The sequence below is a fragment of the Spirosoma koreense genome, assembly GCF_054777875.1.
This window is the reverse complement of record NZ_BAAHAC010000002.1, coordinates 403,179-460,849: the sequence shown is the minus strand read 5'-3', so window position 1 is coordinate 460,849 and position 57,671 is coordinate 403,179. Positions and strand designations below refer to the sequence as shown.

Below are 57,671 nucleotides of genomic sequence, written 5' to 3'. Positions count from 1 at the left end.
AGAGGGTCTGGATACTGATTACTTGGCTCAGTCCAGACGTAGTTGCGTTGGATGGCCGAAGCCGGTAATAGTACTTCGTGAAAGGAGCCGTTCTGGAATCGGTGAAGGTGGTCGTGTTAGGACCTACTCCGCCAATCGGTATAAAATTCTCACTGGGTGAAAGCGACCGTTCGATGAAATACCCCATTTCATTGGTGGCATTATCCCGCCAGGACAGTACGATATTACTATTATCCAGGGATGCAACCAGGTTAGTCGGAGCTGCTACGGGCGTCGGCGCACAGTCTAAGGTATAAGCCGTGTGCGTCTGACGCAGCGCCAGTCCCGCCTGCATTCGGTCGTATTGACCAGGGGTGAAATTATGTGTACAAGGGAAATAGTACGACATGATGTTGGACAGAGACGGCGAATAAGCCTCCCCGTTGGCGTCGCGGGCGGTGCTGCTGCTATCGTATTGAACGCACCCGTTTACGTAGACTAGTCTGGCTCCTGAGTTGTTGTATGGGTCGGCGGGCGTATCGCAGACATAGTCGCCATCGGTCGTGCAGTTTGCACCCGTGCCCCGGGTAACCAGTTCGGTCGTTGTGCCGGAATTGAGCGTACCGTTGCCCGATACTTCGCCAAATGTATGCACAAGATTGAAGTTATGACCTAACTCGTGGGGAATCAGCCGGTTTCCCATATCGTCCGGACTCCAGGTCTCGTTCAGGATAAAAGAGCGGGTCGAGGCCACGAAGTTGCCCGGATAGTAGGCGTAACCACCGGCGCCGGAAATGAACGAGTTGACGTAATACTGATTCAGGGCGTTGGATACATCATGCCCCCGGGTGACGGTTTCTTCGTCACTCATGTTGTCGTACTGTCCGTCGTTGTCTACGTAATCTGGGGATGTACCGCAAAAATAAAACTGAATACCGTATCCATTGAGCAGATAATAGCTGTTGGTAATAGCCATTACCTGATTCAGACTGGCCAGGTCCATGCCACCTGTGCCATTGCTCTTCCGTAGGATATGCGGGCGGATGGGTACGTACGTGATAGACGTAAATGCAGCTTTCGCTCGTTTTTGCTCATAAGCAACAGCCGCTTGCTGATTTATGGCCTGCCGCTCAGCTACTGTCAGATTAGGTGTACCGCAGAAAGCCGGACCCGCCTGTGTAGGATGTTGGGCGCGAAGTAGGGTAGGTAATAAACTTAAGAATATGGCCGCTAACCGTAAATAGTTTCCCATAGGAAGTAAAGATTATCATGCCAGATGGATAGAATATCATGTTAAACATAATACTATTTGAGTAATTTATAGGTTAAATATTTTTGATATGATCTATGAAATCATTAATGGTTTTCTTATGAGGTAATTTGTAAGATAAAATTTATGCGAAAAGAAGCAGCCTGGTCATCAGGCAGGCTAGATAACTCGTTTGGCTATCCGGCTTGCCTGATGACCAGGCTGCTTTGAGTGAATAAAGCCCTATTTCAGGGCATCGAATAAAATTTCGGCGGGGTGCAGGGCCTTACGTGAAGTACCATCTTTAATCTGATGGCGACAGGAAGTACCCGGTGCCGCGATAATAACGTCGTTGGGTTGCTGACGAACCGTTGGAAATAGAACCAGTTCGCCCACCTGCATCGATACGTCGTAATGTTCGGCTTCGTAACCGAATGAACCGGCCATACCGCAACAACCCGACGGAATCAACTGAACCGTATAATTTTGGGGCAACGATAGCGCTTTCTTTCCCGGAACCTGCGACGAGACAGCTTTTTGCTGACAATGGCTGTGCAGCTTCACGAGCCGGTTCTCGTTCGTAAACTGCTCCGGTCGGATGCGTCCTGCTTCAAGTTCCCGAGCGATAAATTCTTCGAAGGTCAACGTATGTTCGGCAATATGTCTGGCATCCGCTATCAGCGATTCATCGACCAGGTCGGGGTATTCGTCGCGGAAGGTGAGGATCGCCGACGGTTCCAGCCCGACCAGTGGAGTTTCGGCCGTTACCAGGTTCTTCAACTGTCGGACGTTGCGCTCAGCCAGGGTCTTAGCGTATTTCAACATGCCTTTCGACAGCGCTGCCCGACCGCTTTCGCCATGATCGGGTATGATCACTTCGTAGCCCAGCCGCTCGAACAATTGAATCGCTTTCTGTCCAACCTCTACGTCGTTGAAGTTGGTAAATTCGTCACAGAAAAGGTAAAGTCGCATAGGGCTTTGGCCCTGAGTGACCCGCTGCGCTCTGCCAGCTGCCCACCGCTTCAACGTCGTTTTTCCCATTGACGGCATGCTCCGGTCCGGATGAAAACCAACCATACGGTTCGCCAGACGCCGAAGAGAGGGCGTGCCCAGTACGCCATTCCAGGCCCAGGGCACCCACGAGGCCAGACCCGATAACCGGGCGAAATTGGCAACTAGCCGCGACCGGATCGGTACGCCGTTCGCATCGTAATAGTGCTGCAGGAACTCAGCTTTCAGCTTAGCCACGTCGACGTTGGAGGGGCACTCGCTCTTGCAGGCTTTACACGACAGGCACAGGTCGTAAACAGCTTTGATTTCCTCATGGTCGAAGCGGTTTTCTTTCGGTGAGCGGGTCAGCATTTCCCGCAGGATGTTTGCCCGGGCCCGTGTGGTATCTTTTTCGTTACGAGTAGCCATGTAGCTTGGGCACATGGTGCCGCCCGAAGCCTGGGTTTTACGGCAGTCGCCCGATCCGTTGCATTGTTCGGCATGTTGCAGAACGGTCTGGTCCTTGTACCGGAAATAAGTCTGAAAGCCTGGGGTTTGCTGACCGGCCTCATACCGCAGGAAGGTGTCCATCGGGGGCGTTTCGACGATCTTTCCGGGGTTAAAAACACCCTCTGGGTCCCAGGTATGTTTAATCTGCCGCATCAGCTCGTAATTGTGCGGACCCACCATCTGCGGAATAAATTCGCCCCGGAGCCGGCCGTCGCCGTGTTCGCCCGACAGCGAACCGTTGTATTTTTTCACCAGCGTAGCGATTTCTTCGGCAATCAGCCGGTACTGCCGGTGTCCTTCTTCGGTTTTCAGGTTAATAATGGGGCGCAGATGCAGCTCACCCGAACCCGCGTGGGCATAGTGAACCGAATGCATGTTGTGCTTAGTCAGAATTTCGTTGAAATCCCGGATATAATCGGGTAAATCGCTGACATCGACGGCTGTATCCTCAATCACGGCCACCGCTTTTTCGTCGCCGGGCAGGTTACCCAGCAAGCCCAGACCGGCCTTACGGAGCGTCCATATTTTTTTCGTATCGTCACCAAACAGTAGCGGGTAATGATAACCCAGATTGTGTGCCTGCATCTCGGCGATCATGGCAACCGAAAGTTGTTCTATTTCGGCACGCGTGTCGCGGGAGAGGTCGACGACCAGAATAATCGGGAAATGATCGGTCGGGGTTTTCTGAACAAAAAAGCTGTTCTTCCGCTGTTCCGGGTTGGTGTCGGCACGTTCGAGAATAATGTCGTCGATGAGTTCGACGGCATAGGGTTTGTACTTTAAGGCTACCAGTGTGGCCCGCAACGCTTCGTCGATCGAATGGCAATGAACGCAGACCAGCCCGCTTTCTTTCGGTGGCAGTGGCACCAGATTCAGTTTGATTTCGGTCAGAAAGCACAGCGTGCCTTCTGAGCCCGCAATGAATTTCGATAGATTGAACGGCTCCCCACCCGTGGTGAACGGCTCCATATCGAGCAGCGCATCCAGTGCATATCCGGTGTTTCGCCGTTCGATGGTTTTCTTGGGAAAATTACGTCGGATTTCGGCCTGGTTGTTCTGGTCGGCCAGGATCGCATTCGTTTTGAGTAGGATCTTGTCGGCCAGCGTAGCCGATCCGTTTTTTCGGCTGGCTTCGCTAACCGCTTTCGTGAAATCCCAGCCGCTCATCGAACTAAATTCGACCTCCGACCCGTCGGCCAGCAAGGCTTTTACGGCCAGTGTATGTTCGCGGGTAGCCCGGTATACAACCGAGTTGGAGCCGCAGGAATTATTGCCGACCATGCCCCCAATCATAGCCCGGTTGGCGGTAGAGGTTTCGGGCCCAAAATAAAGCCCGTAAGGTTTCAGGTACTGGTTGAGTTCGTCGCGAACAACCCCAGGTTGAACCCGTACCCAGCGTTCTTCAGGATTGATTTCCAGGATTTTAGTAAAATGCCGGGAAACGTCGACTACAATTCCACTTCCCACTACCTGACCCGCCAAGGAGGTCCCGGCTGTACGCGGAATCAGGGATGTCTTATTCTGTCTGGCAAAGGCAATCAGCGTTTTTAGATCGTCGATTGTTTCAGGAAACGCAACAGCCGTTGGGACTTCCCGGTAAGCCGATGCATCCGTTGCATACAGTGTCCGATAGACCGAGTCATAGAAAAGGTCACCAGCCAGCTGCGTAGCTAAATTTTGGAGCAATTCTGAGCGCATAGACACTAATATAAACCAAATTTCGGTCGTCAGCCATTAAAATCATCAGGCAAAAATAGGTGTTATTACCACATTTTTTCGAGAGAAATCAGGAATATATCCGAGTCCTTATGTTAGAAAAGTTAAAAAGCCTTATCGAATGTTTATAACGCAATTGCCTGATAGATAAGAGATAAGGAGACTACAGTAAAACTTTATCCTAAAATAATTCAAAATTATTGTATTTATTTAAGAAATTTTATGATACGATTTTGACTAGCATTGTTTCAATTTTAACCAGTGCTATTTGTATTTTGACGGTGGCATGATGTAATTTGCTACTAGGTTCGAGTTTACATGCTATTATTTCTCGCCTTTTTACTACAAAAGAGATACAAATACTGTTTTTTGTATCTTACTTACATAGGATTAAAAGACGATAAAACATAGTTTAATAAACATGAGTTTATAGGCTTTAACCCAAAATTACTAAATGTTTAATTTTTACTGTAAACCTATGATGGACAAATCCTACAAAATTAGTCGCTTTGGTGGCTGGGTAGGTCAGGTTGGGCATTTCCAACCCCAGGCATTTGGGCGAAAAGCTTTATTGGGCTTTTTCCCCCTGCTGGCAATGATGTTGCTGCTGAGTAATTCAGTGGCATGGGCGCAAGGGCGTACCGTAACAGGTAAAGTAAGCGACCAAACGGGGTTTGGCTTACCAGGTGTAAGCATTCAGCTGAAAGGAACAGCACGCGGTACTACTACCGACGCGGATGGGAAATATAGCCTGCCAGGCGTTCCGGATGGTGCTACATTGGTCTTGAGCTTTATTGGCTATGCCACCCAGGAAGTGGCCGTAGGCAACCGCTCGACCGTCGACGTGCAATTAGTTGACGATACCAAAGCCCTGCAGGAGGTCGTAGTAGTAGGGTATGGTACCCAACGTGTCAAGGACGCAACCGGAGCGGTATCGTCGCTGGGGCCGAAGGACTTTAACAAAGGGGTTATCTCTTCTCCCGAGCAAATGCTGCAAGGTCGTGTTGCCGGGGTTCAGATCACCCCCTCGAGTGGTGAACCGGGTGCTGGTATCAACGTGCAGATTCGGGGTACTTCATCGTTACGGGGTGGTAACAATCCGCTGTTCGTTATCGATGGTGTTCCGCTTGACGGGGGAAATACCAGTGATGCCGGTGGTGTCGATTTCGGTGGTGGTACCAGTTCGGCTCGTAACCCACTGTCCTTCCTCAACCCGGCCGATATCGAAAACATCTCTGTGCTAAAAGACGCTTCTGCGGCTGCTATTTATGGGTCTCGTGGTGCTAACGGAGTTGTATTGATAACAACCCGCAAAGGAAAGGCTGGTCAGCAAAGCCTGACTTTCTCGGCCTCGGGGAGCGTATCGACGGCTATGAAACGGTACGATCTGCTGAACGCAGCCGACTTTCTGAAGGGCGTAACCGCGGCTGGTGGGGATGCCTCCGTGGTAAACAAAGGGGCTACAACAGATTGGCAGGACCAGATTTTACGGACCGGGATTACCCAAACCTACAACTTAGGTTTCGGGGGCGGTAACGAAAATACGCGCTATTTTTTCTCGCTGGGCTACCAGGATCAGCAGGGGATTATAAAAAATTCAGGACAAAAACGGCTAACGGGCCGGATCAATGCCTCGCACGAGCTATTCAACGATAAGGTTGTCATCGATCTGAACGCTACGACATCGGGTGTAACAGATACGTATGTACTCAACAGCGATAACGCGGGTGCTCAGGGAAGTCTGATCGGTGCTGCACTTCAGGCTAACCCCACATATCCCGTTTATAACCCAGACGGAACGTTCTATCAGCCAGGTGGCGACTATCGTAACGTATCAGCTATTTTAGCTTATAACCAGGATGGCGGGCAAACCAACCGGACGTTGGCCAATGCGGGAATAACCTGGAAAATACTCGACGGATTGTCATTGAAAGCCAACTTTGGTATCGACAACTCAGGGTCGGTTCGCCGGACTGCTTTCGATTCCCGGTTGAATAACAGTGGCTTTACCTTCGCTCTTATTCCCAACCTGGTTACGCTAACCATCCCCAGAAGCAATGACACGGGTCTTGGTGGGGCCGCTTATATTCAGAATCGCTATCGCAACTCTCGCTTAGTAGAATACACGGCTAACTACAATAAGAAGGCTGGTATCGGGACTCTTGAAGCTTTATTGGGCTTCTCGTACCAGAACTTCGAAAATCAGGGTAATTTCCTGTTGGCCGGTAATTTCCCATTCGACGAAAGTCAGATCAGTTACATCGATGCCATTGGTTCGGCGAATGCCAACGGACGGACATCGTATGGAGCGGGATCAGACCACACTCGCAACGATCTGCAATCGTTCTTTGGCCGGGCTATCTACAACATCAATGAGAAATATATCTTCACTGGTACGTTGCGTGTCGATGGCTCATCACGGTTTGGGATAAATAACAAATACGGGTATTTTCCATCGGTGGCCGCTGCCTGGCGCTTGTCGGAAGAAGCCTTCATTCCTAAGAATGTGTTCGATGACCTGAAACTGCGTGTCAATTACGGGGTGACCGGTAATCAGGATTTTGCGGGTGGTGCTTCGAAAATTATTTTCACCGTAAACGCCGATGGATCAACGACACAGCAGAATAACCCCAATCCAAACCTGAAATGGGAGCAGAACACAACGGTTGGCGCTGGGGTCGATTTCAGCATTCTGAAAGGTCGGTTAGGGGGTTCGGTCGATTACTTCCATAAATCGTCGACCAATACCTTGTTTCAGGTATTCTACGCACAGCCTGCACCTGTACAATACAGATGGGTAAACTTACCAGGGGAGATCATCAACTCAGGGGTCGAGTTGTCGTTAAACTTCCAGGCTGTTCAGAAGAAGACATTTTCCTGGGAGGTACTGTATAACATGACATTCCTGAACAACACCGTAAAAAACCTCGGTACGACGGTTCCTACAGGTACGATTAACGGACAGGGTTTGTCAGGTGCTTATGCACAGGTTATAACGAGTGGGTATCCGATTTTCACCTTCTACATGCCGACTTTTACAGGCTATGATACAGAAGGCCTTGGCACCTACGCAAACGGCGGAGCGTCAGCATATCAGGGAAGCCCACTTCCTAAAATCCGGCTGGGGCTGACCAATAACTTTACATTTGGTAAATTCAATGCCAGTCTGTTCTTCAACGGCCAATTCGGAGGGTACATCTACAATAATACCGCCAATGCATTGTTCCTGAAAGCGCCGTTGAAAAGCGGTAAGAACGTAACCTACGATGCGCTGAATAGCCCGGAAAGTGGCCTGAACTCAGGTTCTGTTTCGACCCGTTTCCTGGAAAAAAGCGACTACATCCGGCTGACGAACGCGTCGATAGGGTATCGGTTCGATTTGCCACAAGGTGGATTTGCGAAGTCTCTGACGATTTCGGCCACGGGGCAGAACTTATTGCTCTTCACGGGCTATACGGGTCTCAATCCAGATGTGAACACGGTGAAGACGTACAACAATATTCCGTCGCTGGGTATTGACTATACGCCTTATCCAACCCCAAGAACAGTTACGCTGGGGTTAAATGTTGGCTTTTAAGCAACCAAAATAGGTTACGTTTCGTATATGTTTTAGTACTTTTTCAGTAGCTGAAATAATACGAAGGGTAAACAACAACCAATGGTTCACTTAATATTATACACAAAATGAATTTCTCGAAATACCAGATAATCGGTGTACTTGGCATAGCTACTATACTCGGTACAGTTGGTTGCTCTGATCTGGATGACACTGTCTACGGAAAAATATCGGCTACCAGTGCTTCGTCGACTGCTGTTCCGCTAGATCCAGTCAGTTCGTTGCAGGGCGCTTATCAGCAATTGAACACAATTGCCACGAACCAGGGAAACACCTACGCTATGGAAGAACACCCCTCAGATGAAATGATGGGACCAACGCGGGGTACGGACTGGGATGACTTCGGCCAGTGGCGGAAGCTTCACCAGCATACCTGGGACCCCACCCACCCACTGATCATCGGTACATGGAATGACCTGAACAGTGGTGTCTTCCGGGCAACCCAGACTATATCGATAGCTACGGCGACAACGCAACAGAAAGCGGAGGCTAGTTTTCTGCGGGCATTCTACATGTTTTACCTCGTAGATATGTTTGGGCAGGTTCCGTTTCGTCTGGTAACCGACGATGCTGAATCCAACCCTAGAGTGTTTAGCCGGAAAGAGGCATCGAACTACGTAATCAGCGATTTGCGTTACGCCTACGCTAATCTGGCAGCGGCTGCCCCCAGCGTCGCTACGAAAGAAGCAGCCGCTACCATGCTGGCAAAAATGTATCTGAACCGGGCTGTGTATAACCAGGACCCAGCAAGTCCTTCGGGACCGTTCACATTTGCCAAGGCAGATATGGATTCCAGCATTTACTTCAGCAATGCCGTAATCAACTCTGGGAAGTTTACCCTAACGGCTGCCGGGAAATACTTCGATAACTTCCACTGGGAAAATAAAACCCGCTCGAAGGAATTGATTTTTACGATCTCGAACTCAACGGCCAGTCAGCCAGGTAACGTACGGAACCGGTATTACATGACGCTGCACTACAACCAGTATGTAAATGCCTGGAATGGTTTTACGACGCTGGCTGATTTCTACAACAGCTTCGATGCCAAAGACGAACGACGGGGTGGCTCGGTTTCTGATTTGACCCCCGTAACGGGTCTGAATTCAGGTTTCCTTGTTGGTCAGCAGTACATCGTCAAATCGGGTGCAGCTACTCAGGTCCTGGACCGTAGTGGTAAACCTCTTCAATTTACGCCTGACGTAAACATCGCATATGCGCTGGAAAACAAAGGTATTCGGGTAATTAAATACCTGCCTCAGCCTGGTGCTGTGGATAACCCAGCCAATGACTACGTTTTTCTTCGTTATGCGGACGTTTTACTGATGAAAGCTGAAGCGATTCTTCGCGGAGGTACTGACCCAACGGGGCAGTCGGCTACGCAGATCGTAAATAACCTTCGCGCAACGCGGGGTGTGGCAGCTGCTACAGCCGTCGATTTGCCTACGTTGCTCGCTGAACGAGGACACGAATTATACTGGGAAGGTTGGCGCCGGAACGATCAGATCCGCTTCGGCACGTTCCTCGATCCGGTCGATCAGCGTCCAAACAAATCGCCTGCAACAGCCGTGTTGTTTCCCATTCCGCAGCAAGGGGTTGACAGTAACCCCAACCTAAAGCAGAATCCCGGGTACTAAGTTTGATTCACGGACAAAAAGTAAACAGCAGCCTGTGACAGGCTGCTGTTTACTTTTTATAGATGCGATTAAAGAACACTAATCTACGGTAAATCAGCACTCAGAGCAGGTTGTTATTCGTTACTATTATTAATGAAAACAGGGTTAATTCTACTGGGTCTACTGCTCCTGGCTTCCTGTACCAGTAACGATCCACTCTTTCAACGAACAGATTCAACAGATACCGGTGTTTCATTCATCAACCAGCTCACAGAAACCGAGCAGGAAAATGTACTGGCATTTGAGTACTTCTATAACGGTGCCGGTATTGCCGCTGGAGATTTGAATAACGATGGGCTTGTCGATTTATACTTTACGGGCAACCAGGCTAATAACAAGCTATTTCTCAATAAGGGTGAGTTTAAATTTGAGGACATAACGTCAGCGGCAGGTGTAGCCGGTCGAACAGGGGGCTGGAAGACAGGCGTTACATTGGCCGATGTCAATGCCGATGGCTGGCTCGATATTTACGTGTGCTACTCAGGCTTACGAACGGATTCGTTACGCAGGAATCAGTTATTTGTCAATAACCATAACCTGACCTTTACCGACCGGGCCGCCGAGTATGGGCTGGATGACAGCGGCTATTCGGTACAGGCCAACTTCTTCGATTATGATCGCGATGGTGATCTGGATTGCTTTCTGATCAACCACAACCTTAAAAACTACCAGCGTAAGGAAGCGGCTGTGATGCGCACCGAACGAGACTACAACGCCGGCGACAAACTGTTTCGGAACCAGGGGCCGGATAAACGATTTGTCGATGTCTCGGAACAGGCCGGTATCAAAAGTAATCCCCTGGGCTTTGGCTTAGGCGTTTCAGTATCGGATCTGAACGATGACGGCTACCCGGACGTGTATGTAACGAACGATTTCGTTGAAGATGATTACTGCTACATCAACCAGCGAGACGGTACATTTCGCGATGAGCTGCGGAGTCGGGTAGAGCATACGTCGTACTCGGCAATGGGTGCCGATGTGGCGGATCTGAACAATGATACCCGCCCCGATCTGATGACCCTCGACATGCTGCCGGAAAGCAATGCCCGTCAGAAATTATTGCCCTGGCCCGACAACTGGAACGTTTATCAGGCTCAGTTGAAGAATGGCTTTTGGCATCAGAATATGCGAAACATGCTGCAGATCCAGCAACCGAACGGGCAGTTTACCGAAATTAGCCAACTGGCAGGAGTGTCGGGAACCGACTGGAGTTGGGGCGTACTGCTGGCCGATTTCGACCTGGATGGCTACAAAGATATTTTCGTGAGTAACGGGATCGTGCGCGATTTTACGGATGCCGACTTTATCAAGTTCTCAGACAATGCTACCGGTCAGCCCGTACTCGACCAGATTCGGCAGATGCCTTCTACGCCGACCAGAAACTATATTTTTCGCAACAACCACGACCTAACCTTTACCAACGAACAAACTGCCTGGGGCTTCGACGAACCCGCTATCTCGAACGGCTGTGCGTATGCCGATCTGGACAACGACGGTGACTTAGACATCATCACCAACAATCTGAATGAGCCGGCCCGCCTTTACCGAAATACCATCCGCGAAACGGCTTCCGCCAAGTATATCACCGTTCGGTTAAAAGGCTCTGCGGCTAATCCATTTGGAATAGGTGCAAAAGTGACCGTAGAAGTAGACAGTCTAAAGCAGGTACAGGAGTATTTTCCGACGCGGGGTTTCGAATCGTGCAGTCACGGTGAGCTGTTATTTGGCGTCAGTACCGGTGCCAAATCCGCTCGTGTCCGCGTACGCTGGCCAGACGGAAAGACGCAGCAGTTGAATAACGTTCAATTAAATCAGCGCCTTTCGCTGGACTATAATCAGGCCCGAACCAGTATAGAGCCAAAATCCGAAGCCGCAGACCCCCTATTCTCCAGCGAAGCCCATGTGCTTGATTTTCGTCACCGGGTAGATTCGACCAATAATTTCGATGGGCAGATTTTGCTGCCGATGCAGTACTCCGCTACGGGGCCGCGTATGGCCGTTGGAGACGTAAATGGCGATAATCTGTCAGACCTGTTTATCGGGGGGAACGCGCTGCAGCCGGGTCGGCTATTCTGGCAAAATGCTGATAGTTCTTTCTCGGCCCAACTGCTCCCTGATCTACAAGGGCGAACGAATATGGATGCTACGCTGGCGGATTTCAACGGGGATAAGCGCCCCGACTTGTACGTGGTCAACGGAGGCTATAACGTCCGGCAGGCGGAAATGCGTCAGGATCAACTTTGGGTGAACAAAAACGGCGTTTTGACAGCGAGTCCCTTACCCAAGGAAACGGAAAATGGGAGCTGCGTCAAACCAATCGATATTGATCGGGATGGGGATATGGACCTTTTTATTGGGGGGGGCATCCGAACATTACGGTTTCCGGCGTCAGACGAAAGCTTCGTGCTTATCAACGACGGTAAGGCCACATTCACGAAACGGTCGCTGGGTAATTTAGGAATTGTGTCGGACGCTACCGTCTCGGATATTGACAAAGACGGCTGGCCAGATGTCGTGATTGTTGGTGAGTGGATGCCGGTTACGGTATTGCTGAATCAGCGAGGAAATCTGTCCGTTAACCACCTTGAAGCATATGAAAACCTGGCTGGCTGGTGGAATCGTATCGAAAAAGCGGATCTGGACGGCGATGGCGACGACGACTTGATCGTAGGGAACCTGGGGCTGAATACGCCAATCAGAGCCAGCGAGCAACTGCCCGCTACCCTGACGTATGACGATTTCGATCAGAATGGAACGCTCGATTTTTTTATGAGTTATAGCATTCAGGGCAAGGTATATCCGGCCTATTCGCGCGATGAGATTTGCGAGCAGCTCCCCTCTCTGCGCAAACGATTCACTACTTATAAAGCCTATGCTGATGCGCGTATTGAAAACTGTTTCGATGAGCAGCAACTGCGCCAGGCGAAAACCAAACGAATCAATGAGTTACGAACCCTGGTGCTGGAAAACAGGAATGGGGTTTTAGTGCCGCATGCGTTGCCGCTGGCTGCTCAATATGCCCCCGTCTTTGGTATTCTGGCGGATGATTTCGATCATAATGGAACAACGGATCTGCTGTTGATGGGAAATAATTCCCGGATGCGGCTCCGCATTGGCAAAGTGGATGCCAACCATGGCGTTTTGTTAAGCAATCAGAGAAATTGGCAATTCAGTGAAATGTCGTCGGCCAAAACGGGTTTATACGTACAGGGCGATGTTCGGGACGTGAAAAAAGTGAATAAGTACGTTGTGGTTGGTATCAACGGCCAAAACGTACTTACGTTTAAGCCCCGTACAGGAAAGAAGCAACAGCTTGAGAAACTTGGTCAGCCGCGATAAGGCCACAACATATAGCTTGATAAATAAGACATATAGAATGAATAGTAAACTGAGCCTGCTGGTCCTTAGCCTGTGGGGCCTGTGGTCGTGTGGGAGTGACCGCGGCAATAAAGAAACATTATTTGCGAATCTATCGGCGTCTGAAACAGGAGTCGATTTTGTAAACCGAAGTCTGGATCGAAAGGATTTCAATATTTTCAACTACCGTAATTTTTACAACGGTGGTGGCGTCGCAATTGGCGACGTGAATAACGACGGCCTGCCCGACCTGTTTCTGACATCTAACTTCGAAGCGAATAAACTGTACCTGAACAAGGGGGGAATGAAGTTTGAAGATGTAAGCCAGCCGACGGGGATTGTCGGGAAAAAATTCTGGTCGACGGGTGTAACGATGGCTGACGTCAATGGAGATGGTTTGCTGGACATTTACGTCTGTAACTCCGGTAGCCGCGATGCGCGGGGAAACCAGCTTTATATCAATCAGGGCCTAAAAAAGCGGGCGGGCGCGTCACCCGTACCCGTGTTTATCGATCAGGCAAAAGCGTATGGGCTAGACGACGGCGGCTTCTCGACTCATGCAGCCTTTTTTGATTTCGACCGCGATGGCGACCTGGATATGTATCTGCTCAACAACAGTTTTACGCCGATGGATCGTCTGGCTTACGCCAACGTCCGTCAGACGCGCGACAAACTGGGTGGCGACAAGTTGTTCCGGAATGAAGGTCCCGGAAAGAAATTTACGGATGTAAGCGCCGAAGCCGGCATTTATGGCAGCCTGATCGGCTTTGGCCTGGGCATTACCATCGGCGATGTCAACAACGACAACTGGCTCGATATTTACGTTTCAAATGACTTCTACGAGCGCGACTACCTGTACATCAATCAGAAGAATGGCACGTTTAAGGAAGATATTGAAAATCAGATGGGACACATCAGCCTGGCGTCTATGGGTGCCGATATCGCCGATGTCAACAACGATGGCAATCTGGATATTTTCGTGACCGATATGTTGCCGGATGATGACTATCGACTAAAAACCACGACTTCCTTTGAAAGCTACGAGCTGGGTCAGCTTAAGGAGTCGCGCGATTTTCATCACCAAGACTCCCGGAATATGCTTCATCTGAACAACGGGAACGGTACATTTTCGGAAATCGGGCGGATGGCCGGTACCAGCGCTACCGACTGGAGCTGGGGCGCCCTGATGTTCGACATGGATATGGACGGCAGGAAAGACATATTCGTGGCCAATGGAATTCTGAAAGACCTAACCGATCAGGATTATGTCGCTTTTCTGGCCGACAATCCGGATTTACAGTCCATGATCGAGGGCACCAAGAAGTTCGATTACAAAGAATACGTAAACAAGATGGGCACCAGTCCGCTGCCAAACTATGCGTTTCGGAACGTAAGCAACGGCATGCAATACGAAAACAAAGCGGTCGAGTGGGGGCTTGGAGAACCCAGTTACTCAAACGGCTCTGCGTACGGCGATCTCGATAATGATGGGGATCTGGACCTGGTTGTCAACAACAACAATTCCCCAGTTTCTATTTTCAAAAATTTGTCGGTCGAGAAAGATAAGAAAAACTTCCTGCGGGTACAGCTTCAGGGGTATGCGCACAACCCCAATGCGATTGGCGCGAAAGTCTACGTGCATCAGGGGAAAGAAACGCAATACCTACAACAGATGCCTAACCGTGGTTTTCAGTCGTCTGTAGATCTGACCCTGGTTTTTGGCCTGGGTGCCGATAGCGCGGGGAAAAAGCCTCCGGTCGATTCGATCAGGGTGATCTGGCCAGACGACAGGATGCAGGTAATTCGTCGACCAAAAATCAATACCACACTTCCGGTAGCCTATAAGAACGCGAATCAAACGGCAACGTTCCAGCCAAAAGCTACCGCCGGTGCACGCTTATTTACCGACGTTACGGCAACGGCCAGGCTGGATTACGTTCATCGGGAGAATGACTTTGTCGATTACAACCGGGATGGGCTGCTCAAAGAAATGCTATCCCGCGAGGGTCCCGCATTGGCCGTCGGTGATGTCAACGGCGATGGGTTAGAGGATGTCTTTCTGGGTGGAGCGGTCAACATGCCCCGATCACTCTATATCCAGCAATCGGGCGGTACGTTTACACTGAATAAGCAACCGTTTCTGGTCGACGCCATTTATACGGAAGATGTAGCGGCTACCTTTTTTGATGCCGATGGGGATAAGGATCTGGACCTGTACGTAGCTACCGGAAGCAATGAATTCGATGATCCGTCGTATCTGGCCGACCGGTTCTACCGCAACGACGGAAAAGGAAATTTTACCTGGGATAAAACCCTCCCCCGAACCCTGGAGAGCAACTCCTGCGTCAGGGCCGCGGATTTCGACCGCGATGGCGATCTGGATTTGTTTGTGGGCGGGCGTATGGTGCCGGGTCAGTACGGACAAAATCCCGATCAGTTACTCCTGGTCAACGATGGGAAGGGTAATTTCCGCAAAGCCACAAAGGACCTGATGCCGTTTTCAAAAGAAATCGGCATGGTGAAAGATGCCGTCTGGGCCGACGTCGATAACGATCATTATCCGGATCTGGTCCTTGTGGGCGACTGGATGCCCATAACCATACTTCGGAACAAACGGGGAAAAGGATTCGAACGGATGGACAATGAATCCCTCAAACAAACCGGTGGCTGGTGGAATACCGTACATGCTGCGGATCTGGATAACGATGGAGATCTGGATTTTGTGCTTGGCAACCTGGGCCTGAACAGTCGTATGGTCGCTTCGATCGGTGGGCCAGCTCATCTGTACGGCAATGATTTCGATCGTAACGGCTCATACGAGCAGATCATCACGTGTTACCGCCCGGGCGCAGACGGCCAGCCCCGGGAGTGTGTCATGGTGCAAAAGCCGGATTTGCAGAAACGCATTCCATCCATCAAAACGAAATACATCAAGCATGTCGATTACGCGAAAGCCGGTCTGGAAGACATTTTCTCGGCCGAGCAGCGCGAAGGTATGACCGTAAAGACCGTACAGACGGCCGAAACATCGATCGCTATCAACGACGGCAAAGGCAATTTTACCATTAGGGCCTTACCGCTTCAGGCTCAAACATCGCCTATTCATGCCATTCTGACGGGCGATTACAACGGCGATGGAAAAATGGATATCCTCCTGACCGGTAACTTCTTCGACGTACTGACGGAAGTGGGTCGTTACGATGCCAACTACGGGCTACTGTTGCTCGGTGATGGTAACCTGCGATTTACGGGGACAAAACCCGAACGGACCGGCTTCTTCGTGCGGGGGCAGGTTCGCCAGATGCTACCTATACGGAGTACAAACGGCAAAGAATTGATCGTGCTGGCTAAGAACAACGACCGCGCCCAAATTTTTGCGGTTTCGAAAGTCGGTAAACCATGATACGATTCTGCCTGCTTTTTTTCGGATGGGCAGCTTTGGTAGTGGCTTGCACCTCTAATCCGAACGCTCTGGAAAAACCGCTGTTTCAACGGCTGGATTCGACGCAGACCGGGGTAACGTTTGTGAATCGATTACAAAATACAGACAGTCTGTCGATTCTGGATTATCTGTACTTCTACAACGGCGGTGGCGTAGCCGCTGGCGATCTGAACAACGACGGCCTGACGGATCTGTATTTTGTTTCCAATCAGGGCGCTAACCAATTATACCTGAATAAAGGAAAACTCGCGTTTACCGACGTAACGGCTAAAGCGGGCGTAACTGGCAAGGCTGGCTGGCAAACCGGGGTCACCCTGGCCGATATCAATGCCGATGGCTGGCTCGATATTTACGTCTGTGCCGTAAGCCGATTCAGAGGCTTACAGGGCACCAACGAACTGTATATAAACAACGGGCCGGGGCCGGACGGTACCCCCACCTTTACCGAGCGATCGGCCGAATATGGTCTGAATTTCGCGGGTTTCTCGACCCAGGCTGCGTTTTTCGATTATGACCACGATGGCGATCTAGACTGCTTTCTACTCAACCACGCCGTCCATACCTCCCGAAGCTTCGATCACGTTTCGGCCCGTAACACCCGCAATCGGGAATCGGGTGATTATCTGTACCGGAATATGAGCATCGAACAGGGCGCAGCAGGTAAGTCATTCCACTTCGTTGATGTGAGTGAGCAGGCCGGTATTTTCGGCGCAGCCATGGGCTACGGCTTAGGTGTGGCCGTCGCCGATCTGAACAACGATGGTTGGGAAGATCTGTACGTTTCCAATGATTTTCACGAAGACGATTATTACTACGTAAACAATCACAAAGGTGGTTTTACGGAAAACATCCGGCAGGCGTTTGCGCATACCAGTCGTTTCTCGATGGGAAACGATATCGCCGACGTCAACAATGATGGCTATCCCGACGTGATGACACTCGACATGTATCCGGCCGACGAAACCGTAGAAAAATCGTCGCAGGGCGAAGACCCGCTGGACATCTATCGCTATAAACTTTCATACGGCTATATGGATCAATATAGCCGTAATTGCCTGCAAATCAGCCTGGCGGGTCGTAAGTTTATCGATGTCGGTATACTGGCGGGTGTGGCCGCAACGGACTGGAGCTGGTCTCCTCTGCTGGCCGATTACGACAATGATGGGATCAAAGACCTGTTTGTTGCCAACGGAATCGCTCGCCGGCCCAACAATCTGGATTACGTCAGGTATATCTCCGATGCTTCGACGCAGAATGAATTGGGATCTTCGTCGGCGCTGGACGAAAAAGCAATCCAGCTGATGCCCGAAGGCAAGGTACATAATTATTTGTACCGGGGAACGGCCAGCCTGCAGTTCGACGATAAATCAGAAACCTGGGGTTTTGCCACACCATCCCTTTCGTGCGGAGCGGCCTACGCGGATCTGGATAACGACGGCGACCTCGACCTGATCACCAACAACATCGACGAGCCGGCCGGAATTTACCGTAACGACGCCAACACGCTGTTTCCGAAGCGGCAGCACCTGACTATTAAACTCAAAGGCAATAGCGCCAATACATTCGGAGTGGGCGCTAAAGTGATCTTGAAATATGCCGGTTCATTGTCGACGGCGGGCGATTCGCTGCAACTGCAGCAGCTAATGCCGACGCGCGGCTTTGAGTCGGCCAGTGCACCGGAGTTGGTATTTGGCCTGGGAAATCATACTCACATCGACTCCCTGATTGTCATCTGGCCGGATTTGCGCATGGAAATTCGCCGAGGTATAAAAACGAATCAGACCCTCACGCTTCGGCAAGTAGACGCCAAGCTGGATGCCACCAATTTTCGGTACACCTCCCCGGCTGAGCAGCCGCTCTTCGCCGACGTGACCCGACGTGACTCGATTCCGTATCAGCATCGGGAGAATACGACTTACTTCGATTTCGTCCGCGAATCACTGATGCCATTTAAAGTTTCGACGGAAGGACCGCATCTGGCCGTTGGCGACGTCAATGGCGATGGCCTGGAGGATATTTACGCTGGAGGAGCCAAATGGCAGCCGGGTAGCTTGCTGGTTCAGCAACGGAACGGTACTTTCCGGAACGGACTGCAGCCCGCTTTTATAGCTGATTCGACCTACGAGGACGTGGATGCTGCTTTTTTTGATGCCGATGGAGACAAAGACCTGGACCTGTACGTCGTATCGGGGGGCAATGAGTTTCATCATAAAATGCCGGAGCAGTTCGATCGTCTTTACCTGAACGACGGTAAAGGAAATTTCAGTCGTTCGGTCGGTGCTCTGCCGCCCATGTATGACAATAAAAGCTGCGTTCGCCCCTATGACATTGACCGCGATGGCGACCTTGACTTATTTGTGGGGGGGCGCGTCGTTGGGTTCGAGTATGGCAAATCACCCAACTCCTACTTACTGATCAACGACGGAAAGGGTCATTTTTCGGATCAGACCGAAAAACGTTCCGATGGCCTGCGCAAAGCCGGTATGATTACAGACGCAGTCTGGGCAGACTACGATGGCGATAAAGACGCCGATCTGATCCTGTGCGGGGAGTGGATGCCGATCCGCGTTTTTGCGAACAACCAGGGCCGATTCGATGAAGTACAGCCAATCACTACCGACGGGGCTCCGTTGAGTGGTTTTTTTCAGCGTGTTCTTGCGGCCGACTTTGATCACGACGGCGATATCGACCTGGTAGCCGGTAATCTGGGAACCAATACCAAGTTGCGCAAAGCCCCCGATTCACAACTGCGCATGTGGGTGAAAGATATAGACAAGAATCAGACAACCGAACAGATAATCGCCTACAATCGAGGCAATAACTGGTATCCGCTGGCCACTAAAGATGAGTTGGGTAAGCAAATGCCGGGTATTATCAACAAGCGATTCACCAATTACGAATTGTTTGCCGGGAAACCACTGAATGAGGTAGTGAACGACGATGAGCTGAAAGATGCCGAAGAACACATCGTAAACCAGTTTGCCTCGGTGTATCTTGAGAATCAGGGGGGCAAGTTTCGGGTGCACGCGCTGCCGACGCTGGCTCAAGTGTCGAAATTGTTTGCCCTGCTGGCCATCGACTTTGATCAGGATGGGGATCTGGATGTGTTAGGCGGGGGTAATTTCTACGGAGTCAGTACTTACCAGGGTCGCTACGACGCCAGTTGCGGATTAGTATTGCGCAATGAGGGAGAAGGCCGCTTTACGGCATTGTCACCCATTGACACCGGGTTTCTACTGGCAGGAGAAGTCCGTGATATTCGGTTGGTTCAGACAATGAGCGGACCATTGGTCGTAGTTGCCCGAAACGGCACTGGCTTACAATCGTTTAAACCGCTGTTCCCAAAATAAGGCATCATCAGCACTGCCTTTCGTCCCATATTTTCCGTTAATTTTGTAAGTGGTGGATCACCCATGTATGATTTGACACCGTATAACTTGTTCGTAACTGTATGAAATCTTTGCTTCGCTTTGGCTGTTGGCTGGCGCTGGTTCTGGTCGTAGTGGCCGGTTGCCAGAAGCCTGCTTCACCCGCCGAGTATAATGCTAAAGCCGCTAATGTCGAGTACTATAACTCGGCGCTGAATAAACTGACGGAGGTAATTATTCACGACATTTTCTCCCCGCCTGTAGCCAGTCGTATTTATTCGTATGCCAACCTGGCCGGCTATGAAGCGCTGGTCCCGTTCGATGCGCAGTATGAATCGTTAGGCGGCAAACTAAAACGGTTTCAGGCTAGCCCTAAGCCTGAGCCTGGAAAAGAATACTGTTTTCCGCTGGCCAGCACCCACGCGTTTATGACCGTGGCGCGGGCGCTAACGTTTTCGGTCGATTTCTACGACACTTTTGAAAAGCCGTTCTACGAGCAGTATAAAAAAGATGGCGTTCCCGATGAGGTTTACGATCGGTCGATGGCCTACGGCGAAGCAATTGCCAAGCACATCCTGGATTATGCGGCCAAGGATAATTACAAGCAAACGCGCGGCTTCAAGCACACCGTAACCAACGAAGAGGGAACCTGGGTGCCCACGCCCCCGGCCTACATGGACGCAGCGGAGCCGCAGTGGAACAAACTTCGCTGCTGGGCGATGGATACCTGTAACCAGTTTATGCCGCCCAGGCCGTTCAAGTACAGCCTTGCCAAAGGTAGTCCGTACGAAAAAGAACTCGATGAAGTTTATCAGGCGGGTAAAAACCTCAGCAAACAACAACAGGATATCGCTTACTTCTGGGACGATAACGCATTTGTTATGAATGTGGCCGGCCACGTCATGTTTGCCAGTAAAAAAATGACGCCTGGGGGTCACTGGCTGGGCATTGCGCAAACGGTAGCCCGGAAACAAAAGCTGAATATGATGCGGACGGTCGAGGCTTACGCGCTCACGTCGTTTGCCCTGAGCGACGGGTTTATTTCGTGCTGGGATGAGAAGTACCGCACTAAAACGATCCGGCCCGAAACGGTCATCAATAAATACATCGATCCGAAATGGACGCCATTTTTACAGACGCCCCCCTTCCCCGAGTATCCAAGCGGGCATAGCGTTATTTCGACGGCAGCTGCCACCGTATTGACTGAGCTCATGGGGAATAACATCGCCTTTACCGACTCGACGGAGTTTAAATATGGTCACGGCGTCCGATCGTTTACTTCCTTCCGCCAGGCGGCTGACGAAGCATCGATCAGCCGGATGTATGGTGGTATTCACTACCGCTCGGCCTTGGTAAACGGGCAGACCGAAGGCGAGCAGGTCGGCAAATGGGTCATTGAGAAAATTCACGCGCGCAAAACCACCGTAGCCAGCCGCTAAAGATTGATTAAAAAGTTATTAAAGGTCCCTGCTTTCGAAAAAGTGGGGATTTTTTTTGAGTAAATGGCAGCCAATACATACAACTTTAACTCCTGTTCCCGCTGATGAAAAGTATACCTGTCTTATTGCTTATCTCGCTCACGCTCTGTAAGACTTTATTCGCTCAATCGACCAATGCTGATACGGCCCGCAAAAGCCAGCCAACGTACCATTCGATCAGCCGGTCGTCGGAAGATTCAACCCGATCTATCTTTAATTTCAAGGCGGCTCCTATCTACGTCCGGACCATGCCGTTTTCTATTTATACAGGTGCCGGAGCGCCCAAAGACCGAATTTCACAGAGTATCGAAATAGGTAAGTCGTTCAACGTGATTGACCTGGGTGTCGCCTTTGGCCGGAATTCGCTACGACCTGATACTTCACTGTTTCTGGAAGGACGCGTTACTATGGACGTCGCTAATTATGGCATTTTCGCAAACGAAATGACCATCGGTGCCGGGCGCGTTTTCGATAAACAAGGCAGTCTGATGCTCGAACTGACGTATAGTATCATGGCGCAGATTGCCCCTCGCGTTGGTATTGGCCTGACAACGGGCTACTATGATTTCAGCAGCGAATCGACGGACAGCTCCAAAACGTTTTATGGAATCTACCTGCGTTTCGGACTTTTACGAACCGATTCAGGGGGCTTGTTAGGCGGGGTCACCCGTGGGCGGTCACGGCCGGTGCGCATTGGCCGGCCACGACCGCACCGGCATGGCCGTTAAGGTTCGTCGGTCAACTGCTGCTGTATGACCCGCAGGCTGTCGATCAATGTCTCCAGCCGGTTTGTTTCTTTCCGAACGGTCCGCTTTCCCAGCACAAAATAGGCAAACAGCATCCAGGCCAGGTAAATACTTAGCGAGACGATGCGACCCGTTAGGCTGAAATACCCCAGAATTTCAATAAAATACAGACCAAAGGCACCGTTCAGGAGCACGTAATACAGGGGGATGTTAACCCGAATCAGGTACTTGCGAAGCGCGTAGTATTGTTCCCACTGCTCCAGGTGCTGTGTAATGGGGGCAGTTACGTCGATCCGACGCAGACGCTGGTAGAGGTTAAAGTTGATAAGGGCCTGAAGCGCCGGGATCAGTGCGATCAATATCACCGCCACATATGTCAGGGTAGACCGGAAGGTAATTCCGCTGAAGAAGCCAATCCATAGCACAACTATTGATGTTACCAACAGCGCTATGGCTGACAAAAGCTGAGGGCGCTCCAGTTTACGCCGGTTGGCAGCAGCCGTTTTTCTTAATTCTGCCAGGTCTGGAGCAGGCTTCAAAACGGACTGTTGTTGCCAGACATGTTTCAGTTGCTCAAAATTGTCCATATCGATGATATATATTGGTCAGCTGATGTTTGATCCGGTGAATTTTAACCCGCAGGGTTCCTTCTGAAATGCCGATAATCTGCGCGATTTCGGCATAGGGTGTGTCTTCGAGTACCAGGGTAATGATTAGTCGGTCGGTTTCGGCGAGTTTACGGATGCAGATGTATAACAGGCTTATCTGCTGCTCCAATTCACCCGTTTCTTCCGCGATTTGTTCGCTGTGCTGCGGCTGGAGTAAATCGGTTGGACGGTTCTGGACTGTCCGTAAATGATTCAGGCATGTATTGACCGCAATCCGATAAAGCCACGTACTGACCAGCGACTCGCCTTTGAACGCGGCTAGATTTTGCCAGACCCGCACAAACGTTTCCTGGGCTAAGTCCTGTGCCTGTGCGTAGTCGCCCGTATAGCCCAGACAGAGCTTCAGTACTTTTGGGTAATACTGCTGGTACAGCGAATCGAAATCCAGGCTGGGCGTCATAAAGAATCAATTAGCAGCCTGAAGAAACTGGTCGACCTGCTGATAAAACCACCGTGGGTCGTCGTACATGATAAAGTGTTTGGTATGAGCCACCCGTATCGTCTTTGGTTTCAGCTCGTTGTACTGCTCGTTTAAAATCTGCCGGGTTTTGGCTTCATCATTAAAATACAGGCTTCCCAGCACGAGCGTTGGCACCTGGATAGCCGCAATGTCCTTCCGAAGATCGGTTGTGCTCATTTCAACCAGGGTGTACCCGAGCGTCCGGCGGTCGCTGAGTGCCGACCAATGGGCAATCTGCCGGGCACGTGTCGAATCATTTACCTGCATGAGCATCGACCGGGCCATGGTGCTTTCGTACGAGTCGCTGGGCAGGTTTACGAAATTCTGCGCGACGGCTTCCGGATTGAACATAGGCAGTTTGCGTAGAGAATCGGCGCTGATGGCTGGATTGGTCATCGCCGAAATAAACGGAACCCCATCCACGCAGATGAGCTTACTAACCAGAGCCGGTTCTTTGCTGCTGATCCATAGACTCATAAAAGCCCCGAGACTATGCCCCATCAGAATTGGTCGTTGCAGATGCCGGGACTTTATATACCCAATAATTTCGTCGCGAACTGTCTGTAATACTGGGTTTTTAATAGCAGGTATGCCCGCAAAGCCAGGCAGCGTTAGTACATGACATTCGTACCGATCTTTTAGATGAGCCACCGTTTCTGTCCAGACATCGCCACTGCACGAATAACCCGGAATTAAAATAATCGGCTGCCCTTTTCCGGTAACGCTTACACTAAAGGAAGTAGGCTGCGCAAAAGCAAAGCGAGCGACAGCAAACAGGAGTATAAAAAATGAAGTCGTTTTCATGGTAAGTAAAGAATTTGTCGGTACAACATCGAACAACCGCCCTGGCGCCATAGCGGGGTTTCTGGTCATTGGAAACGGCCAGCCTTGATTTGTTACAACTTATCTTCACTTTTTTAGAAAAACTCCTGAAAACAGCATAATGGTAACCTTCAGGCTAAACCCCGGGCTCGTGGAGCGTGGTAACCGACCGAAGATTCGTTTACGAATAATTTGGTATTATTTTCAGTCTTTATTTCACATTGATCTACCTATGAATAAAAGGAATCTATTGTTTACGATCTGGCTGATGGCCTGGCCGCCGTTGGCGCTGGCCCAAACTTCACCAGACAATGAAGCCTGGCAACTGGTCGGGCAAAATATCAACCCCGCTGCTTACTACGGCATTACCGTCGGCAATGGAATGATTGGCCTTGTGTCTTCGCCCGAACCAATGAAAGTAAAAGACGTGGTGCTGAACGGTGCTTTCGATACCTACGGGCGGGGTCGTGTCTCGAACATCCTCAAGGTGTTCAATTTTGCCAATATGAACCTGGATGTCGATGGGCAGCGAGTGGGCCCTAAAGACATCGCGAATTATCGCCAGACGCTCGATATGCAAAAAGCAGCCTTGACAACAACGTTCGATTACAAAGACAAAGTAAGCGTCCGGCAAACGATGATGGCGTTGCGGCACTTGCCGTTTTCGCAGCTCACGATGGTCGAAATCACGGCCAGAACAGCGTGCGAAATAATCCCGATGAGCGTTATCGAAACTCCTGAAAACCTGAAAGAGGTCAAGAATTTTTACTCCGAGATCGACCGTTCACACGTAACGATTCGCCTGCTGACATCCGTTGCCAAAAGTCCGACGGGGCGGCATACGGTGGCCGCTTCGAACAGCTTTATCTTTGAAGAACCGCACGGTCAGGAGCCCGACGTCATCCACGAAGACTGGGATTACAACATGCACCTTGCCAAGTTTAAGAAGCGGCTTAAAGCGGGCGAAACCTACCGCTTCAGTGTGGTCGGGTCCGTGTCTTCGACTGCCCACACGGCCGATCCGCACAACGAGGCCGAACGCCTAACTATTTTTGCTGCCCTGGAACGTACGGAGCGGCTGCTCACACGCCACAGGGCCGAATGGGCCAAGCTCTGGCAGAGCGATATTATCATCGAAGGTGATGCTGATGCCCAGCGGGCAGTTCGGTCAGCGCTCTATCATTTATACTCGTTCGTACGGGAAGGATCGGGCTACAGCCTGTCGCCAATGGGACTATCGGGACTTGGCTATAATGGACACGTTTTCTGGGATACTGAATTATGGATGTATCCGCCCCTGTTGACACTCAGGCCCGACATTGCGAAGTCGATGCTGGAATACCGGTTTGAACGGATGCAGATGGCCCGTCAAAATGCGTTCAGTCATGGCTACAAGGGGGTTATGTTTCCGTGGGAGTCGGATGCCGATGGGCAGGAGGCAACCCCCGTCTGGGCGCTGACCGGACCGTTTCAGCACCACATCACGGGCTGCGTGGGCTGGTCATTCTGGAAATACTACCAGGTAACGGAAGACAAGGAGTGGTTGCGCACGCGCGGGTATCCAATGCTGAAAGAGGTTGCCGATTTCTGGGCCAGCCGGGTCGAGCGGGAAGGGCCGGGCAAATACCACATCAACAACGTAATCGGGGCTAACGAATGGCAGGAAAACATCGACGACAATGCGTTTACGAACGGTATGGCAAAAACGTCGTTGCTGTATGCCGTTCAGGCAGCCCAGGAACTGGGCCTAACGGCAAATCCCGACTGGAAGCTTGTTGCCGACAACATTCCCATCCTTAAATTTCCGGACGGCGTCACCAAAGAAAACCGGACATACGATGGAGTACTAATAAAACAGGCCGATGTGAATCTGCTAGCCTATCCGCTGCATATCGTGGCTGACGAGAGCGCTGCTAAAAAAGATCTGGCATACTACGAGCCTCGGTACTCACCGGAAGGCCCCGCTATGGGATGGTCGGTGCTGGCGACACTTCGGGCGCGGCTTGGCGAGCCCGACAAAGCCTACGACTGGTTTGTGAAGAGTTATAAGCCAAATGAAGTGCCACCGTTTGGGGTGCTGGCTGAAACAGCAGGTGGAACAAACCCCTATTTTGCGACGGGCGCTGGTGGGATGCTGCAGGCGGTGATCAACGGATTTGGCGGTCTGGAAGTTACCGACAACGGCATTGTTCAGCTTAAAACGAAGCTACCTAGAAAATGGAAATCCCTGACGATTAAAGGAGTTGGCCCCCAGTTGAAAACCTTTCAGGTACGGTAAAAAAGAAACCACTCGGGCCAGCGATGCGCTAATGCAGCGTCGTTTAGCCTGAGTGGTTCATTGCTTGTTACCATTGTGCTGCTGGTAGGTGAGTCGATTGAAGTTCCAGTTGAACATCTTTAGAGCCAACGGCCATTTTATTGAGGGCAATGTAAATTGTTTTGACGGCATTTTCGATGCGTTCCCAGCCTTCTTCGCTCCGCAGATCGATACTGATCATGGTGCGGTCGTTCTGAGCCATAATAGTCAGGTAAGTCATTGCACCAAGTACGACAGCCGAGATAGCCTGCGTGTCGGCACCTTTGACGAACGACAACTGACTGACAAGCCGGGTCATTTCTTCATCCTGCGCTTTGGCGGTTGTTTCAGCGATAGAATCATTTTCAATGACACTGGCTTTTAATATCTCACGGGCGGTTTTAAAAGTACGGAAATACCGATAGGTTTGAATAACCTGACGGTACCAGATACGAGCTACATCGGATTCGTGTAGCGGGCGGATCTGATCCAGCAGGGTGGGGGTGAAAACTGGAAAAAGCTTTCCCATTTTTACGTAATATTCCAGCAGGCCTTCCATGCCACCAAAATACCGGTAAATCAACACCTTGCTCACATTGGCTTTTTCGGCCACACGATTGACACCGACACCTTCCAAACCTCGTTCTGCAATCACATCTTCTAACGCTTCGACAATTCGCTGAGTGGTTTTGGCGCGGTTCCGGCGTATCTTCTCGTCTTTTTCCATAATCACTGCATTCATTAATAATTCAGATAGATGTCTTAATTCAAACAGATGTCACCTCCTTTGACTATAATTGTTAATGAAAGTCACTTTAATAAACTTTTATCAATCAACATCCATAACTTAAACGATTTATAGGCAAAATTGATTACTATAAACCCCTGTTCACGAGGATGTTTAACCGCTAAGTAATCTTACTGTCTGTGGCTATACGTTAAAACGATATAGATAGCAGAATTATATATATAAGGTTGGTAACAATGAAAAGTGGAGTAATGATTTGTTATTCTGGCGGGATACGCTACCCTCATTTTTTGACCATTTCTCACTTTTTTCGAGCGTTTATGGTAGCTAGGCAACCTTACTAGTCGATGTAGTGCATATTTATTGAATTATACTGATATTTAATTGAATCTTGGAGGTATTTGCAGCCAGTGGATTTTATGAAATTATTTTTAAGATAGTGGGTAAAATAGTACTCTCGCTGGCAGTAATTTCGCTGCCTTTAGCACTATGCCTCTGTTATGCGCCGGTACACAATTTAAATGAGGTGTTGCCACACGCTGTTCGGAAGCGGCCAAAAAAAGACTACAAATTAAGAAGTAAAGCGATTCAGATCTCACTACTGAACAGAGCCATTGTTGTCGACGGGCTGATGTTGATGCGAAAAGATACCGCCAACGGTTCTAGCTAGTACGATGTTTCTTAACAGAAACCGATAAATGTGTACTGAAACATTCTACCCCTGGTCGGTCAGGTGAACTGGTAAGCCCACCAGATCAGCCCGCCCTGCAAGGGGAGTCTGGCCCAGCGAAGCCAGGCCGGAAATTTCCGAAACCGGTTCGACGTAGCCATGTAAACGTTCGCCGGGAATACTGCAACCAATAGTAAAATAAGCCCCCAGGCCGACAGCGAACGGGTTGCCGGTAGCAGCAAACCGAGGCCAAGCACTACTTCGGCCACCCCGCTTACACTCACCAGAAACGGATGCGCGGGCAGGTAGGGCGGCATGATAGCCAGGTACATTTTAGGGTTGAGAAAATGATTCAAACCCGCTGCGATGTAGACAAAAGCCTGAATGTATAAGCTTAGGTTAGGCATATAGTCTGGATGTACGTTGGAAAAGCCGGACGCTCCAACGCACGTAAACCTAAACCGGAAAAGCTACTGCAATGATTTGAATTTATTCGATGAGGTGCCCGACAAAGCCCGCCCCATTATCCAGAATCTGCCCCCCGCGCCGAAAACCGAGCCCGCAGGCTTCGCCCGCGTAAAAAACTCCAGCCTGGTACCGATGTCCGGCCGAGTCTTTGGGAAACTCGACATACTCCTGATAAATTTTCGGATACTCGCCATAGGCGCCGTCGACGGCCAGTTGTTCGTTGCCATTGGCATTCAGAATGCGGGTGTTGGCACCTTCCCGGCCAAACAGCACCTTCTCTACGCAGGTTTTACCGACCAACGGGTTGGTATCGGTTTCCAGCAATAGCGGATGGTTCGGATAAAGCTCCCACAAAATTTTGAGGATGTATTTCGACTGAAAAAGGAGAGTGTATGCTGGATTCAACACCACAGCGAGCCGCTTTTGCACAATTTTCGTCAGGATTTCGACCAACTCCGGCTCTTCTTCAGCGATCGACTCCCAGGGCACCAGCTTGAACCAGAAATCTAGTTTTTCGAACTGACCATTCTTTGGATTCTGCCAGAAGATACCCTCGTCGGCCGAAAACTCGACATTGTCTACGAAATCGAATTCGATCTCGAAACCCGCTTCCCGGGCGGCTTCACCGAGCAAAGTTACATTGGTGTCGTCTTCAGGAAAATTCCGCATGGCAGACAGCAGCAGAGTAGGTTGTAGGTCCGGATTTAGCGCCAGAAGCTCCTCGAACTGTCCGGTTAGGGTTTCGAACAGCGCATTGAACTGATGGCTCTCATCGAGGCCATTGGCGCTGAGGTGAGCGTACTGCACCACGGCGGTTTCAGGTAGGCAGGTAGCCGTGTCGGCGTTGAATTCGATCAGTTTGATAGCATCCTGATCGCCAACGCCCCCAGCCAGGTCGAAGCGTCCGTAGAGGTGAATATTCCGGTCGTCGTCCCACGAGAGTTTGATCAACTCGATCAGGTTTTCCGGAATACCCAGTTCAGCAAACCGATGCGTATCGATGACGTGCTGGCCGGCCGCCACAAACATTTCGAATAATTCATTGGCGGCTTCGTAGTAAGCGTCGGCTTGATCGGGGCTTATAACGACGACCTCATTAGTCAGATAGGGGAGGGTATCCTGGCCTAGCATCCAGTTCCAGCCAAGGTTTCGAAGTTGTGTATCGGGCGAAGTAGCCAGCGTTTTGAGTAAAATCATCGGTAAGATTCTTATAAGTTGGTACGCAGTTGTGTGCGCCTTTCGGTTCCTGCAAAAACAGATCGTAATTCGTGCTGGCGTGGTATTATTTCCTAAAGCTCGTTTATTCCTATGTTCCGAACCTACTTACTTTTAGCTGGTGTGTTGCTGACCCTGACGACTGGTCAGGTCAATGGACAATCGGTAAGAAAAGAAACGCCTGTCGCTGTCATTTTCGATACGGATATGGGGCCAGACTACGATGATGTAGGCGCTATCACACTGCTTCATGCTTTCGCCGACGAAGGGCAGGCGCAGATTCTGGCCACCATAGCCTGCACCAATTACCCCAAAGTGACGCAGGTATTGAGCGTTCTTAACACGTATTTCAACCGCCCAAATGTACCAATCGGAGTTCCGAAAGGCAAAGCCGTCGGGGATAAAGACACCCAGCACTGGTCCGACACACTGGTAGCCCGCTATCCACACCGAATCCGTTCCAATGAGGAAGTACCTGACGCCGTGACGCTTTACCGCCAGATTCTGGCCAAACAACCCGATCAGAGCGTGACTATCATTACGGTTGGTTTTCTGACGAACCTGGCTAATCTGCTGAATTCGAAACCCGATCGGTATTCGAAGCTGTCCGGTAAAGCCCTGGTTAGCCAGAAAGTCAGGAGAGTGGTGAGTATGGCGGGTAAATTCCCCAATGGTCGCGAATACAACGTGTTCAGAGATACCCTCTCTTCGCAGATCGTGTTCGCAGACTGGCCGACACCTATCCTGATGAGCGGCTTCGAAATCGGCCAGAAAATTCATTCGGGGCTGCCGCTAATCCAGAACGCTGGCATCCAGCATAGTCCTGTGAAGGATGTTTTTCGCATTTCGTTGCCCAAAGCCCAGGAAGATAAGAATGGCCGGATGAGCTGGGACCAGACCGCCGTATTGGTAGGTGTACGCGGATATGCTCCGTACTATACTGTCAAATCCGGTCGGCTGACCATGAATCCGGATGGGTCCAACGGCTGGGATGCCTCAGGCAAGGGGCATGGGTATCTGGTAGAAAGCAGGCCATTTTCGGAGGTAGAAACCCTGATTAATGAACTCATGCAGCATCAGCCCCGGAAGCAATAAAGCAACGGAAACGGCCTGTCTGACGTTATAAATTACAGGGCTTTTCCGAAAACGGGTGTTCAGCATCGGCTGAGGTTTTCTGAAAAAGCGACGTTATAGATTAGGCAATCCTATTTTTGCACGACCTATGAGTGATTTGATAAAAGAAGCAGTGCGGAAAGGCGCCATGTTCTGTGCGTATCAGGAGCGAACCCAGCAGGAGGTTCGGGACAAGCTGAAGGAATGGGGCGTCTGGGGGGATGATGCGGAAGAAGTCATTGCCGAGCTGATTCAGCAGAACTATCTGAACGAAGAGCGGTTTGCCAAAAGTTTTGCCGGCGGAAAGTTTCGGGTAAAAAGCTGGGGAAAGCGCAAAATCAGGCAGCATCTGCAACAGCGGGGGATATCCGGCTACAATCTCGATCAGGCGATGAAGGAAATTGCCCCCGACGATTATCAGGAAACGCTAAAGGCCTTACTGGAAAAAAAACGCCAGAGCCTGCACGACGACAACCCATTGGCAATCAAGCAAAAGCTGGTACGGTATGCACTAAGTAAAGGTTACGAATCCGATCTTATTTTTGCCATACTAGGCCATGAGTAACAGGGTTGGAAAGCCGTGCTTTTTATAGTTATTTTTCGCACGGCTTTTCAGCCCTGTTACAGATACGTTTGTTTTTTTTCGACAATTTCCGGTTCCTGATGCCCATGAAGCCGTGTAAAGTTTCTATCATTCTTATCAACTATAACTCAAACCAGTTTACCCGAAACTGCGTCGATTCGATTGATGAGATGACCAAAGGCGTTGACTACGAAATTGTTATCGTCGATAATAACTCCGCGCCTGCCGATTACGAAGCCCTGAAACCGATGAGTTGCCAACCCCATATCCGGCTTATCCGCAGCCGAATCAATCTGGGGTTTTCGGGAGGAAACATGCTGGGAGTTCAGTTTGCCGACCCTTCTACGGATTATTATTATTTCCTGAATAACGACTGTGTTCTGCGAACCGACGTATGCAGCCAACTGGCCCTGTTTATGAACGCTACGCCGGACGCGGGTTTATGCGGAGCGCAGATGTATGCAGAAGATGGTTCCCACCAGATTACGTTCGGCTATCTGCCCACGCTGGGGACTAAACTACTTGGTCACAGTATTGTCCGGCTATTCAGCCCGGCTACGTATCCACCTGTCGATCGGATCTACAAAAAACCGTTGCGGGTTCCCTTTGTAATGGGAAGCACGCTGTTTGTACGGGCCACGACATTTGGCCAGATCAGTGGCTTCGACGTAGCTCATTTTCTGTACGTCGAGGAAGAAGATCTAGCCAAGCGACTGTCGATAGCCGGGTTCAACACGTATCTGGTGCCGCAGGCCGAGTATGTTCACTTTACAGGACAGAGTACGGTCCGGAGTTACGACATTGAAAAAGAATACTATATTTCGCTCTTTCATTATTTTCGTAAATACCATTCCTGGCCAGCACGGGCTCTGTTCAGAATCTATTATTTCGTAAAAAATGCCAGGAAAATTTACCGCGATCCGATCTATGGTCGATTAGCGTGGTTCATTGGCCGCGGGAGTCCGATGCGCGAGAGTCTACGCTACCGGCAGACCCTTCATTCCTGGCATGCCATAGCCGATAAAGTCTGACAGCCGGCTGGTTAAGATGCAGGGGCGCAAAACATCTGCACCACTTTCGCTAACTAGTCCAGGCGTGCAGTAGCTTCACCGGCTTAGCTCAAAATAATCGTAAAAATAGTCGGCTGGTTTCAGGTTGAGCCACTGTTGCCGGTTCTGAACCAGTTCGTCGTAAGTCAGAGCCTCAATTTGGGCCGGCGTAAAGGAAAGCGTCGATTCTGGCTTTGCTCTCGTAACGATTCCCAGGCCCTGGTCGCAATCGAGCACAAACACATTCAGGTCAGGGCGCTGGCTGCGCAGGTGAATAATAGTTCGCCAGACATCGCCATTCCACTCGCCGGTTGTCCAGGCGTCGAAGTGGCCAGCAGCGTCTGCTGTCTGCGGATTACAGTCGTGCATAACAATGACGCCTTTGTCGGTCAGGTATTGGAGGGTGTTCTCGACATCACGGAGCGCAAAATGATATTCATGCATGCCGTCGACCAGCGCTACGTGCAGCTTCGTATCCGCGAAAATACGCTGGGCATCCTGCTCGAAGAAGTCGTCGCTGGTCTTTTCGAAATACTGATTATTGAAATTGTATGGATTAAGAACCGTTTTGCCAAACCGTCGTCCAGCATTGAAGATGAACTTGGGATCGACCGCAACTTTAAACCTGCTTTTGATCCGAAAAAAAATATGACCGTTCTCAACACCAATTTCAAGGTAGTTTCTCAACCCTTTCTGACTCATTAAAGCTTGAATGACATCTAAGCGGTTCATGTAGAGAGGCCAATGGGGGATGATCGGAGTAGAATAAGTGCATAAAAATAGAAAAGTCCCAGTGTATACTGGGACTTTTCTATTTAACGTAGTGTCGGTAGCCTTAAAAATCAGCGTCGAACGTAATGCTCTTGGTTTCTTCGGCAACCGGGGCGGGCGCCGGGCTATCGGCATCCTGCGGATTTTGCGAAGCCGCTTTAGCCGACCGAAATTTCGCCATTACTTCACCCCGCTGGTATTCACCTACGCGTTTTTCGAAGAAATTGGTTTTCCCCTGCAACGAAATCATATCCATGAAATCGAACGGATTCGCCACGTTGTACAACTTCCGTAAGCCGAGCGTTACCAGCAGGTGATCCGCTACGAAGGCGATGTATTGCTTCATCAGCTCGGCGTTCATGCCAATGAGCGAAACGGGCAGGGCGTCGGCGACAAACTCTTGTTCGATTTCGACCGCATTCCGGATAATATCGTAAAGCTGTTCTTCCGGTAATTTATTGACGATATGATCCGTGTAGAGCATACAGGCAAAGTCGCGGTGCAAGCCCTCGTCGCGCGAGATCAGTTCATTCGAGAAGGTCAGCCCCGGCATCATACCTCGTTTTTTAAGCCAGTAAATGGAACAGAACGAACCCGAGAAGAAAATACCCTCTACTACGGCAAAGGCAATCAGCCGTTCTGCAAACGTACCGTTGTCGATCCAGCGAAGCGCCCATTCGGCTTTCTTCTGTACGCAGGGAATCGTGTCGATCGCGTTTAGCAGCCGATCCTTTTCGTTGGGGTCCTTGATATACGTATCAATCAGCAGCGAATAGGTTTCAGAATGGATATTCTCCATCATGACCTGAAAGCCGTAGAAGCATTTGGCTTCGGCATACTGCACTTCTGATAGAAAATTGACAGCCAGGTTTTCGTTGACGATTCCATCCGAAGCAGCAAAGAATGCCAGCACGTGCGAGATGAAATGGCGTTCGCCCTCGTTGAGGCTATTCCAGTCTTTCATATCCTGGCCCAGGTCAATTTCTTCGGCCGTCCAGAACGACGCTTCGTGGGTTTTATAGAACTCCCAAATGTCCCAGTGCTTGATAGGAAACAGCACGAATCGGCCTTTGTCTTCCTGTAAGATCGGTTCGATCACATCAGTTTGTACCATGATAACGGAGATGCGTTTTATGTGGAGATGCCCGATGCCGCCGAAGGGTAAACCGGACAAATATCGTGTAAGCTCAAGCTAACAAAGTTACGATTTCAGGTCTCTTGCGCAAGGCTAAGACAAGGACTCAGCGTTATTGGACAAATGAACATTTTAGGTAAAACACAGTAAATCAAATTTTTACGACGGAGTGCCCTGAAGAACTTCTTGAAATAGTTCAGTTACAGGTATTAAATCCGAAATCAACAAGCTTTCGGATTTAATATTACGGTGAAGATGTGTTATGTCCATTTAAAGTTCTACCTCATTCAGCCATTTCCTTTAATTGATTATGATTAGAACTGGTAGATAAAGAAACAAATTTTGAAAGGTCATGGTTGGGGCACGCTGAGTCCTTTTTTAACCAAGTATGCACCGATGTTAAATACATGGTTTACCAGTGAACGGCTTCAATACGGTCCTGAGTAGCAATTGGCACGGCTTGCGGCTCCGTTTATACCCGTACGATTTTCTAAACGCTGAAAACCAGGAGTTTGCGCGAGATATAGCCGTTTTTCGTCATCCCAGCCGTATCGACTTCCCTATCAACCTCAATTGCAATGGTTGGAGAAACCGTCGCGTATTTTTTAAATTTTGTTCAGCGTCCGGCATCGGTCGATGGGGAGATATTCTAAGCAATGTCCATACGAATTGTAGAGACGCGACCCTTCGCGTCTCATTAGCGTCAGCAATAGTGTAAGACCTAAAGATGAATCCACCTATCAGGCGCATGATCATGAAATCGGTCATGGAAAACCTGTATTCAGTGAGGCTGTTATATACGTACATCAGACTATTGCTGACGCCAATAAGACACAAAGGATTGCGTCTCTACACAGAACTACCCCCGCCCGTTTTACGTTGTTCTTTAGCATAAGCTCATCCCAACGTGACGGAAGAAAAAACAGTGGACCGGCAATCCGGGCTTACCGATATTGACCTGACGGGGTACGAACAGATTGAAGTCCTGGGTGCCCGCGAACATAATCTCAAAAATATTGACGTTACTATCCCCCGCAACAAGCTGGTGGTAGTAACCGGTATCAGCGGCAGCGGCAAATCGTCGCTGGCCTTCGATACCATCTATGCCGAAGGCCAAAGGCGCTACATGGAAAGCTTTTCGGCCTACGCCCGCTCGTTTATCGGCGACATGGAGCGTCCGGATGTCGATAAAATCAATGGGCTGAGTCCAGTCATTTCCATTGAGCAAAAGACGACCTCCAAAAACCCCCGCTCGACGGTTGGTACAACCACCGAGATCTACGACTTTCTGCGTCTGTTCTATGCGCGTGCCGGAGAGGCTTTTTCGTATCTGACAGGGCGAAAAATGGAACGGCAGTCGCAGGACCAGATTATCGATACGATTCTGGAGCAGTATGCTGGACAGAAACTGACGCTCCTGGCGCCGATTATTAAAGGGCGGAAAGGGCATTACCGCGAGCTGTTCGTACAAATCGCCAAAACGGGCTATACCAAAGTTCGCGTGGATGGCGTAGTGCAGGATATTGCGCCGAAAATGCAGCTGGATCGGTACAAAATCCACGATATCGAAATCGTCATCGATCGGCTCGTGCCCAAAGCCGACGATCGCTACCGGCTAAGTCAGTCCGTACAGACCGCACTGAAACAGGGAAAAGGAGCCATGCAGATGCTCGATGGTGCCGGGCAACTGGTGTATTTCTCGCAGAACCTGATGGACCCTGAGTCGGGAATCAGCTACGACGAGCCCTCGCCGAATACCTTTTCGTTTAACTCGCCCTATGGTGCGTGCCCGGTTTGTAACGGCCTGGGTGTGGTGGAAGAGATCACAGAAGAATCGGTGATTCCAGATAAATCGCTGAGTATCAGTAGAGGAGCTATTGCCCCATTGGGCGAATATCGGGAGTTGTGGATTTTTAAGGAGATCGAAGCAATTCTTAAAAAATACAAGCTCAACCTAACGACACCCGTCAGCAAGTTTCCGGAAGATCTGCTATACGCACTCATGTTCGGGACAGAAGATGAAGCGACTGTTCCGTCGAAAAAATATCCCGGTGAAGATTACTATAGCTTCAAGTTCGAAGGTATCGTCAACTTTTTGAAGCGGCAACAGGAGAACAGTACCGACAAAATTCAGGAGTGGCTGAAAGACTTTATGGTCGTAAAGACCTGTCCTGAGTGTGCCGGTGCCCGCCTGAAAAAAGAGTCGCTGTATTTTAAGATCGACCAGAAAAACATCTCGGAACTGGCCCGCATGGACATCTCCGAACTGACGCTCTGGTTCGATGGACTGGAAAGCCGCCTGAGTATCCGTCAGAACATTATTGCCAAAGAAATTCTGAAAGAAATTCGGAAGCGCATCGGTTTCCTGCTCGACATTGGCCTCGAATATCTGACGCTCGATCGGCCGCTCCGTACACTCTCGGGTGGCGAAGCCCAGCGCATACGGCTGGCTACGCAAATCGGTACGCAACTGGTGGGTGTATTGTACATTATGGATGAGCCGAGCATCGGTTTGCACCAGCGCGATAATGTCAAACTGATCGATTCGCTAAAAAACCTGCGCGATTTGGGCAACACCGTTCTGGTGGTCGAACACGATAAGGATATGATGCTTGAATCCGACTTTATTCTCGACATTGGACCGGGTGCGGGACGACACGGCGGGCAGGTGGTTGGCATCGGAACCCCGGATGAATTTATTCGGAATGGAAGTACGACCGCCGATTACCTGAGTGGTCGGCGGGCTATCGACGTACCGGCAGAACGGCGAAAAGGCAATGGTAAGTTCTTGATAATCAAGAATGCCACTGGCCATAATCTGAAAAACGTAACCCTGAAGCTGCCGCTGGGCCGGATGGTGACGATTACGGGTGTATCGGGTAGCGGCAAATCGTCGCTGATTCACGAAACCCTGTTTCCGATTCTAAATCGTCACTTTTATAAGTCGAAGCGGGAGCCCTTACCGTTCAAAACGGTCGAAGGACTGGAGTACCTGGATAAGGTCATTGAGGTTGACCAGTCGCCCATTGGCCGAACCCCCCGCTCAAATCCGGCTACCTACACGGGTATGTTCTCGGAAATTCGAACGCTGTTTGCCGAATTGCCCGAAGCCAAAATCCGCGGGTATAAACCGGGACGGTTCTCATTCAACGTTAAAGGGGGCCGCTGTGAAGATTGTGAAGGCGCAGGCATGAAGAAAATCGAGATGGAGTTTCTGCCCGATGTGCATGTCGTCTGCGAAACCTGCAAAGGTAAGCGCTTCAACCGCGAGACCCTCGAAGTGCGCTTCAAAGGCAAATCGATTGCCGACGTGCTCGACATGACCGTTGAGCAATCGCTGGAATTTTTCGCCAGTCAGCCTAAAATTCTTCGTAAAGTACAGACGCTGAACGATGTCGGCTTAGGCTATATTACCCTCGGTCAGCATGCGACTACATTGTCGGGTGGCGAAGCCCAACGGGTAAAGCTCGCTGAGGAACTGTCGAAGAAAGACACCGGCAAGACTCTCTATATTCTGGATGAACCGACAACCGGCCTGCATTTCCAGGACATCGCTCACTTGCTCGACGTGCTGAACAAACTCGCCGACAAAGGCAACACCGTGCTGATTATCGAGCATAACCTGGACGTTATCAAAGTCTCCGATTACCTGATCGATCTCGGCCCGGAAGGCGGTAACAAAGGTGGTAACATCATTGCCGAAGGCACCCCCGAAAAAGTGGCAGAAGTACAGGGAAGCTATACCGGTAAGTTTTTGAAAATGGAGCTGGCTGGATAGGGACATATGTTCTATCTTGTCAATTGTGTTATTAAAAGCTGATTTGAAGCGTATTGCCAGTGCCCGTCTGGCTGACGCCGAAGCCTTATTCCTGGCTAAGAGATTCGATGGTGCTGCTTATCCGTGTGGTTATGTCATCGAGATTACACTTAAGCTGAGAATCTGCAAGACGATGAAATGGAGCGGGTTTCCTGAATCGCGAAAAGAGTTTGACAGTTTGTTGAGCTTTAAAACGCACGATTTAGATATTTTGCTTCACCTGTCAGGCATTGAGAATAAAATTAAACAATTCCATTTTCTGGAATGGTCTACTGTAAAAGCCTGGAATCCTGAGTCGCGTTACAATCGGGTAACCTATTTGAATAAAACTCAATTTTTAGCAAGACAAAGCACCGTATTGAATATATTGAACGATACAAAAAAGCTCATGAACGTGCTATGAAATCATTGTTAAAGAAAATAGGAAACTTGCTTGAAACGGTAACGGCTGAGAAAGGGCAGCTAAGTTTTCTGGCTCTGGCGCTTCGGGAAGATGCTTTTGTGTGGGATCTATTAATAGCGGCTGAATGGATTGATAAGGACCAGAGAGAAGCCCTTGATTACTTAACACGTCAGGCACAACGGATATTGACTAAAGAAGAGTTACTCAAAATATCAGCGGTAATCTTGCTGCGTCACGAATTCTATACAGAAGGTAAAATAGTGACAAGCGAATTGGGATGGGAAGAAACAGACATAGATTTGTATGGTATCGCCGTGAAAAAAGCCTACATTTTTGCTGCACCTGATATAGAATTTAGAATGGGTCCAGCCCATGTCATCCTTTAGTTTTTAATTGAGTTCTTTGCATGCGTAACCCCTTCTTTTACATTTTGTTGCTTATCCTGGTCGTTCTGGACGGCTGGCTGTTATCACACCCCAATCTGATTGGTCAGGCTGGAGTGTTCTTTTTTGATTATACTGCTATCGAAACGTTTCCAAAAGCGCTGGGTACGGCTTCGATTGTAGTCGGCGTAAGCTGGCTGATAGCCTGGCTGGCGGGCCGATTGAGTCAGGCTGTCGCTTTGGGTATCCTGATTGCTTTGCTGGCAGGCTCGATTTACTATCTGTTTCAGAGCTTCACTCAATACAACACAGGCATCTATAAACTGACGGGGGCCGGATTTCGGGCGGGCGCTATTTTGCTACCTGGCCTGATTGCTCTGGTGCTGGGTAAAGGCGTGTGGGATACGATTGTGAATCGGCGCAGTTAGAGCGGCATAAAGCGGCTTTTTGTGTAGTTTTGAGATACGTCATCGCCTGTCTCATGAACAAACTATACATTCTCTTCCTCGTATTTCCTCTGCCCCTTTTTGCCCAGTCGACCTACCTGCTAAAGCCCGATCGCGTTTTCGATGGCGAAACCGTACACGAAGGCTGGGTAGTACGTATCAAAGATGATAAAATTGAAGCAGTCGGTTCCGCTTCTTCCATTTCGGCAACCGGTGCTGAAGTTGTCGATCTGAAAGGAACTACATTAACGCCTGGTCTGATCGAAGGTCACTCCCACCTGTTTCTACATCCGTATAACGAAACGCCCTGGGATGATCAGGTTCTGAAAGAAGCCCGCTCCTTACGAACCGCTCGTGCCACGGTTCATGCGCAGAAAACCCTGCTGGCCGGCTTTACAACCGTGCGCGATCTGGGAACGGAAGGGGCTGATTACGATGATGCTGGTTTAAAACAGGCGATCAATAAAGGCATTATTTCAGGGCCACGCATGGTTATCGTCACCCGGGCGCTTATTGCTACGGGAAGTTACGGCCCCAAGGGCTTTAGTGCAGATATCGAAGTACCGCAGGGGGCTGAAGAAGCCGATGGTCACGACGCATTGATTCAGGCCGTCAGACGACAGATTGGGAAGGGTGCCGATGCCATAAAAATATACGCCGATTACCGCTGGGGCCTAATGGCCGAAGCCCGTCCAACCTATACCGTCGACGAAATTAAGCTCATTGTGGACGTGGCTAAAAGCAGTGGCCGGGGCGTGGTTGCTCATGCCAGCACCGCAGAAGGTATGCGTCGGGCTATTCTGGGTGGCTGCGAAACGGTCGAGCATGGCGATGCCGGAACCCCCGAAATCTTTGCGCTCATGAAAGAGCATGGTACCGCGCTTTGCCCGACGCTGGCCGCGGGCGATGCGGTCAGTCAGTACCGCGGCTGGAAAAAAGGGCAGGAGCCTGAACCCGAACGGATTAAGCAGAAGCGAGTAACTTTCAGGCAGGCGCTGGATGCGGGTGTAATGATCTGCGCCGGTGGTGATGTGGGTGTATTCGCCCACGGAGACAACTCCCGCGAAATGATCATGATGGTCGATTACGGCATGAAACCACTCGACGTGATGCGGTCAGCTACGTCTGTCAATGCGGATGTGTTTCATCTGGCCGATCGGGGACGCATCCGCCCCGGTCTGCTGGCCGATCTGGTGGCCCTGGAAGGGGATCCGACCAGAACCATAACGGATCTGCGTCGTATACGGGCGGTGATGAAAGGAGGAGCATTTTATAAGCGGTAAGGAAAAACTTATCGTATAGTCTTCCTGTTACATCTTAATGGAAATGTAATATGGCTTTTTTACAACAATTTCATCTGTCGTTTAGATTTTTGGGCTAATTTCGCCCGGCGTGGATTCACCCGAATCGTTTCGCTACGTCTACGTCTGTTGGGCCGGCCTGGACAGCCTGGTTGTGGTAACTTCAGCCTGATCCTTACTTTGCTACTAAATTAATTACCTCTGATTCACTCTACCCTGTATGGCAAATTCCGCTGAATTAACTGTCGATGGTAAGTCCTATTCATTCCCGACTCTGGAGGGAACCGAACATGAAAAAGCCTTCGACATTTCAAATCTTCGTGATCAGACCGGCTACGTAACGTTAGACCGGGGTTATAAAAATACCGGTGCTACTAAAAGCGCCATCACGTTCCTGGATGGTGAGCAGGGCATTCTGCAATATCGGGGATATGCCATTGAAGATCTTGCGGCTAAAGCCTCGTTTCTGGAAGTTGCCTACCTGCTCATCTACGGTGATTTGCCTACGCAGGAGCAGTATAATACCTTTGAAACCGCCATTCGCCGTCATACGCTGGTCAACGAAGACATGCGGAAGATTTTCGACGGTTTTCCTGTGAAAGCGCATCCGATGGGCGTGCTGGCGTCGCTGGTAAGTGCTATGAGTGCCTTTTATCCGGATCTGGAAAGCGGTAAAGATGAAGATATCGACCGGCATATCATTCGGTTGATCGCCAAACTGCCAACTATTGCCACCTGGTCGTATAAGCGGGCCTTGGGCCATCCTGTCAATTACCCGAAAAATAGCCTTGACTACATTCCGAACTTCCTGAACATGATGTTCTCGCTACCGGTCGAAGAGTATAAAGTGGATCCGGTGGTGGCCGAAGCGCTGAACGTACTGCTAATTCTTCACGCCGATCACGAGCAAAATTGTTCGACATCGACGGTGCGGCTGGTCGGTTCGTCGCAGGCCAATATTTACTCGTCCATTTCGGCGGGCATCAGTGCATTGTGGGGACCGCTCCACGGTGGCGCCAATCAGGAAGTGATCGAAATGCTTGAAGCCATTAAAGCCGATGGGGGAGACGTCTCGAAATACGTCGAGATGGCGAAAAATGCCAAAACAACGGGCTTCCGGCTATTCGGTTTTGGGCACCGCGTCTACAAAAATTTCGATCCACGCGCGAAGATCATCAAAAAGGCTGCCGACGATGTACTGAGCAAACTGGGTGTTAATGACCCGATACTCGAAATCGCGAAAGGCCTGGAAGAAGCTGCGCTGAACGATGAGTATTTTATCCAACGCAAATTGTACCCCAACGTCGATTTCTACTCGGGTATTATTTATCGTGCCCTGGGTATTCCGACAAACATGTTTACGGTGATGTTCGCCATTGGCCGGCTACCCGGCTGGATTGCTCAATGGAAAGAAATGCGCGAGCAAAAAGAGCCAATCGGTCGCCCCCGTCAGATTTATACCGGTGCAACCTTACGCGAATTTGTTCCGTTAGAGAATCGGTAAATTAGTGTAGTACCGAAGCCTGAGCTTCGGTACTTAGAACATATCATAATCGTGCTTGACATAGTTCCACTGCCATTCCCGCCAACTTTGGCATAAGCCGCCCTTTCTTAGTGATGCCCAAGTTCCACTGGTAAAGAGCCATATAAGCGGTAGTAACGAAGAATGTGCCGCCTAAGGGTTGGATGTGCGGAAGCTTTCGATGATATATTTCGTGATAGGTCATATGTTTGTACCAAAGCCTTGATGACCCATCTGACGTACATAAAAAAACAGGGTAACGGATTAGCAAATCCGTTACCCTGTTTTTACTCAGCCGAATCTCCAGATTCGGCACTACACTAAAGCAAATTAATCGTCGAGCAGGCCTTCGTCGTCGTCAGCTGTGCCTTCCAGAACAGGATCGAGTAGGGCGTCTGCATCTTCGGCGATTTTCGAACGAATTTTTCCTTCCAGTTCAGCCATCAGCTCAGGATTGTCGAGTAGCAGTTCTTTCACCGCATCACGACCCTGCGCCAGCCGGTTAGCTCCGTACGAGAACCATGAGCCGGATTTCTTCACGATTTCCATCTCAACGGCCAAATCCAGCACTTCACCTACTTTGGAAATACCCTGACCGTACATGATGTCGAACTCGACAACTTTGAACGGAGCGGCCAGTTTATTCTTCACTACTTTCACTTTCGTACGGTTACCGACAACATTGTCAGCACCTTCTTTGATCTGACCGATACGGCGGATATCTAACCGAACGGATGCGTAGAATTTCAGTGCATTACCGCCAGTGGTTGTTTCGGGGTTCCCGAACATAACGCCGATTTTCTCCCGCAACTGGTTGATGAAAATGCAGCAGCAACCGGTTTTATTGATCGTACCCGTCAGTTTCCGTAATGCCTGCGACATCAAACGAGCCTGCAGACCCATTTTGCTTTCGCCCATTTCGCCCTCGATTTCGGCTTTAGGAACCAGGGCTGCTACGGAGTCAATAACACAAATATCAATAGCGCCCGAGCTGATCAGGTGTTCGGCAATTTCGAGCGCCTGTTCGCCATTGTCGGGTTGGGAGATCAACAGGTTTTTGGTATCGATTCCCAGCTTTTCAGCATAAACCCGGTCAAAGGCGTGCTCGGCATCAATGAAGGCGGCTAGGCCCCCCGCTTTTTGCGCTTCGGCAATGCAGTGCATCGTCAGCGTTGTTTTCCCAGATGATTCAGGGCCGTAGATCTCAACGACACGACCGCGGGGCATGCCACCGATACCAAGGGCCAGATCTAATCCCAGAGAGCCGGTCGAAATCACCGGGACGTCGACAACTTTGCTTTCGCTCAGGCGCATCACGGTGCCTTTACCGAAGGCTTTGTCAAGCTTCTCAATGGTCGTTTGAAGGGCTTTTAATTTACTGTCATTAGCAGATGCTGTGGCTTGCGCCGTATCTGATTTTGCCATGTTAGGACGGTTGTTTAAACAGATAAAATTAATCAAAATTGACCGGATAACCAAACGGTTTTCAGAAATAGTTGAGGCTTTTGCCACGACCGCTTTCTGACCGGATGGGTCAATTTGAATGGCTATATAACCCGTTGATCGTTAAGGTTTTAGCGGGCTTCGGCTGCGTTATCCGTTAGCGTATGGAATCGGCTTGAACCGGTTGTTGAGCTGGATCTGTCTGCTGCGTTGGAGGCTGAGTTTGCTGCGGTTGTGCCTGACCGGGCTGATACCCCGGATAAGCAGACGTATCGCCGTAAGGACGAGCTGGTGGCCCCACAAGTTCGACACCGGTTATGTAATACTTCGTCTCGCCGTTCCAGGGGAATTTCAGAATCTTCTCTTCGTAATGCAAGGTTACTCGCTGGCCTGATTTGACAGCCTCAGTAATCTTTTTGGCGACCTCGTCGTCGTCGACGGAGAAATCAAAATACTGGGGTGTCAGAGAGCCGGTTTCCCCCGAAAAGCCGCCTACGTTCAGAACACCTTCGTAGGTTTTGAACAGAAAACCCCGTCGGCTGAATTTAGAGACCGTACCAGCGCGTTCTCCGTCGCTATAACTCCATCCGGTGAGTGCATAGAGAACCCCGAAAACAACGAGTAAGAACAGTAAGAAATATAAAATCCCTCGCATAGGTAATAAATGGTTTGGTGGTAGTGTATCAGTACACAAATAGACAACATTTTCCGACAACTTCTGTTTGCGGTCTTTCTAGACCCCGAATTATTCGGTAAGTCACCCGGGGCAACACTGTCTTTTCCGGTACTCTTCTAAAAGTTTTGCCCTGTATTTTGTTACTTTGCGGCTGGTTCGCTTACCGGCCTAATGGCTTGGTAGTCAAACCTCATAAACCGGTACGCCGGAACGATCGAATATTTCGTTATTAATCCTTCTTATTCTTGACAATGAGTACCATCCAAAGCATTCATGCCCGGCAGATTCTGGATTCACGCGGCAACCCAACCGTCGAAGTGGACGTCCGTACCGAAAATGGTTTCCTGGGTCGGGCCGCCGTTCCCTCGGGCGCATCGACGGGCACCCACGAAGCCGTTGAACTTCGCGATGACGACAAAAAGGTGTATATAGGCAAAGGGGTCCTGAAAGCCGTTTCGAACGTTAACGAACTGATTTTCCCGGAGCTGGTCGGTATTTCGGTCTTTGAGCAGAGCATGATCGATAAAATTATGCTTGAACTGGACGGTACACCCAACAAAGGTCGGCTGGGTGCCAATGCCATTCTGGGCGTATCGCTGGCAGCTGCTAAAGCAGCCGCGCAGGAATCGGGTCTGCCGCTGTATCGCTATATCGGTGGCGTGAATGCCAACACCCTGCCAGTGCCGATGATGAACATCCTGAATGGTGGTTCGCACGCTGACAACTCCATTGATTTTCAGGAGTTCATGGTCATGCCAGCCAATGCACCAACCTTCTCGGAAGCGCTGCGAATGGGGACTGAGATTTTCCATACGCTTAAGGGCGTACTGAAAAAAATGGGCCTGGCTACCAACGTAGGTGACGAGGGTGGCTTTGCCCCGAACATCAAATCGAACGACGAAGCGATTCAGACCATTATTCAGGCGATCGAGAAAGCAGGCTATCGGCCGGGCGAAGATGTCTGGATTGCAATGGACGCTGCTTCGTCGGAGTTCTACGATGCTGAAGCGGGTGTTTATCACTTCAAAAAATCGACGGGCGATAAACTGACCTCGTCTGAAATGGCAGGTTACTGGAAAGAATGGGTGAACAAATACCCCATCCTGTCGATCGAAGATGGTATGGCTGAAGACGACTGGGCGGGCTGGAAACAACAGACCGATCTGCTGAAGGATAACAAAACCCAGCTCGTTGGAGACGACCTGTTCGTAACCAACGTAACCCGCCTGCAGGAAGGTATCGACAAAGGCATTGCCAACGCGATTCTGGTGAAAGTGAACCAGATTGGCTCGCTGACCGAAACCATCGATACGGTCAATCTGGCGAAGCGTAATTCGTACAAAAACATTATGTCGCACCGTTCGGGCGAAACCGAAGATGCGACCATTGCCGACCTAGCTGTTGCCCTGAATACGGGTCAGATCAAAACCGGTTCAGCTTCGCGCTCCGACCGGATGGCGAAGTACAACCAGCTCCTGCGCATCGAGGAAGAACTGGGTGAAACGGCTTATTTCCCAGGACTTAAATTTTAGCAATGGGGTAAGGGCAGAGGGCATAGGGGTAAAACAACCTCTGCCCTTTGCCCTACGCCCTCTGCCCCACGCTCCATGCTTCAAAAACTGCTTCATTACGGCCGAAATTTCTACGTAGCTACAGGCTTAGGCCTGCTGGTCTGGATGACGTTTTTTGATGCAAATGACCTGCCTACCCAGATTCGGAACTGGTGGAAGCTGCGAGAACTGGACAAAGATGCCCAATATTACCAGGCTCAGATCAAAGTCGTGCAGACGAAACGGCAGGAAGTCTTGGGGAGCGAGCGCCTTCGCGAAAAATTTGCCCGCGAAAACTACCTGATGAAAAAACCGGGCGAAGATGTGTTCGTAATTGTCGATGAACATAATGAACCGCTGGAAAAATAGCATGGGTTGCACGGATGGCAGGAGTTGCTGGGAAGTTGTACAATCCGAGCTATCTTCGCTACCCCCGCCACCCGAGCTATCCTTGCTATCCCCGCCCATTACCCCATGCTGAACGTCCTCTTCGTTTGTTTAGGGAATATTTGCCGATCGCCTGTGGCAGAGGGTATTTTCCAGCAACTGGTGGCCGAAGCAGGGCTCGAAAAGCAGATTCAGGCTGATTCTGCCGGAACGTCGTCTTACCATATTGGCACCCTGCCCGACTGGCGCACCCGGGCGAACGCAGCCGAACATGGGCTTACGCTGACGCACCACGCCCGTCGGTTAACGGGCGACGACCTGGCGCAGTTCGATTATTTTGTGGCGATGGATGAACGCAACCTCGAAGCCATCGAAAAACTGAATTACCGAAGCACGGGTCTCCATACAACCGACACAATTTTCCTGCTGCGGGAATTCGACCCGGATATAAGCGATCAGCCCGATGTGCCTGATCCGTATTACGAAGGTCCCGACGTGTTTGAGGAGGTTTATCAAATCTGCCTGCGTTGCTGCCGACAGCTATTAACGTATATTATTCAACAACATAATCTGACGGTTGACCAAGTGAACGAGTGAAGCCGCATCAGGCGCTTTAGCTATTCACGGGTTCGTCTTTTCTCCGTAAGACATGAGCAAAAAAGTCATTCTCATCATTCTCGACGGCTGGGGTATCCCGCTGAAACCGGAAGTGTCGGCCATTGAAGCGGCTAATACACCGTTTATAAACTCGCTATTCACCAAATACCCGCACAGCACCCTGGAAGCATCGGGGCTGGCCGTTGGGCTACCCGCTGGCCAGATGGGTAACTCTGAAGTAGGCCACATGAATCTGGGGGCTGGGCGAGTTGTTTACCAGGATCTGGTGAAAGTGAACAAAGCCGTTGAGGAACACACACTAGATAAAGAGCCGGTCCTGGTCGATGCACTGAACTACGCAAAAACGAATGGGAAGAAAGTGCACTTCATTGGGCTCGTGTCCGATGGAGGTGTCCATGCGCACGTCGATCACCTGAAAGGATTGTTATCGATTGCCTATGATAATGGCTTAACGGATGTATTCGTTCATGCCTTCACGGACGGCCGTGACACGGACCCGAAAGGCGGCATTGGTTACCTGACGGAAGTGCAGACGCATATGGCTACGACAACCGGGCAAATCGCCAGTGTCATTGGTCGTTATTACGCCATGGACCGTGACAACCGCTGGGAGCGGGTCAAAGTAGCCTACGATGCAATGGTAAAGGGTATTGGCCGGAAGGTGTCACCTGTCGACCTGACAAACGCCCTGCAGGAATCTTACGATGCAGATATTACAGACGAATTTATTACCCCGATTATCGCGACAAACCCCGACGGTTCGCCTGTAGCGGTTATCGAAGAAGGCGATGTAGTTCTTTGCTTCAACTTCCGCACCGACCGTGGTCGCGAAATTACGCAGGCGCTGACCCAGAAAGATTTTCCGGAGCAGGGGATGAAAAAGCTGAATCTGAATTACATCACGATGACCAACTACGATAGCGAGTTTATCAATGTTAGGGTCATCTTCGATAAAGATAACCTAGGCAAAACCCTGGGTGAAGTCGTGGCGGATGCCGGTCGGAAGCAAATCCGGATTGCCGAAACCGAAAAGTACCCGCACGTAACCTTCTTCTTTTCAGGTGGTCGCGAGGAACCCTTCCCAGGCGAAAAGCGCCTGCTGTGTCCATCCCCCAAAGAAATGGTTGTTCTGGATGATCGGGGCGTGGAGATTACCATACCGGTGAAAACGTACGATCAGATTCCCGAAATGGCCGCTTACGATATTCGCAATGCCATCATCCCGGAACTGGAAAAAGAAGAAACCGATTTTATCTGCCTGAATTTCGCCAACACTGATATGGTCGGCCATACGGGTGTGTTCGAAGCGGTTGTGAAGGCCGCCGAAACCGCCGATGCCTGTGCACAGGCAGTTACCGAAGCGGCTCTGGCGCATGGCTACACCACGATTATCATTGCCGATCATGGTAATGCGGAATACATGACGAATGACGACGGTTCACCTAATACCGCCCATACGACCAATTTAGTGCCCTGTATCCTGGTCGATAAAGACTATCATCCGGAACTGAACAACGGTAAACTGGCCGATATTGCCCCGACGATTCTTCAACTCATGGGAATCCCCCAGCCGCCGGAAATGGGTGGTGTGAGTCTGATTAAGGGATAATGGAGCATGCCAGCAAGAGATTTATACCACGACATAGTTATTCACAATTGCTGAAGCGTTCGTCAAAGCGGGTGTTCCCAGAGAAAATATTGTGCTGGGTTTTCACCCTGAACACATACGTCAATACACCGGCTTTGCTGTGTCGTAGCTGAGGTGATATCCTTAAACAAAAGCCGCTCCTGTTAACTCAGGATGCGGCTTTTGTGTTACCTGGCCGGTCTGGCTACAGTAGTAGATTGCCGTGTCGCTTCTTTTAGGAGTCGTAGCGACAAAACGCAGCTTTGCTTACCGTATGCAGATTGATAACTCCTTACAACCCACCGACCTTTCCAAAAAACTTACCCGATTCTGGGAGATGTCCGGCCAGAAAATTCGCCTGATCGAGCGAGAGTACGACGTCAGCAAGGGTTCACCTGTTTTTACGGCCGCCGGGAAATATACCACCCGAGGCTGGACCGAATGGACACAGGGATTCCAGTTCGGCTCGGCTATCCTGCAATTCGATGCGACGGCCGAAAGCGACTTTCTGGAAACGGGCCGACAGAAAACCCTGATGGTGATGGCTCCGCATATCAGCCATATCGGCGTACACGATCACGGGTTCAACAACGTCAGTACCTATGGTAACCTACTCCGGCTTATGCGCGAGGGCCGCATTCCGGCCAATGACTGGGAGGCTAACTTTTATGAACTGGCGCTAAAAATCTCCGGAGCGGTACAGGCCAGCCGCTGGACCACCATCAAGAGTGGTGGGTTCATCAGCTCGTTCAACGGACCGCATTCTCTTTTTGTCGATACCATCCGCTCCTGTCGGGCGCTGGTGCTGAGTCACGCGCTCGGGCATGTGTTTCAGGGCGAAGGCGATATAAAGATCAGTTTGCTGGAACGGGCCTTGCAGCACATCAAAGCCACGGCCGATTACTCCGTATTCTACGGCGAAGGACGTGACTCTTATGATTTGTGGGGACGTACGGCGCACGAAAGCGTGTTCAATGTGAAAGATGGCAACTTCCGGTGTCCCAACTCGCAGCAGGGCTATTCGGGCTTCACGACCTGGACGCGTGGACTAGCCTGGGCTATGTGCGGCTTTGCTGAACAACTGGAATGGCTGGCGACTCGTGCCGATACGGAACTGGAGGCCTTTGGCGGGCGCGATGCCATCGAAGCGTATATGCTGAAAGCGGCCCGGGCAACCTGTGATTTTTATATTGAGCATACGCCCACCGATGGGATACCCTACTGGGATACGGGCGCGCCAAACCTCCATCGGCTGGGTGATTATCTCGACCGCCCGGCCGATCCGTACAATGCGTTCGAGCCGGTGGATAGCTCAGCAGCAGCCATTGGGTCTCAGGGGCTTCTGCGCCTGGGAAAATACCTGACCGACAGGGGCAACGAAGCAGACGGAGCGCGCTATTGGCAGGCGGGTCTAACGGTACTGACTACGCTGCTTGATGAACCGTATCTAAGCACCAGTCCAGACCATCAGGGCTTGTTGCTCCATTCGATCTATCATCAGCCTAATGGCTGGGATTATGTACCGCCGGGTAGCAAAATTGCTAATGGTGAATCGAGTATGTGGGGCGACTACCACATTCGGGAAGTGGCGCTGTACCTGCAACGAATCATTCGTCAGGAACCCTATTACGCTTTCTTTAACTGCCTGCCCCGATGAGCGAGAAATACAAACCCCAGTTTCCCCGCATGGCTCAGTTAAAAACGGCCAACGATTTGCGGAATTATTTGTCGAAGAACGGCATTGACCTGCCCTTTGATGAGACGCTATTACCACCCGCTGAGAGTCCGTTCAATCGGCTGATTCCGCTTAAGTCGGGCAAAACGATCGGGAATAGGTTCTGCATTTTGCCGATGGAAGGCTGGGACGGTACGACGGATGGCCGACCGACCGACTTTACCCGAAACCGCTGGAAGAAATTTGCTATCAGCGGGGCGAAGTTGTTGTTCGGCTGCGAAGCCGTAGCAGTTTGTCACGCGGGCAAAGCTAATCCGAATCAGCTGGTGCTGAACAACGAAACCTTCGCTGATTTTGTCGAGCTGCGTCAGTTACTATTGAAAGAACATACCGAAGCGTTTGGCAACACCGACGATTTGCTGATCGGGCTCCAACTAACCCACTCCGGACGGTTCTGCAAACCCAGCAGCCATAAAAAATTTGAGTCGAAAATTCTGTATAGTCACCCATTCCTAAACAGCAAATTCGGCATGCCTGCCGACTATCCGGTGTTGACGGACGACGATATCGACCGAATCATCGAGCAGTATGTGGAAGCGGCTGTATTGGCTCAAAAAGCGGGTTTCGATTTCGTTGACGTCAAGCATTGCCACGGGTATCTGGGGCACGAGTTCCTGAGTGCAGTAAGCCGCGAAGGTCGATATGGCGGTTCGTTCGAGAACCGAACGCGCTACCTGCGAACCATTGTGGCCGGTATCCGTCAGGCTGCGCCGGGGCTTGAAATCGGTATTCGCTTGAGCGCGTTCGATATGCTTCCGTTCAAAAAAGGGCCTGCGGGTACGGGTGTGCCCGAGCCTGCTGAACAGTATCCGTTTGCGTTCGGAGGAAAAGACAACGGCATAGAAGTCGACCTGACCGAGACGAAAGCGTTTTTAGCGTTGGCTCAATCGCTTGGTATACAGCTGGTTTGTGTTACCGGCGGTAGTCCTTATTACAACCCGCACCTGATGCGTCCGGCCCTGTTTCCGCCTTCAGACGGTTACCTGCCGCCGGAAGACCCACTGCTGGGTGTAAAGCGGCAAATAGATGTGACACATGAATTGAAACAGGCTTTTCCTGAACTGGTCATTATCGGGTCAGGCTATTCGTATTTGCAGGAGTGGCTTCCGAACGTGGCACAGTACGTACTGCAGCATCATATGGCCGACAGCATCGGTTTTGGGCGAATGGTATTATCCTATCCGACTATGCCGGCTGATATGGCCGCCAGTCGGCCGCTGGTCCGGAATCAGATTTGCCGGACGTTTTCGGATTGTACGACGGCCCCGCGGAACGGTCTGATTTCGGGATGCTATCCGCTCGATACGCTCTACAAGAAAAGCCCTGAAGCCGACGCGCTTAAAGCCATAAAAGAGAGCCTGTGAAAAACGTAGCGTTGATAACGGGCGGTAGTCGAGGCATTGGCTACGGCATTGCGGAGCACCTGGCCAAAGCGGGATTCGACCTGGCGATTAACGGGGTTCGGTCCGAAGCACTGGTGGCCGATGCATTGAATGCGTTACGGGCGCTGGGGGCCGAGGTCATCTACTGCCCCGGTGATGTTGCTTCGCGGGACGATCGCAGGACGATCCTGGAGACGGTAAAAGACCATTTCGGACGGCTGCATGTGCTGGTGAACAACGCGGGTGTGGCGCCTAAAGAGCGTCGGGATATTCTGGAAGCGACCGAAGAGAGTTTTCAGCACGTGCTGTCGACCAACTTGCAGGGGCCGTATTTTCTAACTCAGGCTGTTGCTAACTGGATGATCGAGCAGCAAGCCGACAGCGCTACCTTCACGGGCTGTATCATCAATATTTCCTCGGTTTCGGCTACGGTAGCGTCGGTAAATCGGGGAGAATATTGCGTCGCCAAAGCGGGTGTGAGCATGGCAACCCAATTGTTTGCCGCTCGGCTGGGCGAATTCAATATTCCGGTCTACGAAGTTAGGCCGGGCATTATTCAGACCGATATGACGGCGGGCGTGACGGCAAAATACGATAAGCTGATCGCTGATGGCCTGAGCGTCCAGAAACGCTGGGGCTATCCCGACGATGTGGGCCGGGCGGTTGCCGCGCTTGCACTGGGCAGCTTTCCCTATTCGACCGGACAGGTAATCATGGTGGACGGCGGTATGACGATCCCCCGGTTATAAGATTTTGGTAATCAGGCCGTAGTTCTAGATTAGTTTTAGATGTATTTCCTCTTTGAAATGAATAATGTAAAATAAAGAATGGATAATGCTAAAAATCGGAATTAGAATATCCATTGTACATTATCCATTATTCATTTATTTATTCCAACCCAACAGCCAGCCATGGAACCCCAAACCGAATCCCGAAGAAAATTTATCAAATCGACAGCCATAGGCTCTCTGGCCGTTCTGGGCATGCCCACCTACATTCCTGCCCACGCCTTTGGCGCGAATGACCGCGTTCGGGTGGCCGTTATTGGCCTGAACGGTCGCGGAAAAGATCATATTCAGGGATTCTCCCGGCTGAAAGATGTGGAAGTGGTTACCCTTTGTGATGTCGACAGTAATGTGCTTCAGGAACGGGCTGCAGAGTTTGAGAAAAAATACAACCGGAAAGTTCAGACGATTGCCGATCTGCGACAGGTTTACGAAGACAAAAATATCGACGCGGTGAGCATTGCCACGCCAAACCACTGGCATGCGCTGGCGGCCATCTGGGCGTGTCAGGCCGGGAAAGATGTGTACGTCGAAAAGCCGGGCGCACACAACCTGTATGAAGGCCGGAAACTGGTCGAAGCAGCCCATCGCTACAATCGGATTGTTCAGCACGGGGTTCAGCTACGGAGTTCAGAAGCCATTCAGGAAGCGATCAAGCACCTGCGCGACGGGCTGATCGGCAATGTGTACATGGCGCGGGGTCTGGTCTATAAATGGCGGCCCGACATTGGCGATCAGGGGAAATCGCCCGTACCGCCCGAACTGAACTGGAACCTGTGGCAGGGACCCGCGCAAACGAAAGACTTCAGTAAAAACTACGTTCACTACAACTGGCACTGGTTCTGGGATTACGGCAACGGCGACATTGGTAACCAGGGCATTCACGAAACGGATCTCTGCATGTGGGGCCTGAACGTAGGGTTACCCGAAGAAATCACCTCGGCCGGTGGGAAATTTCTCTGGAAGGACTGTAAAGAAACACCCGAAACCCTTACCTCGATTTATAAATACCCGAAAGAAGGAAAGGTCATTGAGTTTGAGGTTCGGCCCTGGATGACAAACAAAGAAGACGGGGTTGAAATTGGTAACCTGTTCTATGGTGACAAAGGCTATATGGTTATCAACGGTTATGACGATTACAAAACCTTTTTAGGCAAGGAGCGCACGCCCGGACCCGCCCGTAAAGCAGGCGGAGATCACTACGCGAATTTTATCGAAGCGGTTCGGGCGCGGGATACCAAAAAGCAGAACGGCCCCGTCGAAACCGCACATCTGGCTTCGGGCATTGCGCATCTGGGCAACATCGCTTACCGACTAGGACGTACGCTGCATTTCGACCCGAAGAACGAAGTGTTCGTTGGCGACAAAGAAGCGAACCAGATGCTGACCCGCAAATACCGCGCACCGTTCCTGGTACCCGAAAAGGTATAACCTACGCTATTGACTCTGCCACGCTTGTCCTGGTATCCAGCTAACGAACTGACAGGATAAGCGTGGTCGTACAGCCGAAGAAACGTTAATTCCGACTCCATGAAGCCAGTCACTATTCCTGAACCAACCCCAACGAACCAACCCGTCATCCGCCAGCTTCTGCAAATTCCGGTACTGGTAGCCGCCCTTGGTTATCTGGTGGATATGTATGACCTGTTTTTGTTCAGCGTGGTACGGGTACCCAGCCTGAAAGCGCTTGGCGTTGAAGGCGATCGGCTCCTGAGCGAAGGTATTTATCTGCTCAATACACAAATGGCTGGTATGCTGATCGGTGGAATTTTCTGGGGTATTTTAGGGGATAAAAAAGGGCGTCTTTCAGTCCTCTTTGGCTCGATTCTGCTTTACTCGCTGGCCAATATCTCCAACGGGTTGGTAACTTCGCTCAACCAGTATGCGCTTTTGCGCTTCATTGCCGGCGTCGGTTTAGCGGGCGAACTGGGGGCAGGCGTCACCCTGGTTACGGAGGTGTTGCCGAAGGAAATTCGCGGTTACGGCACGACGCTCGTTGCCACGATGGGCGTGCTGGGAGCCATTCTGGCTTATTTTATCGCCGATCTGTTCGACTGGCGGATTTCTTACTTTATCGGTGGTGGACTGGGCCTGCTGCTGCTCATCTTACGCGTGAACGTGCTGGAGTCCGGTATCTTCATGAAAACCCGCCAGCGCGTCGTGTCCCGGGGTAGTCTCCTGATGCTCGTCTCCGACCGAAAGCGCATTGCCAAATACGTTCAGTGTATTCTGGTGGGCCTACCGATCTGGTTTGTTGTGGGGATTCTGATCACCTTCTCGCCAGAATTTGGGAAAGCGCTTGGCCTGAGTGCTCCGGTTGTAGCGGGAAAAGCGGTGATGCTAAGTTTTTCAGGGCAGGTAGCTGGTGATCTGGTCAGCGGGTTTCTGAGTCAGTCGATGCAAAGCCGCAAAAAAGTAATTCGGCTATTTATGTTGCTCTCGCTGGTCTTTATGCTGGTGTATCTGCTTGCCCCCGTTAGCGACCTGACCCTTTTCTATGCCATTTGCGTTTGCCTCGGCTTCGCCAACGGCTACTGGACGCTGTTTGTGACCATTGCCGCCGAACTGTTCGGGACCAACCTCCGGGCTACCGTCGCCACAACCGTACCCAATTTTGTTCGTGGGGCCACCATCCCGCTCAGCGCCCTGTTTATTCAGCTGAAACCGGCTTTTGGCACGATCTATAGCGCGCTAACGGTAGGGATTTTAACAATAGTCGTTGCGTTGATAGCTCTGACTTTTCTGGCCGAGACGTTCAGGAAAGATCTGGACTATATTGAAGAATAGTAGCGAGGGTTCCCATCCGCGCTACTATTATCACCGCAATAGCCGTAAGTCGAACGAAAATTCGGGCAGTACATCCTCACCCGACAGGCTGTTGTCAAAGCCGTTAACAATACTAACCGAGCCGTCTGTCCGGTAGGTTCAAACTTCTTCGGTTCTCGGGTCAACTAGCCACGCTAGTAAGCTACCCGTGTCTATATGTAAACAAAAAAATTACCCTCTAAAACAAAACTTCCCAAGAGCTTAACACTCTCGGGAAGTTCGTAAAGGATTTTAATAAGAACTACATATCGAACAGAATCCGGGCGGGGTCTTCCAGAATCTGTTTCACCCGAACCAGGAAGCTCACTGATTCTTTACCATCAATGATGCGGTGATCGTACGACAGCGCCAGATACATAATCGGACGAACGACGATCTCTCCGTTTAGGACGACCGGCCGCTCTACGATGTTGTGCATACCCAGAATAGCCGATTGGGGAGCGTTGATGATCGGCGTCGACAGCATCGACCCGAAGATACCACCATTCGTGATCGTGAACGTACCCCCGGTCATCTGCTCGATGGTCAGCTTGTTGTCGCGAGCCAGGCCCGCCAGCCGAACGATTTCTTTCTCGATACCAGCGAAACTCAGTTGCTCGGCATTACGAATGACAGGGACAACCAGTCCGCGCTCGGTCGAAACCGCGATCGAAATGTCGCAGAAGTCGTTGTAAATGACCTGGTCACCATCGATTTGTGCATTTACCGCCGGGAAATCTTTCAGCGCAATGCAAACCGCCTTCGTGAAGAACGACATAAAGCCAAGCCCCACGCCCTGTTTCTCCTTGAATTTGTCTTTGTACTTATTCCGCAGATCCATGATCGGCTTCATATCGACCTCATTGAAGGTCGTCAGCATTGCCGTCTCATTTTTCACAGCTACCAACCGACGGGCAATCGTCCGGCGCAGCGAGGTCAATTTTTCGCGACGCTGGTTCCGGTCGCCTTTGGGGGCAGCGGGCTCAGAGCTCGGAGCCTGGGGTTTAGCCGCTGCTGGCGCGGCTTGTGCTTGGGAAGCCGCAGGAGCTGGAGCAGCGGGTTGGGCCGGTGCGGGTGATGTTTTCAGCGCATCTTCCTTCGTAATCCGTCCACCAACGCCACTTCCCTGAACCTGCTGGGCATTAACGCCTTTTTCGTCCAGGATTTTAGCGGCTGCCGGCGATGGGTAATGAGCGGCATAGCCGTTCTGTCCATTCGAAGCGGGGGCTTCCGAGGCCGGTGCGCTGGCAGCTGGCTGAGGAACTGATGCAGGTGTCGATGCGGAAACCGTAGCACCAGCGCCCACTTCAATTTTGGCAATCAGGGCGCCAATCGGCAGGGTTTCGCCTGCTTGCGCAACGATACGCAGGATGCCGGCAGCTTCGGCGGGTAGTTCGAACGTCGCTTTGTCGGATTCGAGTTCGCAAAGCACTTCATCCAGAGCTACCTGATCGCCATCTTTCTTGCTCCAGGAAGCAATGGTTACCTCCGTAACCGATTCACCCACGGCTGGAACTTTCATTTCGACTACACTTGCCGCAGCCCCGTTCGAGGATTGAGCAACGGGAGCCTGAACGGGCTCCGCTACCGATTGCAGCGCGGGTGCTGGTTCAGAAGCAGGCTGAGGAGCTGGTGCAACTGGGGCTTCCGCTTTTGCCGGGGCAGGCGTTGGGCTAGGCGCACTACCGCCAGCGTCGATGGTACAGATGCTGGCCCCAATAGGCAGTACGTCGCCTTCCTGCGCCAGAATATGCAGGATACCATCGGCTTCGGCCGTTAATTCGAATGTCGCTTTGTCAGAGTCGAGTCCGCAAAGAACATCGTCCATTTTTACGTGATCACCTTCTTTCTTGTACCAGGTGCCAACGGTTACTTCGGTAATGGATTCCCCCACGGGAGGAATTTTCATGTCAACGGCCATATGTGTTAGTAGTTAGTCGCCGGTGGTCAGTTACAGCAACTAACCACCGGCGACCATTGACTTGTTTTTATTCAAACGCTCTCCGAACGATATCGGCTTGTTCCTGGGTATGAATTTTGGGGTAACCCGTAGCTGGCGAAGCAGCCGCTTTCCGCGAAATAATCGGCAGAGTTAAGCCAATACGCAGCAGATACGACCAGTAGCCCATATTTTGGGGCTCTTCCTGTACCCAGATTACTTCAGCCTTTCTGTATTTAGCCAGTATAGCATCCAACTGGGTTTTCGGCAAGGGGGCAATCTGCTCCAGGCGCACGATAGCTACGTCGTCGCGCTTATCGGCCTGTTGTTTTTCGAGCAGATCGTAATAGACTTTACCCGTGCAGAGCAGCACTCGCTTCACTTTTTTCTCCTGTGCATAACTGTCGTCGATGATTTCCTGGAAAGAACCTTTCGTCAGGTCTTCCAGCGGAGAAATGCATTTTGGATGACGCAGCAACGACTTCGGTGACATAATCACCAGCGGTTTGCGGAATGGCCAAGCCAATTGCCGACGCATGATATGAAACAGGTTGGCGGGGGTACTTACGTTCGCAACGACCATATTGTACTCCGCATAAAGCTGCAGATACCGTTCCGGGCGGGCATTCGAGTGCTCAGGGCCCTGGCCTTCGTAACCATGTGGCAGCAGCAGCACCACGCCGTTTTCAATACCCCATTTCGACTCAGCAGCGGCAATGAACTGGTCGAT

General features: G+C 50.8%; 41 protein-coding genes (2 of these 41 cut by a window edge). 27 read left to right on the top strand and 14 right to left on the bottom strand.

The genetic code is table 11. The features are described 5' to 3' along the window. Together ACYVC2_RS02530 and ACYVC2_RS02525 are read right to left on the bottom strand one after the other, a co-directional pair. On the bottom strand, window positions 1–1,231 hold the 5' end (the start) of the coding sequence (locus tag ACYVC2_RS02530; RefSeq protein ID WP_461100704.1) for a GEVED domain-containing protein. The gene continues 1,352 nt to the left of window position 1, outside the view; the window shows 1,231 of its 2,583 coding nt (coding positions 1–1,231); it begins with the start codon at window positions 1,229–1,231; its stop codon lies off the left edge, out of view. Window positions 1,232–1,471: 240 nt separating this feature from the next. Beyond that, entirely contained in the window at window positions 1,472–4,426 is a 2,955-nt protein-coding gene (locus tag ACYVC2_RS02525; RefSeq protein ID WP_461100703.1) for an FAD-binding and (Fe-S)-binding domain-containing protein, read from the bottom strand. Between the two features lie 496 nt (window positions 4,427–4,922). Between ACYVC2_RS02525 and ACYVC2_RS02520 the strand changes: the two genes are divergently transcribed. The 7 genes from ACYVC2_RS02520 (at window position 4,923) to ACYVC2_RS02490 (ending at window position 22,106) form a co-directional block, all read left to right on the top strand. After that, window positions 4,923–8,021: a SusC/RagA family TonB-linked outer membrane protein gene (locus ACYVC2_RS02520; RefSeq protein ID WP_461100702.1), complete on the top strand. Its 3,099-nt coding sequence runs from the start codon at window positions 4,923–4,925 to the stop codon at window positions 8,019–8,021. 107 nt (window positions 8,022–8,128) lie between these two features. Further along, window positions 8,129–9,694 carry a RagB/SusD family nutrient uptake outer membrane protein gene (locus ACYVC2_RS02515; protein ID WP_461100701.1) on the top strand — a complete coding sequence of 522 codons (1,566 nt, stop codon included), beginning with the start codon at window positions 8,129–8,131 and terminating at the stop codon, window positions 9,692–9,694. 132 nt (window positions 9,695–9,826) lie between these two features. Further along, window positions 9,827–13,072, top strand: a complete 3,246-nt coding sequence (locus ACYVC2_RS02510) for a VCBS repeat-containing protein (protein WP_461100700.1) — start codon at window positions 9,827–9,829, stop codon at window positions 13,070–13,072. Between the two features lie 37 nt (window positions 13,073–13,109). Next, window positions 13,110–16,493 (top strand): VCBS repeat-containing protein, encoded by a 3,384-nt coding sequence (locus tag ACYVC2_RS02505; RefSeq protein WP_461100699.1) that lies wholly within the window; start codon window positions 13,110–13,112, stop codon window positions 16,491–16,493. Next, window positions 16,490–19,882: a VCBS repeat-containing protein gene (locus ACYVC2_RS02500; protein WP_461100698.1), complete on the top strand. Its 3,393-nt coding sequence runs from the start codon at window positions 16,490–16,492 to the stop codon at window positions 19,880–19,882. The genes ACYVC2_RS02505 and ACYVC2_RS02500 overlap by 4 nt, the downstream gene beginning before the upstream one ends. Before the next feature lie 101 nt (window positions 19,883–19,983). Continuing rightward, complete coding sequence (locus tag ACYVC2_RS02495) at window positions 19,984–21,339, top strand: vanadium-dependent haloperoxidase (protein ID WP_461100697.1); 1,356 nt, start codon at window positions 19,984–19,986, stop codon at window positions 21,337–21,339. 104 nt (window positions 21,340–21,443) lie between these two features. Next, the gene (locus ACYVC2_RS02490) at window positions 21,444–22,106 is read left to right on the top strand and encodes a hypothetical protein (protein WP_461100696.1); all 663 of its coding nucleotides are present in this window, start codon (window positions 21,444–21,446) and stop codon (window positions 22,104–22,106) included. Here the strand turns inward: ACYVC2_RS02490 and ACYVC2_RS02485 are convergent. The 3 genes from ACYVC2_RS02485 to ACYVC2_RS02475 are packed head-to-tail and all read right to left on the bottom strand — an operon-like array spanning window position 22,103 to window position 24,056. Next, entirely contained in the window at window positions 22,103–22,711 is a 609-nt protein-coding gene (locus ACYVC2_RS02485; RefSeq protein WP_461100695.1) for a hypothetical protein, read from the bottom strand. The genes ACYVC2_RS02490 and ACYVC2_RS02485 overlap by 4 nt on opposite strands. Beyond that, window positions 22,698–23,192 carry an RNA polymerase sigma factor gene (locus ACYVC2_RS02480; protein WP_461100694.1) on the bottom strand — a complete coding sequence of 165 codons (495 nt, stop codon included), beginning with the start codon at window positions 23,190–23,192 and terminating at the stop codon, window positions 22,698–22,700. Before ACYVC2_RS02480 ends, ACYVC2_RS02485 begins: the two co-directional genes overlap by 14 nt. Window positions 23,193–23,198: 6 nt before the next feature. Beyond that, entirely contained in the window at window positions 23,199–24,056 is an 858-nt protein-coding gene (locus ACYVC2_RS02475; protein WP_461100693.1) for an alpha/beta fold hydrolase, read from the bottom strand. A gap of 286 nt (window positions 24,057–24,342) precedes the next feature. On the opposite strand from ACYVC2_RS02475, the gene ACYVC2_RS02470 reads away from it, so the two are divergent. Then, on the top strand, window positions 24,343–26,352 hold the full coding sequence (locus ACYVC2_RS02470) for a glycosyl hydrolase family 95 catalytic domain-containing protein (RefSeq protein WP_461100886.1): 2,010 nt from the start codon (window positions 24,343–24,345) through the stop codon (window positions 26,350–26,352). Window positions 26,353–26,419: 67 nt separating this feature from the next. Here the strand turns inward: ACYVC2_RS02470 and ACYVC2_RS02465 are convergent, their stop codons facing one another. From ACYVC2_RS02465 to ACYVC2_RS02455, 3 genes are all read right to left on the bottom strand, one after another. Beyond that, window positions 26,420–27,097, bottom strand: coding sequence for a TetR/AcrR family transcriptional regulator (locus ACYVC2_RS02465; RefSeq protein WP_461100692.1), 678 nt, complete (start codon window positions 27,095–27,097; stop codon window positions 26,420–26,422). A 750-nt stretch (window positions 27,098–27,847) separates the two neighbouring features. Further along, window positions 27,848–28,195, bottom strand: a complete 348-nt coding sequence (locus ACYVC2_RS02460; RefSeq protein WP_461100691.1) for a DoxX family protein — start codon at window positions 28,193–28,195, stop codon at window positions 27,848–27,850. An 82-nt stretch (window positions 28,196–28,277) separates the two neighbouring features. Then, complete coding sequence (locus ACYVC2_RS02455) at window positions 28,278–29,453, bottom strand: glutathionylspermidine synthase family protein (protein WP_461100690.1); 1,176 nt, start codon at window positions 29,451–29,453, stop codon at window positions 28,278–28,280. A gap of 111 nt (window positions 29,454–29,564) precedes the next feature. Here ACYVC2_RS02455 and ACYVC2_RS02450 point away from each other — a divergent pair, with 111 nt between their 5' ends. The 3 genes from ACYVC2_RS02450 (at window position 29,565) to ACYVC2_RS02440 (ending at window position 32,198) form a co-directional block, all read left to right on the top strand. Further along, window positions 29,565–30,566, top strand: a complete 1,002-nt coding sequence (locus tag ACYVC2_RS02450) for a nucleoside hydrolase (protein ID WP_461100689.1) — start codon at window positions 29,565–29,567, stop codon at window positions 30,564–30,566. Between the two features lie 127 nt (window positions 30,567–30,693). Beyond that, on the top strand, window positions 30,694–31,149 hold the full coding sequence (locus ACYVC2_RS02445) for a regulatory protein RecX (RefSeq protein ID WP_461100688.1): 456 nt from the start codon (window positions 30,694–30,696) through the stop codon (window positions 31,147–31,149). A 104-nt stretch (window positions 31,150–31,253) separates the two neighbouring features. Then, the gene (locus ACYVC2_RS02440) at window positions 31,254–32,198 is read left to right on the top strand and encodes a glycosyltransferase (protein WP_461100687.1); all 945 of its coding nucleotides are present in this window, start codon (window positions 31,254–31,256) and stop codon (window positions 32,196–32,198) included. Between the two features lie 75 nt (window positions 32,199–32,273). Here ACYVC2_RS02440 and ACYVC2_RS02435 read toward each other — a convergent pair whose 3' ends face one another. Together ACYVC2_RS02435 and ACYVC2_RS02430 are read right to left on the bottom strand one after the other, a co-directional pair. Beyond that, window positions 32,274–32,948, bottom strand: a complete 675-nt coding sequence (locus tag ACYVC2_RS02435) for a class I SAM-dependent methyltransferase (protein WP_461100686.1) — start codon at window positions 32,946–32,948, stop codon at window positions 32,274–32,276. 103 nt (window positions 32,949–33,051) lie between these two features. Next, window positions 33,052–34,101: a ribonucleotide-diphosphate reductase subunit beta gene (locus ACYVC2_RS02430; RefSeq protein WP_461100685.1), complete on the bottom strand. Its 1,050-nt coding sequence runs from the start codon at window positions 34,099–34,101 to the stop codon at window positions 33,052–33,054. Window positions 34,102–35,047: 946 nt separating this feature from the next. Between ACYVC2_RS02430 and uvrA the strand changes: the two genes are divergently transcribed. The 6 genes from uvrA to ACYVC2_RS02400 all read left to right on the top strand — a co-directional run bounded on the left by uvrA (window position 35,048) and on the right by ACYVC2_RS02400 (window position 41,976). Further along, window positions 35,048–37,900 carry an excinuclease ABC subunit UvrA gene (gene uvrA / locus ACYVC2_RS02425; RefSeq protein ID WP_461100684.1) on the top strand — a complete coding sequence of 951 codons (2,853 nt, stop codon included), beginning with the start codon at window positions 35,048–35,050 and terminating at the stop codon, window positions 37,898–37,900. A 43-nt stretch (window positions 37,901–37,943) separates the two neighbouring features. Beyond that, complete coding sequence (locus ACYVC2_RS02420) at window positions 37,944–38,342, top strand: hypothetical protein (RefSeq protein WP_461100683.1); 399 nt, start codon at window positions 37,944–37,946, stop codon at window positions 38,340–38,342. Then, window positions 38,339–38,728, top strand: coding sequence for a hypothetical protein (locus ACYVC2_RS02415; protein WP_461100682.1), 390 nt, complete (start codon window positions 38,339–38,341; stop codon window positions 38,726–38,728). The genes ACYVC2_RS02420 and ACYVC2_RS02415 overlap by 4 nt, the downstream gene beginning before the upstream one ends. 20 nt (window positions 38,729–38,748) lie before the next feature. Then, window positions 38,749–39,153 (top strand): hypothetical protein, encoded by a 405-nt coding sequence (locus tag ACYVC2_RS02410; RefSeq protein ID WP_461100681.1) that lies wholly within the window; start codon window positions 38,749–38,751, stop codon window positions 39,151–39,153. A 53-nt stretch (window positions 39,154–39,206) separates the two neighbouring features. Further along, on the top strand, window positions 39,207–40,454 hold the full coding sequence (locus ACYVC2_RS02405; protein ID WP_461100680.1) for a metal-dependent hydrolase family protein: 1,248 nt from the start codon (window positions 39,207–39,209) through the stop codon (window positions 40,452–40,454). A 238-nt stretch (window positions 40,455–40,692) separates the two neighbouring features. Then, window positions 40,693–41,976 (top strand): citrate synthase, encoded by a 1,284-nt coding sequence (locus ACYVC2_RS02400; protein WP_461100679.1) that lies wholly within the window; start codon window positions 40,693–40,695, stop codon window positions 41,974–41,976. A 348-nt stretch (window positions 41,977–42,324) separates the two neighbouring features. On the opposite strand, the gene recA is transcribed toward ACYVC2_RS02400, so the two are convergent. Both recA and ACYVC2_RS02390 read right to left on the bottom strand, forming a co-directional pair. After that, window positions 42,325–43,419 (bottom strand): recombinase RecA, encoded by a 1,095-nt coding sequence (gene recA, locus ACYVC2_RS02395; protein ID WP_461100678.1) that lies wholly within the window; start codon window positions 43,417–43,419, stop codon window positions 42,325–42,327. A gap of 175 nt (window positions 43,420–43,594) precedes the next feature. Further along, window positions 43,595–44,092: a hypothetical protein gene (locus tag ACYVC2_RS02390; RefSeq protein WP_461100677.1), complete on the bottom strand. Its 498-nt coding sequence runs from the start codon at window positions 44,090–44,092 to the stop codon at window positions 43,595–43,597. 272 nt (window positions 44,093–44,364) lie between these two features. Between ACYVC2_RS02390 and eno the strand changes: the two genes are divergently transcribed. The 10 genes from eno (at window position 44,365) to ACYVC2_RS02340 (ending at window position 54,984) form a co-directional block, all read left to right on the top strand. Then, window positions 44,365–45,645: a phosphopyruvate hydratase gene (gene eno / locus ACYVC2_RS02385; RefSeq protein ID WP_461100676.1), complete on the top strand. Its 1,281-nt coding sequence runs from the start codon at window positions 44,365–44,367 to the stop codon at window positions 45,643–45,645. 75 nt (window positions 45,646–45,720) lie between these two features. Continuing rightward, a complete protein-coding gene (locus ACYVC2_RS02380) occupies window positions 45,721–46,032 on the top strand; it encodes an FtsB family cell division protein (protein ID WP_461100675.1) in 312 nt (103 codons plus the stop codon). A gap of 105 nt (window positions 46,033–46,137) precedes the next feature. Next, window positions 46,138–46,647, top strand: coding sequence for a low molecular weight protein-tyrosine-phosphatase (locus ACYVC2_RS02375; RefSeq protein WP_461100674.1), 510 nt, complete (start codon window positions 46,138–46,140; stop codon window positions 46,645–46,647). Between the two features lie 52 nt (window positions 46,648–46,699). After that, entirely contained in the window at window positions 46,700–48,277 is a 1,578-nt protein-coding gene (gene gpmI, locus ACYVC2_RS02370; RefSeq protein ID WP_461100673.1) for a 2,3-bisphosphoglycerate-independent phosphoglycerate mutase, read from the top strand. Window positions 48,278–48,323: 46 nt separating this feature from the next. Continuing rightward, window positions 48,324–48,425 carry an element excision factor XisI family protein gene (locus ACYVC2_RS02365; protein WP_461100885.1) on the top strand — a complete coding sequence of 34 codons (102 nt, stop codon included), beginning with the start codon at window positions 48,324–48,326 and terminating at the stop codon, window positions 48,423–48,425. A 144-nt stretch (window positions 48,426–48,569) separates the two neighbouring features. Further along, window positions 48,570–49,952 (top strand): glycosyl hydrolase, encoded by a 1,383-nt coding sequence (locus ACYVC2_RS02360; RefSeq protein ID WP_461100672.1) that lies wholly within the window; start codon window positions 48,570–48,572, stop codon window positions 49,950–49,952. Then, on the top strand, window positions 49,949–51,394 hold the full coding sequence (locus tag ACYVC2_RS02355) for an oxidoreductase (protein ID WP_461100671.1): 1,446 nt from the start codon (window positions 49,949–49,951) through the stop codon (window positions 51,392–51,394). Before ACYVC2_RS02360 ends, ACYVC2_RS02355 begins: the two co-directional genes overlap by 4 nt. After that, window positions 51,391–52,161 (top strand): 3-ketoacyl-ACP reductase, encoded by a 771-nt coding sequence (locus ACYVC2_RS02350; RefSeq protein WP_461100670.1) that lies wholly within the window; start codon window positions 51,391–51,393, stop codon window positions 52,159–52,161. The genes ACYVC2_RS02355 and ACYVC2_RS02350 overlap by 4 nt, the downstream gene beginning before the upstream one ends. Window positions 52,162–52,323: 162 nt before the next feature. Beyond that, the gene (locus ACYVC2_RS02345; RefSeq protein ID WP_461100669.1) at window positions 52,324–53,628 is read left to right on the top strand and encodes a Gfo/Idh/MocA family protein; all 1,305 of its coding nucleotides are present in this window, start codon (window positions 52,324–52,326) and stop codon (window positions 53,626–53,628) included. Window positions 53,629–53,727: 99 nt separating this feature from the next. Continuing rightward, complete coding sequence (locus ACYVC2_RS02340) at window positions 53,728–54,984, top strand: MFS transporter (protein WP_461100668.1); 1,257 nt, start codon at window positions 53,728–53,730, stop codon at window positions 54,982–54,984. A gap of 280 nt (window positions 54,985–55,264) precedes the next feature. Here ACYVC2_RS02340 and odhB read toward each other — a convergent pair whose 3' ends face one another. Continuing rightward, window positions 55,265–56,923: a 2-oxoglutarate dehydrogenase complex dihydrolipoyllysine-residue succinyltransferase gene (odhB, locus tag ACYVC2_RS02335; protein ID WP_461100667.1), complete on the bottom strand. Its 1,659-nt coding sequence runs from the start codon at window positions 56,921–56,923 to the stop codon at window positions 55,265–55,267. 67 nt (window positions 56,924–56,990) lie between these two features. Then, a protein-coding gene (locus ACYVC2_RS02330) for a 2-oxoglutarate dehydrogenase E1 component (protein WP_461100666.1) crosses the window boundary here: on the bottom strand, window positions 56,991–57,671 show its end. The gene runs 2,091 nt beyond the window's last position; 681 of the gene's 2,772 nt are visible here — the last part of the coding sequence; the start codon falls outside the window, past its right edge; it ends in the stop codon at window positions 56,991–56,993.

What these genes read in the sequence shown, in the direction of transcription:
- ACYVC2_RS02525 (WP_461100703.1), bottom strand. Translation starts at nt 4,426, where the DNA reads ATGCGCTCAGAATTGCTCCAAAATTTAGCTACGCAGCTGGCTGGTGAC.
- ACYVC2_RS02520 (WP_461100702.1), top strand. Translation starts at nt 4,923, where the DNA reads ATGATGGACAAATCCTACAAAATTAGTCGCTTTGGTGGCTGGGTAGGT.
- ACYVC2_RS02515 (WP_461100701.1), top strand. Translation starts at nt 8,129, where the DNA reads ATGAATTTCTCGAAATACCAGATAATCGGTGTACTTGGCATAGCTACT.
- ACYVC2_RS02510 (WP_461100700.1), top strand. Translation starts at nt 9,827, where the DNA reads ATGAAAACAGGGTTAATTCTACTGGGTCTACTGCTCCTGGCTTCCTGT.
- ACYVC2_RS02505 (WP_461100699.1), top strand. Translation starts at nt 13,110, where the DNA reads ATGAATAGTAAACTGAGCCTGCTGGTCCTTAGCCTGTGGGGCCTGTGG.
- ACYVC2_RS02500 (WP_461100698.1), top strand. Translation starts at nt 16,490, where the DNA reads ATGATACGATTCTGCCTGCTTTTTTTCGGATGGGCAGCTTTGGTAGTG.
- ACYVC2_RS02495 (WP_461100697.1), top strand. Translation starts at nt 19,984, where the DNA reads ATGAAATCTTTGCTTCGCTTTGGCTGTTGGCTGGCGCTGGTTCTGGTC.
- ACYVC2_RS02490 (WP_461100696.1), top strand. Translation starts at nt 21,444, where the DNA reads ATGAAAAGTATACCTGTCTTATTGCTTATCTCGCTCACGCTCTGTAAG.
- ACYVC2_RS02485 (WP_461100695.1), bottom strand. Translation starts at nt 22,711, where the DNA reads ATGGACAATTTTGAGCAACTGAAACATGTCTGGCAACAACAGTCCGTT.
- ACYVC2_RS02480 (WP_461100694.1), bottom strand. Translation starts at nt 23,192, where the DNA reads ATGACGCCCAGCCTGGATTTCGATTCGCTGTACCAGCAGTATTACCCA.
- ACYVC2_RS02475 (WP_461100693.1), bottom strand. Translation starts at nt 24,056, where the DNA reads ATGAAAACGACTTCATTTTTTATACTCCTGTTTGCTGTCGCTCGCTTT.
- ACYVC2_RS02470 (WP_461100886.1), top strand. Translation starts at nt 24,343, where the DNA reads ATGGCCTGGCCGCCGTTGGCGCTGGCCCAAACTTCACCAGACAATGAA.
- ACYVC2_RS02465 (WP_461100692.1), bottom strand. Translation starts at nt 27,097, where the DNA reads ATGGAAAAAGACGAGAAGATACGCCGGAACCGCGCCAAAACCACTCAG.
- ACYVC2_RS02460 (WP_461100691.1), bottom strand. Translation starts at nt 28,195, where the DNA reads ATGCCTAACCTAAGCTTATACATTCAGGCTTTTGTCTACATCGCAGCG.
- ACYVC2_RS02455 (WP_461100690.1), bottom strand. Translation starts at nt 29,453, where the DNA reads ATGATTTTACTCAAAACGCTGGCTACTTCGCCCGATACACAACTTCGA.
- ACYVC2_RS02450 (WP_461100689.1), top strand. Translation starts at nt 29,565, where the DNA reads ATGTTCCGAACCTACTTACTTTTAGCTGGTGTGTTGCTGACCCTGACG.
- ACYVC2_RS02445 (WP_461100688.1), top strand. Translation starts at nt 30,694, where the DNA reads ATGAGTGATTTGATAAAAGAAGCAGTGCGGAAAGGCGCCATGTTCTGT.
- ACYVC2_RS02440 (WP_461100687.1), top strand. Translation starts at nt 31,254, where the DNA reads ATGAAGCCGTGTAAAGTTTCTATCATTCTTATCAACTATAACTCAAAC.
- ACYVC2_RS02435 (WP_461100686.1), bottom strand. Translation starts at nt 32,948, where the DNA reads ATGAACCGCTTAGATGTCATTCAAGCTTTAATGAGTCAGAAAGGGTTG.
- ACYVC2_RS02430 (WP_461100685.1), bottom strand. Translation starts at nt 34,101, where the DNA reads ATGGTACAAACTGATGTGATCGAACCGATCTTACAGGAAGACAAAGGC.
- ACYVC2_RS02415 (WP_461100682.1), top strand. Translation starts at nt 38,339, where the DNA reads ATGAAATCATTGTTAAAGAAAATAGGAAACTTGCTTGAAACGGTAACG.
- ACYVC2_RS02410 (WP_461100681.1), top strand. Translation starts at nt 38,749, where the DNA reads ATGCGTAACCCCTTCTTTTACATTTTGTTGCTTATCCTGGTCGTTCTG.
- ACYVC2_RS02405 (WP_461100680.1), top strand. Translation starts at nt 39,207, where the DNA reads ATGAACAAACTATACATTCTCTTCCTCGTATTTCCTCTGCCCCTTTTT.
- ACYVC2_RS02400 (WP_461100679.1), top strand. Translation starts at nt 40,693, where the DNA reads ATGGCAAATTCCGCTGAATTAACTGTCGATGGTAAGTCCTATTCATTC.
- recA (WP_461100678.1), bottom strand. Translation starts at nt 43,419, where the DNA reads ATGGCAAAATCAGATACGGCGCAAGCCACAGCATCTGCTAATGACAGT.
- ACYVC2_RS02390 (WP_461100677.1), bottom strand. Translation starts at nt 44,092, where the DNA reads ATGCGAGGGATTTTATATTTCTTACTGTTCTTACTCGTTGTTTTCGGG.
- eno (WP_461100676.1), top strand. Translation starts at nt 44,365, where the DNA reads ATGAGTACCATCCAAAGCATTCATGCCCGGCAGATTCTGGATTCACGC.
- ACYVC2_RS02380 (WP_461100675.1), top strand. Translation starts at nt 45,721, where the DNA reads ATGCTTCAAAAACTGCTTCATTACGGCCGAAATTTCTACGTAGCTACA.
- ACYVC2_RS02375 (WP_461100674.1), top strand. Translation starts at nt 46,138, where the DNA reads ATGCTGAACGTCCTCTTCGTTTGTTTAGGGAATATTTGCCGATCGCCT.
- gpmI (WP_461100673.1), top strand. Translation starts at nt 46,700, where the DNA reads ATGAGCAAAAAAGTCATTCTCATCATTCTCGACGGCTGGGGTATCCCG.
- ACYVC2_RS02360 (WP_461100672.1), top strand. Translation starts at nt 48,570, where the DNA reads ATGCAGATTGATAACTCCTTACAACCCACCGACCTTTCCAAAAAACTT.
- ACYVC2_RS02355 (WP_461100671.1), top strand. Translation starts at nt 49,949, where the DNA reads ATGAGCGAGAAATACAAACCCCAGTTTCCCCGCATGGCTCAGTTAAAA.
- ACYVC2_RS02345 (WP_461100669.1), top strand. Translation starts at nt 52,324, where the DNA reads ATGGAACCCCAAACCGAATCCCGAAGAAAATTTATCAAATCGACAGCC.
- ACYVC2_RS02340 (WP_461100668.1), top strand. Translation starts at nt 53,728, where the DNA reads ATGAAGCCAGTCACTATTCCTGAACCAACCCCAACGAACCAACCCGTC.
- odhB (WP_461100667.1), bottom strand. Translation starts at nt 56,923, where the DNA reads ATGGCCGTTGACATGAAAATTCCTCCCGTGGGGGAATCCATTACCGAA.